The organism is Acinetobacter sp. YH12144 (genome assembly GCF_013418345.1).
Lineage (GTDB): Bacteria > Pseudomonadota > Gammaproteobacteria > Pseudomonadales > Moraxellaceae > Acinetobacter > Acinetobacter amyesii.
The window spans coordinates 1-57,671 of the sequence record NZ_VPCD01000013.1 but is presented as its reverse complement, the minus strand read 5'-3'; the positions used below and the strand labels follow the sequence as shown (position 1 = coordinate 57,671).

The window sequence follows — 57,671 nt, the reverse complement described above, 5'->3', positions numbered from 1 at the left end:
GGATCATTGCTGGTGCAGGCGGTGTAGTAGTGTTCTTGCCGCAGATTTTAATTTTATTCTTCTTTATTTTGGTTTTAGAAGAATCAGGTTATTTACCACGTGCAGCGTTCTTACTTGATAAGCTGATGTTTAAAGCCGGACTGAGTGGTCGTGCTTTTATTCCTCTGCTATCGAGCTTTGCCTGTGCTGTACCAGGCATCATGGCAACCCGGAGTATTCAAGACCCTCGAGATCGTCTGGTAACGATTTTAGTTGCGCCATTGATGACTTGTTCGGCACGTTTACCAGTTTATGCTTTGCTGATCTCGGCATTTATTCCACAGCAAATGGTCTGGGGCGTCTTTAATTTACAAGGCTTGGTGTTATTTGCATTATATGCAGCAGGGATTGTGAGTGCCTTAATTGTGGCGACAGTGCTGAAATTCTTCCAAAAAGATAAATCACAGCATGCCTTATTGATGGAACTTCCAAGCTACCGTTTCCCAGATATTAAAAGTGTTTGGATTGGTTTACTGGACCGTGCCAAGATTTTCTTGAAACGTGTCGGTGGCATCATTTTCGCTTTATCGATTTTGTTATGGTTCTTGTGTACTTTCCCGCAACCGCCAGAAGGCGCAACTTTGCCGGATATTGATTATTCATTGGCAGGTATGCTTGGGCATGTGCTACAACCGATTTTTGCACCATTAGGTTTTAACTGGCAGATCTGTATTGCCTTAATTCCAGCGATGGCGGCACGTGAAGTTGTTGTAGCGGCATTGGGTACGGTGTATGCCTTGTCTGCAACAGATGAGGATGCTATGTCTCAAGGTCTGGCAAATTTAATTAGTAGCGATGGGTCATTGGGTTGGTCATTGGCAACCGGTCTATCATTATTGGTATGGTTTATTTATGCGCCACATTGCTTGGCGACACTGGCGACAGTTAAACGTGAAACTGGCTCCTTGAAAACGGTGAGTTTCATGACTATCTATTTATTTGGTTTGGCTTATCTAATGGCATTCATCACGTATCAAATTGCAACACGCTATTTTGGATCGTGAATTGTGAATGGCAAAAGCTGAACAAAGGAGAGAGACATGCTTGAATCAATAATTATTGCGGTATTGGTGATTTGGAGTGCTGTCGTGGTGTTTAAGAAGGTATTTCCAAAAACATCGAACTCAGTCTTCACAACTTTTTCTGAGCACTGTGCAAACCGTGGTTGGAACAGTTTAGCCAAATGGTTAAAGCCCAAAATGGCCGCAGGCTGTGCAGGCGGTTGTGGATGTTCAGCTTCGGATAATCCATCTGCAAAAAAAGCTGAAGTACAAGCGGTGAAATGGAAATAAGCTCACCGTCAATTGCTTGAAGAAACCGCCCAAGATGGGCGGTTTTTTTACGAGCGGACACAAAAAAACTGCGAGAAAGTGAAAACATAAAAAGCATTCAAAACAGCAAAGTGCTAACATTTTGTCAGATTTAAAAACCGACCAAAAAATGGGGCGAAAATGTTAATACAGCGTGGTGGATTGAAGGTTGTTGCCGGATTAGGGATTTCTGGTGTCTCCGCAGTGAATTTCTTACATAGCCATGGCTACCGCGTTGCAGTCACCGATTCACGAGCAGTTCCACCGGGTCATGATCAAATTCCAAGTGATGTACAAACCAGTTTCGGTCAGTTGGATCAAGATTTATTACTCCAAGCAGAAGAAATTATTATCAGCCCGGGGCTAGATCCAAAATTACCGCAAATTCAGGCGGCCATTGCAGCCAACATTCCTGTGGTTTCAGAAATTCAAATTTTACGTCGTGCGACAGATAAGCCGATTGTCGCAATTACAGGTTCGAATGCGAAAAGTACCGTAACAACTTTATTTGGTCTTATGGCAGCAGATGCAGGCAAAAAAGTGGCAGTGGGTGGTAACTTGGGTCGTCCAGCTTTGGATCTCACCAAAGATGATCCTGAACTTTATGTTTTAGAGCTTTCAAGTTTTCAATTAGAAACCACGTCGAACTTGGCAGCAGAAGTGGCTGTGGTGTTGAACATGAGTGAAGACCATTTGGACCGTCATGGCGATATGATGGGCTATCACACTGCGAAGCATCGTATTTTCCAAGCGGTGAAAAAAGTGGTGTATAACCGTGATGATTCATTAACACGTCCATTGGTTCCAGATGTCACCCCAATGCAAAGCTTTGGCCTAAATGCACCAGATATGAATCAGTTCGGTATTTTACGCGATACTGATGGCACAATTTGGTTGGCACGTGGTCGTGAGCGTTTACTGAAAAGTGCAGACATGTATATTCAAGGGACACATAATGTGGCAAACGCCTTGGCATGTTTAGCTTTGGGTGAAGCGATTGGTTTGCCACTAGCAGGCATGTTGGAAACTTTGAAAACCTTTAAAGGTTTAGAGCACCGCTGTGAATTTGTCAAAGAAGTGCATGGTGTTCGTTATTATAACGACTCTAAAGGTACCAATATTGGTGCGACTTTAGCTGCGATTGATGGCCTAGGTGCTGCGATTGAAGCCAAAGGCGGTAAAGTGGCGATTATTTTAGGTGGTCAAGGCAAAGGGCAGGACTTTACTGCGCTGCGTGATTCACTTTCAAAATATGCCAAAGTTGCGGTATTGATTGGTGAAGATCGTCCAATTATTGAAAAAGCGATTGAAGGGACAACCACGCTGATTCATGCTGAAAGTTTGAAACAAGCGGTTGAGCTGTGCCAACAAAATGCGGTAGCCAATGATGTGGTGTTATTGTCTCCAGCGTGCGCAAGTTTTGATATGTTTAAAGGCTACAGTGAGCGTGGACACCAATTTGTTGATTGTGTGAATGCACTCGTTTAAAAGAACGATAAGGAAAGTTGTATGGCTAGGTTGGCTCAGACGACCATAAATAGAATAAATGAAGTTGTAGAGCGTTGGCTTCCTCGGTTACCTGCCGAGGTCAACGTGCGCAATGTTTTGGTGTTCTGTGTTTTGGCATTGTTGTGTATTGGTTCGATCATGGTAGCATCTGCATCTATGCCCTATGCAGAACGCATGCATGAAAATGCTTTCCATTACATTTCACGACATGGGATTTCGATTGCCGCCGCCGCCGCCGCTGCCTATATCGCCTATAAAGTGCCGTTGAATGTTTGGTTTAATAACACCTTCTTTTTATGGATTATCACGATTATCTTACTGGCTGCTGTATTGGCTGTCGGGACAGAGGTCAATGGTTCTAAACGTTGGATTCGTATTGCTGGTTTCACCTTACAGGCTTCGGAAGTCGCCAAAGTCATGATGGCGATATTTACCGCAGACTATGTGGTACGGCGTGCCGAAGAAGTCCGCAATAACATCAAGGGCTTGGTACGTTTGGCAGTGATTATGGCTGCAACTGTCGGTTTGGTCATGGCAGAGCCCGATTTAGGGGCGACGGTGGTGATTGCCTTAACCATGCTAGGGGTATTCTTCCTCGCAGGAGCACCGTTGATTCAGTTCGCAATTGCCTTTGGTGCGATCATCATGGCCTTTGTGTTCTTGATTTTATTTGAACCTTACCGTTTAGAACGTTTGATGTCGTTCTCAAATCCATGGAATGATCCATTAGGCGCAGGCTACCAGTTGTCGAATGCATTAATGGCTTTTGGTCGCGGTGAATGGTTTGGTGTCGGCTTGGGTCATAGTATTCAAAAAATGTCGTATTTACCTGAGGCTCATACTGACTTCATGTTGGCGGTTTTGGGCGAAGAATTTGGCTTCTTTGGGATTTTGACCGTATTGACGCTGTCATTTGTGATGTTGATCTGCTGTATTCGCATTGGTCATCGTGCTTTACGTCATCAATACTTACGTGCAGGCTACTTGGCTTATGGCATTAGTATTATCTTCTTGCTGCAAATTTTGGTGAATGCCGGCATGAACATGGGCATGCTTCCTACCAAGGGTTTGACCTTACCGTTTATTAGTTATGGGGGGTCTTCTCTGATTATCTGTGCGGTTATGGTGAGTCTGATCTTAAAGATCGATGCGACGACCAAAGAAGTAAACCCAAGTAAAGAAGAATCAAGCTTCTAAATTGGTATCTCGTTGCGGATCGGGAGATGCATGGTGGAGGACACTGGCTGGCATCTCCGTTCCACAATGGAGACATTTGACCAAGCTCGCCTTGGCTTTAGAAAGGGAAATCAATGGGATAAAAAATAAAGAAAAATAATTACGTTGCTGTTTTAACTCATACTGAGTTCTGCTTCGGCAGACAGGGCAAGTAAATTGGCTCTTTTCAATGACTTTGGTTTTCGGACCAAATCCAAAAATAAAAAACATTAGGCTCTACAATGGTCGATTGATCACTTTATTAAAGCATAATTCAATTGAAAATCGAGTGATTGGCTTAGATCAATATTTGGGTTTATTGATAGATTTGAGGCAATGCTGTGCCATGGGGAATATATTGAATATTCCACTGCGCAATCGCCTGTTGCAGCATAATACGTGGCGTATCTAAGTCGACTGCCGGTTGGTGTAGGGCTTGCAATGCTTGTTGTAATAAAGGTGCCGCTTGGCTTAAATCAAGAGCTTGAGCCATATTCTGTTTTGAAAGTTTTTGTCCCTGATTATTCATTGCCAATGGCAAGTGCATGTATTCAAGGTGTGGATAACCCAAAATCTGTCCGAGCCAAATTTGACGTTCGGTATTGTCCAAAAGATCAGCCCCACGTACGACATGGGTCATCCCTTGTAGGTAGTCATCCACCACGACAGCAAGTTGATAATTGATAATGCCATCACGGCGTTTTAAGACAAAGTCACCTAAATCTTGCTGCAGATTGGAGCAATGCGTCCCTTGTAAGCGGTCGGTAAAACAAATGTTCTGTGCATCGACTTTGATTCGAATAGCCTGATCCTGAAGGGGAAGACCAAGATTACGACATGTACCTTGATAGATATGATTCGAACCGAGCATTTTTCGGGTGCATTGACAAGCATAGACCAAGCCTTGGGCATGCAAATGTGTAATGACCTGCTCATAGATTTCGAGGCGGTCTTTTTGGAAAATGATCTCGGTATCTGGTTCGAATTGAAATGCATCAATACAACGTAAGATATGTTCTTCGCTGCCGGGAAATATACGTGGAATGTCGGTATCTTCGATACGAACGATCCATTGCCCCTGATGGGCACGGGCATCGCAATAGCTTGCGACTGCTGTAATTAAAGAGCCAAAATGCAAAGGGCCGGTTGGCGATGGCGCAAACCGACCCACGTAATGCTCTGTAACTTTTCCCCCCTTTTTTAAAGGGAGGGCTAGAGAGGAATTACTCAACACAGAATTAACCGTTATTTTGCTTCTCTTTGATCTCTGCAAGTGTTTTGCAGTCGATACATAAAGTTGCTGTTGGACGTGCTTCTAGGCGACGTAAGCCAATTTCGATACCACACGTTTCACAGAAGCCGTAGTCATCATTTTTAATCGCTTCAATTGATTGTTCAATTTTACGGATCAGTTTACGTTCACGGTCACGTGTGCGAAGTTCAATCGCAAATTCTTCTTCTTGCGTTGCACGGTCGTTCACATCTGGAAGCGCAGTATTTTCGTCTTGCATGGTATTCAAAGTACGGTCTACTTCAGACATTAACTCAGCTTTCCACGCCAATAAGATGTGACGGAAATGCTCAAGTTGCCCTTCAGACATGTATTCTTCATTCTTTTTAGGCTGATAAGGTTCAATACCAAATAAGCTTGCAGTAGAACCACCTTCAGTCGCCTTTGGCTTTGATTTGCGCACGCGTTTGGTAGACTTTTCGTCTACTACATCAGTTTGTTCGTCTAAGACTTGATTTTGGTTGTCATTCGCCATGTAGGGCATTCCTCATCATATGCATATATCTATACGCAAAAAATATGGTGATATGCAAGTTTTTTATCCACCCAACACAGAGTTTCCTTCTGTGGGGGTCGTCATCATATAGACTTTTTCTGCTTATTGATAGTCTTTGATGTTTGGATTCTAACTATCACTTTTCCTTTAGAAGGCATAAAGTAAAGCAAAAAAATCAAATTGAAAAGTTAATAACCTGAAATTTCAACATTAATTTGAGGTTGTTTCAATTTGACCCGAACAACTTCAGTTTTAAATTCACCATTATCATTCAGATAGAGTGCACGATACCCTGGTAAAGCCTCATCTAAGGCAAAATTTTCACTATGCGGTTTGAACTGAACACTGGTCGAAGGCGTCGATAAAAACTGAATATTGCGCCATTGATTAGACGAGTCTTGATGTACGTGTCCGCATAGTACAATTTTGACATTGTCATGGCGTGAAAGCACATCTATGAGATGTTCAGCGTTCTTTAGTTTATGCTGATCTATCCAATGCGATTGCATGGCAAAAGGGTGGTGGTGGCATGCCACAATGATGTGTTGCTGTGGGTGTGCTGTGAGTAACTGATCTAATTGTTCCAACTGCTGTTGTGATACCCAACCATCCACTTTTCCTTTAACCGCACTGTTCAGTAAAATCAGACACCAATTGCCTAATGCGATGCAGTGAGCACGATCTTCCTGTTGATGAAATGGGAAGCAAGACGCTTCGTCATGGTTCCCTGGAATCTGATAAAACGGAAACGGCTGCTGTTGCATATATTCGAGATAACGCGCATAGGTACGCTCTACCGGCACTTGTGCAAGATCGCCAGTATGGACAAGCGTATCGATGTGATGATGGTTCAACTGAATTTGTTGAATCACATCGTGAAAACTCTGCTCTGGATTCATGCGGACAAATTCAAGATCTTCCTGATCCATTAAATGTGTGTCCGAGATCTGGATCAGTGTCCAGTCGTATTGTGGTGTATCCCTTAAAGTCATGTCCTTCCCCTTAGACATTCCTTGTAGTATGTATTTGTTGTTGTAACCATTGCAAGGCCATAATGACAGGTGCGTTTTTTAGCCGACCATTGGTTAATAATTCAGGAATATCAGCATAATCTAAGATATGCAATTGAATATTTTCTCCTTCATCAGGCATACCAAAGACTCCACCATGTTCAGGCAGTTCAGCTTCAGCACTATAAAGGTGGAATAATTCCGCGCAGGCACCCGCAGAGGGATAAAAACTAAATAAATGCTGTAGCGCATCTAATTCACAGCCTGATTCTTCCAAACTTTCACGGCGGATACAGCTTTCAGTAGATTCATCACCATCGAGCACGCCGGCAATAATCTCTAGTTGCCATGGCGAAGTTTCATCATCAATCGCCCCAATACGGAATTGTTCAATTAAGGCAAATTTTTGTTGTTGATGACTATAGATCAGCACACCTGCAGCTTCAGGACGATGAATCAATTCACGTTGAATGGTTGGAATCATGCTGTCTTGATGGAATAAGCGATGTCGAAGCTGAACTTTTTCAACTTGAATAAAGCCTTTATAAAGATGTTCACGCCCTTCAATGCTGTAATCTTTTTTGTTATATGTGGCCTGTTTAATAATATTCATAAGCGCTAATTAGGATGAAATCTTCCATTTCATCCTAACCGAGATTTTGTTGAATACAAAAGATTTTTTTTAAGCTTTACACTTTATGGTACAACTTTTGACCATGTTCATGATAGGCCGCTTTCATGCTTTGTAAACCTGTCTCAATTTCAGGATTAGATTCTGAAGAAAGCTGCATATCTTGCTGATTTTTTGCATAATCTCTCACATTTTGTGTGATTTTCATCGAGCAAAATTTAGGTCCACACATGGAACAAAAATGGGCCGATTTATGTGCTTCTCTCGGCATAGTTTCATCATGCATGCTGCGTGCTGTATCAGGGTCTAAGCTCAGATTAAATTGGTCTTCCCAGCGGAATTCAAAGCGTGCTTTCGACAATGCATTATCACGGGCCTGCGCACCGGGATGACCTTTGGCAAGGTCTGCGGCATGGGCTGCAATTTTGTAGGTGATAATGCCATCTTTGACGTCTTTTTTATCTGGTAGACCAAGGTGCTCTTTCGGGGTCACATAACACAGCATCGCGGTGCCGTACCAACCAATCATTGCCGCACCAATCGCAGAGGTAATGTGGTCATAGCCCGGGGCAATATCGGTGGTGAGCGGCCCAAGGGTATAAAAAGGTGCTTCTTTGCAAACCTCGAGTTGTAGATCCATATTTTCTTTGATCATGTGCATTGGGACATGGCCTGGGCCTTCAATCATGACTTGTACATCATGTTCCCATGCCCGGTGAGTCAATTCACCTAAGGTGCGTAATTCACTAAATTGAGCTTCATCGTTAGCATCTTGAATACACCCCGGACGTAAACCATCACCTAAACTGAATGACACATCATAGGCTTTCATGATTTCGCAGATTTCATCAAAATGCGTATACAGGAAGTTTTCTTCATGATGCGCTAAGCACCACTGCGCCATGATGGATCCGCCACGTGACACAATACCTGTTAAACGGTTGGCGGTGAGTGGAACATAACGAAGCAGTACGCCTGCGTGAATCGTAAAATAATCGACACCTTGCTCGGCTTGTTCAATCAGTGTGTCTTTGAAAATTTCCCAGGTTAAGTCCTCTGCGACACCATCAACTTTTTCTAAAGCTTGGTAAATCGGCACGGTGCCAATCGGTACAGGGGAGTTGCGAATAATCCATTCGCGGGTCTCATGGATATTTTTACCTGTCGATAAATCCATGATGGTGTCAGCACCCCAACGAGTTGCCCAAGTCATTTTTGCCACTTCTTCATCGATGCTTGAACCAAGTGCTGAGTTACCAATGTTGGCATTGATTTTCACCAAGAAGTTACGACCAATAATCATCGGTTCACATTCAGGGTGGTTAATGTTGGCAGGGATAATGGCACGACCTTCAGCCACTTCTTGACGTACAAATTCTGGGGTGATTTCAGTTAAATTGCGTGCGCCAAAATTTTGACCGGCATGTTGGCGCATATCAACACCTTCACGCTGGCGCTGATTTTCACGAATTGCAATGTATTCCATTTCAGGGGTGATGATGCCTTGTTTGGCATAGTGCATTTGAGAGACATTGTGTCCACGACGAGCGCGACGGGGTTTTGAAATATGCGCAAAACGAATCTCTGCAGTACGAATATCTCGAAGACGCTCTTGTCCAAATTTTGAAGTTAAGGTATCGAGTATTTCCGTATCATTTCGAGACTCGATCCAAGATTCACGGACATTAGGTAGACCTTGATTCAGGTCAATTTGAATATTGGGGTCGGTATAAGCACCAGAGGTGTCATAAACCATGATCGGCAGATTTTTTTCTCCACCCAGACCTGTAGGCGTATCTGTAAGGCTAATTTCACGCATTGGGACGCGAATATCTGGACGTGAGCCTTGGATATAGACTTTCTTTGACGCAGGGAGAATACGAGTGAGATCTTTAGCATCTTGTTCATGTTGAGCAGCGCGATCTGAAGCGGTGAGATTCGTTAATTGGTTCATTGCAATGATCCTTATGAATGACATCAACGAATCAAGCACGACCAAAAACGTGGCAGTTTATCTGATGGATTCACCTGAAAATAAAGGCGTAAAACCAAGAGATAAGAAGGGCTTAAGTTTTTAGATGGCTTGATTCCTACGCAGGTATTAACCTGATCAGGTTCAACGGTACTCATCCTTAAATTTAGCGAACTAAATTTAGATGATCTCAGCAGGAAATTACCTGCGCTCCGTCAAGCTTTGTGCGGATATTAGCATGAAGGCTGTTTTAAAACAGTGTTATTTTTCATCGATTTTGCAGTGCAGAATTTTGGCTAGGCCCGTGTGCAATTGAACTTGCATTGGCTAAGTAGAGGACTGATTTACACAGATGGCGTCACTAAAACAGTCTTTCTTATAATGCGGATCAGGATTGCGGACACCAATTAAATTCAACAGCTGCGCTTCTGATCGCTGATTAGATGCAGCAGTATTTTGATCTAATAATTTTAAAAATAAACGCGCCTGATCTGCCAATGTGGAGTTTTTTAGTTGAGCCAAGCGTTCAATTTCTTCTAAAGAACTGGCTTGAATACTGAGGCGGTCTGAAAAATCATTAGAAACGGGACTATGTGCCGAACCAATAAATAACAACTGGCTGTATTGGTACAGCAATTGTTGAGCATCTTTTTTGTATGGGCTATCTGGATATTGTTTGAGATAGTCTTCCCAAAAAATGGCGCGTGTCGCAATCTCTTGCGGCTCAATGGCAAAACTTTGTTGCAGCAAGGCAGGTTGTGCGTTTTGTTCAGCCAGTTTTTCAATAAAGACTTGCTCAGATTCTTGCATATAAGGCGCAAAAATTTTGGCTAAATATTCAGGACTGCGGCGATAGCGTAATTGTCCTTCACCGGCATCGAACAATTCCACATAGGCTTGGCCTTTATGTTTCAGTAAATACTGATCTCGGGCGGTGAGCTGTTCATAATGATTTTGTTGAATGGTGGGATGCTGAGCCATATCAAAGGCAAATTGTTCGAACGCCATTTGCTGTTGAGCCGTACGTTCAACATGTAAGAAGTTACGATACATTTGATTGGACAAGCGCAGTAATTTTTTTTGTTCGTCCGCTTTTAATAGCGGTAAGCAGACTTTGAGATCTTGGTTGATTTGTTCTAAAGCGAAAGTTGTGCGTTGATCATCAATTTCCAGCATGTTTTTTTCCAGTTTTTTGCATAGCAAAGACAAATCGACTGCTTCTTTTTGAACAGTCTTATTGTTGGGAAACTCTGGTGCAGGTTGTGGTTCAGGCTGTTGTTGGCATCCATTCAACATACTGAAACATAAAAACATTGCACTAAACTTTGCAGGCAGCTGAAAAATTTTTGACACTGGAACTCGATGCGCTATAGAAGTGGTATTGTCCGATGGAATGTCGACTATTCTATAGATGAAACACGTGCAATATGTGTACTATTGTACAGTTCTTTGTTATAGCGTTGTGAGTAGTGTCCGAAAACGACTGAAATTATCCGGTTTTGTCGCATTTGATATAAAAAATTAATAAAAATCATACGGAAATTTGCAAGGATATGATTAGTATCTGCTTAGTTTTAGGCTTGAATATTCAATCTCGGGTATTTGAATATTAGGAATTTACAAAAAAAATGAACAAAAAAGTTGTGGTGGGTCTTTGTTTGCTTTTCACGAGTCAATGGGCGTGTGCGCTAGACCTTGTGCAAGCTTATGAACGCGCAAAACAAGAAGACCCCAATTGGCAAGCCAATAAACTACAATATGAAGCGGATAAATTGAATTTGGGGATTGCCAATGGGAACTTACTCCCGACGGTAACAATCTCTGGAAATGTGACCCGAAAAAATCAAAATTCCAACCAAAGCGGCGCTCAAGCCGGGCTGATCATGCCAGACAGCACCACAACAAGACAAATTGCGCTTACTGCCCGTCAGCCCATTTTTCGTTGGGATGCATGGGAAGGGCTGAAGCAAGTCAAGACCTCGATTAATTTAAGTGAAATCAATCTGCGGATTCAAAAACAAGATCATATTTTAAATGTCTCTGAAGCTTATTTTAATGTCCTACGTCAGCAAGCATTGACGGTTGCCAACTTACAAGAAGAACAGGCGCTATCGGAACAGCTGCGCATGATGAATGCTAAATTAAAAGAAGGTTTGGTGGCAAAAAGTGATGTCAGTGAAGCCAATGCACAATATCAAAATGCACGGGCTAACCGCATGGCGACCAATGTTCAATTGGTTTTGGCGCAGGAACAATTACAACAGTTGATTGGACCATATCGAGAAAATTTGGCGGTGTTACGTGAAGATTTTCAGTTTGAAAAACCGATTCCAAACAATGTACAAGCGTGGGAAGAACTTGCTCAGGGGCAGAACCTAGGCATTTTACAAGCGCGTATGCAACAACGTTATGCGGAAGATGGTAAACGCGTTGAAAAGGCCGCCTTATATCCTCAGATTGAAGCGGTAGGGACCTATGGGTATAACAAGCAAAGTCCACAATCCATCATGTCGCAAGATGGTCAATTTGATCAGGTGGGGATTGAAATGAACTGGAATGTGTTTAATGGTGGACGGACACAGAAATCCATTAAGCAAGCAGCGATCAATGTTGAAAAAAGCCAAGCACAGGTGGATGCAGCGATTCGAAAAGCACAAACCGATGTAAAAAAATCTTATATGCAAGTCGAAACGGATCAAAGTAAATTACAGGCACGTAAAGCCGCAATGGATTCTTCCGCGCAAGTGTCTTTAGCATCACAAGCCCAGTATCAGGAAGGTCTGAAAACTATGGTTGATGTGCTACTGGCACAGCGTAATGCTTTTTCAGCCCGTCAAGATTATTTAAATTCCAAGTACGATTATTTAATTCATGTTCTACAACTTAAAGCCTCCGTTGGGAAATTAACGGAAGCTGATTTAGTGGAAATGAATGCATGGTTGGTCGATCAGAAAAATCAGCCATCGATCCTACTAAAGAAATAATCCATGGTCATAAAAGTTTCACAATCAATATGCTTTAATATGGCACTAAAATCTGCCGATTCACGTTGTAGTGGAGACTCGCTTTGCCTAATAATCCTGTTTTAAACCATCATATTTCTTCGCAATTCAATGAAGAGTTGCAGGATGTGCATACCAAATTTATGACCATGGGTGGTTTGGTGGAGCAGCAGGTTGCAAATGCCATTCATGCCTTATTGGATACGGATGCAACGATGGCGATCGATGTTCAATTTCAAGACAATACGGTGAACCGTATGGAAACTGAAATTGATGAAGCGCTTACTCTGATTTTGGCGCGTCGTCATCCTGCTGCGATTGATCTACGCATGGTGATTGCGATGTCGAAAGCCAACACCGATTTAGAACGGATTGGTGATGAAGCGGCAAAAATTGCCCGTATTGCACAAAGCTTGTGTGAAGAGGGTGGTTCACCGCGTGGTTATATGGAAACACGTCATATTGGCAACCAAGTCCGCGTGATGATTCATGATGCGCTCGATGCCTTTGCACGTTTGGATGTAGATCAGGCTTTACGTGTCCTTTTGGCCGATGCTGATATTGACCGCGAGTATCAATCGGCAACCCGTACCCTCATGACGTATATGATAGAAGATCCACGCCACATTACTCGGGTCATGAATGTACTTTGGGTGCTGCGTTCACTTGAACGTATTGGTGACCATGCTCGAAATATCTCTGAACAGGTGATTTATATGGTGAAAGGTCTAGATGTCCGTCACACCAGTGTTGAAGAAATTGAGCAAAAAGTTCAGCGTTAATTGATTAAAACCAATATGAACGAAGCCCATCAAACGATGGGCTTTTTTCGGTCTAAAATTAACTATGTGTTTCTTCGTCTTCCTCAAAAGTCCGGGCAATTTTGTCAATATTTAAACTTTTCGCCATCGCATCGAAGATTTGCTTATAGGCACCTTCTTGATGGTATAAATCATGATGCTCCCCGTGTTCTACGATTTGTCCGTCTTTCATCACATAGGTGTAATCAGCATCGATAATTTGCGACAAACTATGCGAAATCATGATGACGGTACGCCCTTGCTTAATTTGATCCAGACTATTTTTAATTTGTTCAGCAGCGATCGCATCTAAACTTGCAGTCGGTTCATCCAAGAAAATAATTGGCGGATTTTTCAAGAACATGCGTGCCAAGGCAATGCGCTGTTGCTGTCCACCTGAGAGCAGTAAAGCATCGGCTTCATAGGCATGTGGCAGTTTTAAGATCTGATCATGGATCGAGGCTTTCCGTGCTGCATCGAAGACTTCTTGCTCTGTAGCTGTACTTTTGCCATAGCGAATATTTTCAAAAATTGAACCTGGGAAAATATGATTTTTTTGTAATACCAAACCAATATTTTCACGTAAATACTGTGTATCAATCTGTTCTAAATCGATGCCATCGAGTTTGATATTGCCCGCTTGAGGATGATAAAACTTATCCAGTAAGCTAATTAATGTCGATTTACCAGCGCCAGATAAACCAACCAAGGCGGTAATTTTATTTGGTTGGATGGTCATATTGATACGGTGTAATGCCTGAAAACCATTGGGATAACTAAAGTCGACATTGCTCAATTCAAATTGACCTTGAATCGGAGGTTGGGCAGTACCACTGGTTTCAATTTCATGATCCGCTTCTAAGATATTAAAGAAGCTTTCCGAATAAATCATCGCAGAGTTAATTTCATCATAGATACGATGCAGCGAGCGAATCGGGGCAGAGACGTTATTAAATAACAACACGTGATACATAATCATCCCGATACTCATTTGCCCATCCAAAACAAAATAGGCTGTCAGAATGATGATCAGTACCACACCGACCTGTTCAATAAAGGTTTTGAGTCCGTCAAAGATATAACTGGTTTGCCGTGTCTGCATTTGGTTTTCAGTCAGCGACTTTTGCAGATTTAATTGTTTTTTCGATTCGACGGCTTCTTTGTTAAAAGATTTAATGACCGTTATCGAATTGATAATACTCAGAATACCCTGATTTTTCTTTTCAAAATTATCGCGTAGGGCACGGCGTTTGCCTGCCAGTTTTTGTGATTGTTTGAAGGTCAGCCAAAAATAAATCGGCACAATAATTGTGGCCACCACACCAACCCAAACATTGGCATAATACATTAAGCCCAGTGCAATAATGGCACTGGTAAATAATGGTAAAATATCAATAAAAAAGATTTGAACCAATCGTGTGAGCGAGCTGACACCCCGATCAATTCGAGTTTGGAGCTTACCTGCTTGGTTGTCTTGTTGATCGAAGAATGCCAATCGATAGGTGATAAATTTTTCAATAATGCCTTGGGACAAATCCTGAGAAATTAAAATACGTAACTTTTCACCAAACGATTTTTGTCCAAATTGCACGATGGCATTGATGACTTCTTTTCCCAGTAAGACCACGCTGATGGTGATTAATATATGCCAACCATTGGCTAGACCGAGACCTTGTTGCAAAAGCTGATTGATGCTGTCTACGGCATATTTGAGTGTCAGGGCATTCACCTGTGCCGTGAGTGAGCCAATTAAGGTCAAGATCAGCGTCACGACCACCAGCCAGCGGTATGGCTTTACGAATGGGCGTAATTTTTGGAAAAGTTGCCACAGATTCATAAGCAATTATTTTTATTGTGAATATGAGCTTTAGTCTAAGACTGAAAATTCAATGCGACAAGCGATGACAATGTTTTGATTTGTGACGAGCGTTTTTCAGCTAAGATATTTTTTAAATGTGCTCACGACCTCAGCATCACGGTGCTGCGCCTAACAGTGTTGAGTTGAACCGATGAATTTTGAATTATTTGCGCCTGAACCGCATGCAAACCTGCTGCCCTATGATGGTGAAGTTGAAGATTATGGACTGATCTTCAATGCTGAAGACAGTGAAAAATATTTACGCTATTTCCTCACGCAGTTGGCTTGGCAGCATGATGAAGTCATTTTGCATGGACAGTATTATCAAACGGAGCGAAAAGTGGTTTGGTATGGAGATGCCCATTATGAGTATCACTATTCAGGCATGCAAAAGCAGGCATTGATTTGGAATCCAGCTTTACTGCGCTTAAAGCAACATATTGAGCAACGGTTGGGTCAGACGTTTAATTCCTGTTTGGCCAATTTATACGAAAATGGTACGCAAGCGGTGGGGTGGCATAGTGATGATGAGCCATCTTTACTTTCACCCACACAGCAGGTGGTGATCGCATCTTTGAGTTTTGGCGCAAGCCGAAAGTTTTGCTTTAAACATAAAAGCACCCAAGAGAAAGTACAGCTTTTACTGCAAAGTGGACAGTTGATCGTGATGCGTGGGCAAACCCAACGGTATTGGAAGCATGCCCTAATGAAGTCGATGAACGTGACCGAGCCGAGGGTGAATTTAACCTTTCGTTATTTCTATGATCAACAGCCATAAAAAAAGCCCATATCTAGATGAGCTTTTTTCTTTCTCTGAGGAAGAGTATAGCGACAATCAACTGAAATCATGGAACACATGGTTGAGATGACTGCTAAAGAACAATAATCATATTATGATAATTTATCTAATATTTATAATTAATAAATTCAATTAATAATATGAATTTATCAGATTAATTAAATATCATCTTTACAACATCGCATCAGTTGTGCGCAAACTGATCAGATTTAAATGGCGTCCGATTCTTCCATCATACTGCTGTATTTTTTCTCAATACGCGCTGTACAGTCTTGCAGCATTTCTACAACTTTCTGAAAATTCATAAAATCAAAACGATTTTTAGACGCCAATAGGGTCAAAGCAAGTGGGGGTTCTTTACTGGAGAATTTAATCGGAATCGATAGGCTCGACATATTCGGGTCAACTTCACCATTGGAAAAATAATAACCCTGCTTTTTAATCTTTTTCATTTGCAGCATAAATTCTTCTTCATTATGCGCAAAACCAACTTGAGATAATTCATCTGCAAAACGGTGGTAATAATCTAAAATCCGTTGCTTGGGTAACTGGGACAAAATCACTTTAGATGATGAGCCTTTATACATCGGACGCGGGCTACCTCGACCATAAGCCAAGGCAGTATAGTCCTTATACAGTTCATGATGTACATCAATACATGAGTCGATATTCAGATGCGTCAATAAGCAACAAGACTCTGTGCGTTCCACAATTTCTTTCATGAAGGGAATGCTAATTTGCACCAATGGATCGGTGGTGCGAGAAATAAAATCAAGCACAGCAATTTTTGAACCCAGTGTGTAATCGCCAGAAGTCCCACTGAGGCGCTGCAATAATTCAGCAGAAACCAGTTCTTTTAAATAGCGATAGCTCGTTGGTTTAGATAAGCCTAATTCTTCACTAATAATGTCGACATTGATGATGGGACGAGCAACTGAAAATAAGTCGAGTACGGTGAGAATTTTACCAAAACTGGAAAGCGCCATAAGAACCTGCTTGGTCACAATAAAAAATGAATCGTTAAGTTACTTTATAACAAATTGCTCGGCCTGATGTTGCGCTTTTCTACATTGGAAATGAAACAAATTTGAAATATCACAGGGTTACTTGGGGCATCCTGATAAAAGCATAAGGAAAACCTCAAATATGCATTTAAAATATAGTTAAATTATCAAAATAAGATATTTATATTGACTATTATTTACTTTTTTAGCAAAATTGCTATGAAAATATCTTATATTGAGTAAATATTGCCCATCTATGCGATGCACAGGCAATGTTGCACATTACTTTTTGTATTCAAATGGTTTGAAATACGATTTGAATCGCTTCTTTACTTATTGAAATTTCTAGTCATTCCTGTGCCGTGATACAGGTTGTGCTGTCGAATGTTTAAGCATTCGATACGAGGTCGTTTTCACTAAAAAGAAGCAAGCCACCGAGATCCATCATGCTGCTGACGAAACAAATACTCGCTTTTCGGCCCAATAAAATGGACTGGATTTTTGCGACCAAAACGTTCATCGCGGGCATGCTTGCATTGTATGTGGCCTTTGTACTGAATTTGGCATATCCGATTTGGGCGATTGGCACCGTTTTCGTGATCGCGAATCCATATTCAGGGATGACGTCTTCAAAAAGTTTGTATCGTGTATTAGGGACGTTCTTAGGGGCGGCCGTGTCGGTGGTGGCACTGCCACATCTCATCCACATGCCTGTACTGTTTACAGTGTTTTTGGCGGTTTGGGTTGGGTTTTGCCTGTATTTGTCATTGCTAGACCGCACGCCTCGTAGTTATGTTTCCATGTTGGCGGGTTATACCACGGTCATTATCTGTTTTAACGTGGTGTATTTTATTGATACTGCTTCGATTTTCGATATGGCCTTGGGGCGTTTTCTCGAAATTACGGTGGGTGTGGTCTGTAGTGCCATCGTGACCACGACATTATTTCCAATGCATATTAGTCCTGCAGTCGAAACACGGGTGAGCAAAACCTTTGCCGATACCAAAGAAATTTTTGATCAGATTTTATTAGAGCCTGCCGAGCTAAAAAATTATTCTAAAAATCTCGGCAATATTGCACGAGATATCGCCGATATACATGTCATGGCGGTGCATTTGTCTTATGAAAAATCTACCTTAAAAGGCATGACACGTCCGTTGCAGGAAATCTTGCATCAGTTGAGTTTGTTGGTCAGTAACTTGGTGGCCATGTCTGAACGGATGAAACAATTAGATGGTCTGGACACACATTATCGGACGGCACTCAAGCAAGCCCATGAACATATTGCCGCGTTTTTATTAGATCAACATCAGATTGAGGAAAGTGAACTTAATCAATTGCCTGAACAGTTTGAGCAAGATTTTCAACACATTCATGCACAGGCATTGCCATCACAACAGGTGATTTTGGGCAGTCTAAAAATGGATATTCGCCATTTTATTCAGAATATTCGTGCGATTCGCTTGCTTTGGCAGCGGGTACAGCAAGGCGACTCCACTTTACCTGCCACACTGACCGCCTTGGGCAATAGTCATTATCCGACTTTGCACCGAGATGCGGGGGTTGCCATTCGTGGCGGGGTGTCTGCATGTTTGATTATTTTAATTTCTACGGGTTTTTGGATCGTTAGTGGTTGGAAAGCTGGATTTATGATGGCCGAAATGGCTGCGATCAGTGCCTGTATTTTAACTGCAATGGATAACCCTGTTCCTGCATTGAAAATGTTTATTCGCGCCAATATGTATGCGGCTTTCATGGTGTTTATCTACGCCTATGGCATTTTCCCGCATGTGACCGCTTTTTGGCAGTTGATCGTGGTGTTAGCACCGTTTGTGATGTTCTGTCTGATGCTGTTTTTACATCCGCCTTTGATTGGGATCAGCTTGCCGCTTTTGATGGGCACCATCATGGGACTGAATTTTCAAAACCGCTTTAGCCTCGATCAGGTGTTTTTCTTTGATGCATCGATTGGGACGGTTTTGGGACCCATTATCTCGGTATTTATTATTCATTTAGTACGTGCAATGTCACCAGATATGACGGCCCAACGCATACTTTCACAGCACTACAAAGCACTGCGTCAGGCTTTATATCTGCCGTACGGCTTACCGTTTCGGGTGCATTTACGCAGTATGTTGGACCGAATCGGCATCCTAAACAGCAAAATGGTGCAATCAGGGAATTTGAAATAACAGATCGAGTGGGCTTTGGTGGAAGCCAGTGCCGTGATTGATTTGACCCGCTTGCAAGAACTCATGAATAAACTCGATCCGAATGATGCACTGGTCAGTGAACTTGAAGAGTTACAACAAGATTTAGATGACTATTTCCGTGCCATGGAACAAGGGCAAAAGAATGTGTATATGAGTTTGAAACAGCAAATTGTAGAGCGAATTCAACGATTGAATCAGGCCGTTCAGGGTCTTGAAAACGACGATGTTATGCATCGAATTCAGTATTCACTGAACAATATTCAAAGCAGTTTGTGTCATGTCCTAACACAGCAGACTCCAAATAATTTACAGGTCGAGGCACAACATGGGTGAGCTAAATGTGTATGGCGTCTATGTGCCCATTCTATTGATTCAACCGGTATTGGCCTATCTGTTATTGCGGGTCATCATGAGTTTGCTTGACCGATGGATGGCGCCAGATTGGGTGCCGATGCCCAATATTTTTTATTTGGGTGTATTTGTGATGTTGCTTTGGCTGGTGCATGAAATCTTTATTTTCTGCCAGTTCTAAGCCCCTAAAAAATGAAATGATTGAGGTAATCGTATGACCAATTTGAATGTCCGAAAATATGTTCGGCCTGTATTGTTGATAATCGTGCTATGTGGCGCATTACTTGCGCTGAAACATATTTGGGACTACTACAATTCGGAACCATGGACGCGTGATGGACGGGTACGTGGTGACGTGATTCAAGTGTCATCGGATGTTTCAGGTTTGGTCACAGACGTTTTAGTTCAAGACAACCAACAAGTGAAAAAAGGCCAAGTGCTGTTTCGTATAGATGTGGCACGTCAAGCTTTGGATGTTGAGCAAGCCAAATCTGACCTGGCGAAAGCCAACGCAGGACTGGCAGGGGCTGAAGCGCAGCTTGCTGAAGCCAAAGCCAATCTAGTGAAGTCACAAGCCAATATTAATCTTGCAGATAAAAATGCAAATCGTTATGCAAGTTTGATGGACGGTGCGATTTCAAAACAAGAACAAGATCAAATGTTTGCAGTACGTGATCAATCCCATGCAGAGCATGAGCAAACTCAGGCAGCGATTGAGCAAGCCAAAGCCAGTGTGGTGCAGCAAAAAGCCCTAATTGAAGCGGCCAATAGCAGTTTGCATTTGGCTGAGTTGAATTTAAAACGTTCGGAAGTGGTTGCACCAACAGATGGAACTTTGTCTAACTTTGAACTCAAAGCAGGGAATTATGTCAAAGTCGGCCAAGCCGTAGCAGCCTTAATTGACCGTCAACAATTGTATGTTGTGGGATATTTTGAAGAAACCAAACTGGATAAGATCTATGTTGGCGCACCAGCAACAATCCAACTGATGGGAAGTTCTGAAGTTTATAAAGGCCATGTACAAGGCGTTGCAACAGGGATTGAAGACCGTGAACGTACCTCGACTGATGGTTTACTGGCTAATGTCAATCCAACCTTTAGTTGGGTCCGTTTGGCACAGCGTGTACCAGTGAAAATTGTACTGGATGAAGTACCGCATGATCAGTTGGCTTTTGTCGCGGGTCGAACCACCACGATTCATATTGTGGATAAAAACTAAGTTATCCCCAATCATTTCATTTGCGCAGCATCGAGTGATCAATCTTGCGCATAAAAAAGCATCCTTTTTCGGATGCTTTTTTATTTGCCTGTTTGTTGAAAGCGCTTAAGGTTTTAGCCCGACTGGATTTCGATACCAACTTTCAATAAACAATGCTGCAGCAAGGCTGTCGGCAGAAAGATTCTTCGCACGGCCTTGGGATTGATAGTGATCTAATTCATCACGCGCTTCACGTGTCGTTAAGCGTTCATCGACCATCAAGGTTTCAATATTGGTTTGGTGGCGAAGGCGTCGTGCAAATTTACGCGCACGTGTGGAGAGTTCAGACTCGCTATCATCCATATTGAGCGGTAGACCCACGATGAACAAATCCGGCTGATACTGTTTCACAATCTTGAGTAGATTATCCCAATTGGGAATGCCATCTTTCATGGGAAAGAGTGGCAGGGGATTTGCACTTTCAATCAGGGCTTGTCCCACAGCCATTCCTGTTTTTTGTGTGCCAAAGTCAAAGGCCATAATCATTTGATATTGTGGTAAATCAGGCATGTCCAATCTCAGATGATAACCACGTGCGGTCTACGCCCATTTTTTTATAGGCAGCGTCCCAGCGGTCGTCATAAGGTAAGTTAAATATTAAATCCATGTCTGAGTCACAAATGAGCCAATCACCCCGAGCAATTTCTTCTTCTAATTGGTTTTTACCCCAACTGGCATAGCCTAGAGCCACCTGATAACGACCCACACCTTCATTGTGTGCAATCGCATCTAAAATATCTTTAGACGTGGTAATACAGACATTTTCACCCACAGCAATAGATGAATGCCATGTCGGTTGACCGGTATGAAGAACAAAACCTGCCTCTGGGCGCAAAGGTCCACCTTGCAACACTTCATGAGGATGCACATTATCTGCCTCAATTTCCAAATCATTCAAGAGTTCTTTGATCTGTAAACCTGAAGGACGATTAATAATGATGCCTTGAGCGCCATCTTCATCATGTCGCGCCAAATAAATCACCGTATTGGCAAAGAATTCATCGTTCATTTCGGGTGGAGCAATCAGGCAGCGGTGTGTGAGGTATTGTTTAGTCACCTAATGGCTTCTCCTTATTGGGGTAAGTTTGATTCTTGGGGTGAATTGCATTCGAATAACGTTGTATTTATCAACATACTAGACTCACAAGTTTTCAACAATGAGTTTTTCTGCAAATTCAATATTTGTCATGCTCGACCAGTGAGGGACATGCTAAAAATCTTCATCGTAAAGGCAGGTCTACAATGCGGTGAATCGTGAAGCGATGATTGGTAATTTGAACAACAGCAGTACAAAAGCGAGGAGAAGATATACGTGATGGATGACTGAGATTGCTTAAAATAGCAGGATAAACTGAGGGTAAAACAATGACACATTTTTCAAAAATAATAGGGATGGCACTCTGTGCAAGCCTACCTATTTCAGGCTTTGCAGGAAGTGCTGACTTACAAAAACATGAATCTCAGGTGATTAAAAAATATAAAAACTTAAATTTTTATGAGGTCAATGCAGCGATAGAACGTGAAATTGTGGATGTCATTGCGGCAGATCCGAGCAGTTTTCACTACGGATTTACGCAACTCGAAAAGCAAGGTTTTGTTCATGTGCAATATTCTCCGGATAAAAAACTAAAATTTTATAGTTTTGATGTGTCTGGCGGAGGCACCATGGGGGAGTGGAGCAGCTATGTGCAATATGCAACGGGAAAAACGCAACATTTAGATCAATTTGACTCAGGCTATATCAATCAAATTTTGCCGATCAACATCCAAAATAAAACCGTATATTTGGTGAAGAGTTATTATAAAGGTGATAATTGCAGTGGATTACATCATCTAAGAGCTGTTGAAGTTGGGCCAAAACAGTTACTTAAATCTTATGTATTTCAAACTAAGCAAAAGAAACTAGATCAAATCTCGGTAGATTATGACTGCCATTATGAAACCGATCGTCGTAGCGGTAATGAATATCTCAAAATCAGTCCGAAACACGTGGATGTTATGTTACTCAATCAACAACATCAGCCGCAGTATAAATATTTACGCTATAGCTTGGGCTCAAAAGGCTTTGTCTATCAAGGCATTATTAAATAGAAGTCGTAATTAAATAGAAGTTGTATCACAAGTGATAAAAAAAGCCTTAGTCAAAGTGAACTAAGGCTTTTTTATTTAAGACATTTACGGTGATTTAGCTGTGCTGAAACTTTAATTGTCGCAACTGTTTTGCGTGTTGTAAGGTCGTTTGACTAATCTCCACACCACCAGTCATTCGAGCCAGCTCTTGGATCCGATCATCTTCTTCTAATTCGATAATGGTACTGCTTGCAGGATCCGTTTGACGTTTTTTCACCAAAAGATGTTGGTCAGATTGAGCAGCGACTTGGGCTTGGTGAGTAATACATAAAATTTGAACATGCTGCGCCAAATCAGCCAACAAACGTCCGACAATTTCTGCTGTTCCGCCACTGATCCCGACATCAATTTCATCAAAGACTAACACTTCTGATTCAGTTTTTTCAGCATTCATCACTTGCATGACTAAGGCAATACGTGACAATTCACCCCCCGATGCCACGCGTGCTAAAGGCTGAGCAGGAATCCCTTTGTTTGCGGTGAACAGCAGTTGAATAAAGCTCAAACCTTCACTTGAAGCTTGTTCTAGAGGCTCAAATTTAAATTCAAAATGTGCTTCTGGGAGCGCGAGCTGCTTCACTTGTTCAGTCAATTGCTTCGCCAATGGGGTAGATGCTTCACGACGAATATCATCCAAATGCTGTGCTTTGGCTAAAAAGTCTTGATGAGACACTTCCACTTGTTCAGCTAGGGTTTCAGGATCTTCAAGTTGATGTAATTGTTCTAGCTCAAGTTGCCACGCATCATAATCATTTTTTAAATCTTCAGGCTGAGTACGATATTTACGCGCTAAGCGATGAAAAACTTCGAGTTTAGTGTTTAATTCGTCCATACGTTCAGGATCGAAACTTTGACGATCAATAAACTGACGTAAATTTGCGGTGGCATCTTCAATTTCACTTTGAGCGTTCAGTAGCGACGTATAAATTTCAGAAAGTTGTTCACTACGTCCTGCATGCGATTCAATCCGACGAATGATCGCGCCCATTTCTTGATTGATATTTTGCTCGGCGTCATCGAGGGCATTTAGACCATAGCTACAATCCTGCATGATATGTTCATGATGACTGAGACGGTCAAATTCTTGCTCGATTTCTTTGTAGTCCGTTTGCACAACGTCTTCAAGTTCTTCCAATTGAAGTTCAAGCGTTTCTATCCGTTGCTTACGTGTGGCTTGGGCGTCGAGTGCTGCTTGGTGCTGACGAATGTCCTTTTGCCATTTGCTATAAGCATCACGCACGGCTTGAGCAGGCTGATAAAAATTGTAATAACGATCCAGCCAATGTTTTGGGTAGGGTGGTTCTAAAAGTTGTTGTTGGCTGTGTTGGCTATAGAGTTGTACCAATAAACGGCCAATTTCTTTTAACTCGGACAAGCTGCTCGGACGTCCATTAATCCATGCTTTGCTGCGACCTGTTGCAAAAATCACGCGACGTAAATGGATTTCGCCAGACTCATCATCTAGTTCGTGTTCTTTGAGCCAAAGCGCTTCAGGGCTGTGCTCTTGATAGCTAAAGGTCGCTGTCACATCGGCTTTGTCTGATCCATAGCGCACGTAGTTGGTGTCTGTACGTTCACCTAAGCAAGCTGATAATGCGTCTAGAAGTAAAGATTTACCTGCACCCGTTTCACCCGTCAGGACATTAAAGCCTTGTTCAATGTCGATGGCTAAATGGTCGGCTAATGCAAAATTGATCAGAGTTAAATGTGTCAGCATAAACGCATCCGAGCTGCGAAAAGTTCTAGTTAAAGATAATTAAGTTTTGTTTTGGTCACAAGACAAGTTTTATTTTAAGATGACGAAAAACCTCATAATTCTATCTTAAATTTCAGTTTAACAAGAAATTAGTTTCTTATCCGCTGTATCCATGCAGTGTTGTGATGTAAAGAGTAGGTGATCTTGCATAACGTGAGCTGAAACCATCAAATGTCCTGCCAAGTCCTCACAAAACACATTTGTGTATGTATTCTTGTATTTAATCTAGCGTGTTATTGCCATAAAACGTCATGATTTGGTCACTCAAATCCACCAATATGATTCATCACGCTGCTATTTTTTTGAAATGAGTTTGCAGCGTTTCAATTAACCCTAACTAGGACTTTAGTGGATGAAACAAAAAAGTATTTTGTACAACAGCACAGCTTGTTTTAGACTCTAAATGTTGAGGTGGTGGGATGAAATAGGGGCACATCCAGTACTCAGATTTTTGTAATTATCTATCGCACAGTTTTCAACACAGATTGATTAGTTTTTGCAGCACAATTAAACTACATCGATCAAAATATTATAAATATGCTTTATCTGGAGAAAACGCATGTCAGCACAGTTTGATCATGTATCGGTAATCAAAAAATCAAATGTTTATTTTGGCGGTCTATGCATCAGCCATACTGTGCAATTTGAAGATGGAACAAAGAAAACACTGGGTGTGTTGCTTCCAACTGAACAAGCGCTGACTTTTGAAACTCATGTACCTGAACGTATGGAAATTATTTCAGGCGAATGTCGTGTTCAAATTGCAGATAGCGAAGAAAGCGAATTATTCCGTGCGGGCCAATCGTTCTACGTGCCAGGTAATAGCCGTTTTAAAATTGAAACAGATGAAGTCTTGGACTATGTGTGCCACTTAGAAGGCTAATGATTCAATCAATTTAGGCACAGTTTTTTAACCTTAAATCGGTTAAACTATGTGTCATAGCATAAATCCTGTAAAGCTTGCTTTGCAGGATTTTTCTTTTTGGCAGCCTATGCTGTGCTCTAGGGATATCATACCCTGTTCAAAAGTTTATCGAAGTTTGCAATTTAGAGGTCGTTCATGGCGAAACCGGAATATTATTATGGCGTTCATTCAGTGGAGTCATTACTGGAACTTGAGCCAGAACGCGTTTTAACTTTATTTGCGTTAAAAGGACGTGATGATCAGCGTTTAAAACGTATTTTTGAGCTTGCAGAACCGTTTGGTGTCAGCATTCAAAAAGCTAGTCGTGATAGTTTGGAAAAACTTGCGGGACAACCGTTCCATCAAGGTGTGGTTGCGGCTGTACGCCCACATCCAGTCTTGAACGAAAAAGATTTAGAGGCTTTATTACAAGCCAATCCAAATGCGTTGCTATTGGCATTAGATCATATTACAGATCCACATAACCTTGGTGCATGCATTCGTACAGCGGCAGCCATGGGTGTTGAAGCTGTGATTGCACCGCGTGATCGTTCAGCGACGCTTACCCCAACAGCCCGTAAAGTGGCTGCAGGTGGTGCTGAAAAAGTGAAGTTTATTCAGGTGACGAACTTGGCACGTACCTTGGCTCAAATCAAAGAAGACTTTAATGTACGTGTGGTCGGCACTATGCTAGATGAAAAAGCATTGCCGATTCAAAATTTTGACTTCACAGGTACGGGTGTATGTGTGGTGATGGGCGCTGAAGATACAGGTTTACGTCCTATTACGCAGGCGCAATGTGATCAAACTGTTTACATTCCAATGGCTGGTAATTTGCAAAGCTTAAATGTCAGTGTCGCGACAGGTATGGCATTGTATGAAGCATGCCGTCAACGTAATAATAAATTGAAATAGCAGTGATGATGTCTCCTCAAAAGCAAGGTTATTTATATGTGTTCATTACCATGTGTATTTGGGGTGGATTTACCTTAACGGCGCGTTTAAGCGCCAATTGGGGAATCAGTGCTTGGGATATCACGGCGCTCAGGTTTGCTTTGGCATTTTGCATCTTAATGCCAATTTTGATTTATAAAAAAGATACGGCTTTTTTATGGAAGAAAGAGCCTTTTATCCTCGCTATGCTCGGTGGGGTGACCTATTGTTTAACGGCCTATAGTGCATTTCATTATGCTCCTGCGGCCCATGCGGCAATTTTCCTCAATGGTTGTATTCCCTTATGTACGGCTATAGCTGCATTTCTGATCTTCAAGCAGCCGCTCGATAAGCATACCTGGATCAGTGTAGTGATTATGGTCTCTGCCATTAGCTTAATGAGCTATTTGATGTATGTGGAAACCGGTGTAGCGTTTGGTCTCGGTGATTTGCTGTTTTTTATCAGTGCCATTTGGTGGGGGATATTTACGGTATTGCTTAAACAATGGAAGCTCTCTGCTTGGCATGCCATGGCGGGGGTTGCAATTTGGTCCGCCGTGGTATTTGTGCCAATTTACCTACTATTTTTCCCAAAACATTGGTCCGAACCAGAGCCGCTGCAGCTCGTTGGGCAAGTCATCTTTCACGGTGTTTTTGTGGTGATTATTGCGACTTTAACGTATGTAGAGGCGATCAAGCGCTTAGGTGCATTTAAAGCCGGAAGCATCGTAACTTTGGCACCTTTTATTGCTGCGATTTTAGCGGTGCCGTTGCTAAATGAACCTTTAAGTTTTGCAATCGTGTGCGGATTAGTCGGGATGGGGATTGGAGCGATTCAACCGTGGAAATGGTTGGGGCGAAAGGACAGTCTAGAGCAGCAACTCGAACAACAAAAAAAGCAGTCTGAGTAAGACTGCTTTTTTATTTAGCTTTTTTCAGCGTGCGCTAAGTACTTGAGATGCAAGGGTCGAAGCTGCGCATATAGATGATCTAAATGACCATCATTCAGCACGATATCATCGGCGATTTTTTGCTTTTCCTGACGTGACATTTGAACTTGAATAATTTTTTGGATTTGCTCGATATTTTGACCATCGCGCTGTGATGCACGCTGAATTTGCAATTGTTCTGTGGCATCAATCAGCAAGGTGTGATTGGTCAATTCATGTTGATTGGTTTCAAATAATAGTGGTGAAACCAAGATGACATAGGGGCTAGTGGCTTCATTTAACTGTTGGGTAATGGACTGGCGTATTGCAGGATGGGTAATGGCTTCAAGTGCTTGACGTGCTGTAGGATCTTTAAAGATATGCTCACGTAATGCACGCCGATTTAACTCACCATTTTCCAGTAAAACCCAATCACCAAATTGTTGTTGAATTTGATTCAGTGTGGATTGCCCCGGTTCAACAACTTCCCTTGCAACGATATCAGCATCGACGACTTGAATGCCTTGGAGTCCAAACCAATTGCTTGCAGCAGATTTACCGCTACCAATACCACCTGTTAAACCCAAGACAAATGTCATACAATGACCTTACTGACCCAAATAAATTTTCATAATTTGATCACCCCATAAAAAGGCGATCCATCCGGCGATGGCAATATAGGGACCAAATGCAAAAGGTTGGTTTTCTTTACGAACCTTGAGCAAAATAATGCCAATGATTGCACCTACCAGTGAAGAGAGTAATACAATCAGTGGAAGCAGGAAAGGGCCCATCCATGCACCCAAGGCAGCTAAAAGCTTAAAGTCACCATAGCCCATACCTTCTTTGCCAGTGATAATTTTAAATAAATAGTAAACGATCCATAGGCATAAGAAGCCGATGATATATCCCCAAATGGCTGAGGTTGCAGAGGTATAAATGGCATAGCTATTCACGCCAAGCCCGAGTGCAGCTAAAGGAAGGGTATAACGGTCAGGTAAAAGTTGGGTGTCAAAATCAATAAATGTTAATGCAATCAATACATAAGTCAGCACCAGACCAAACAGCATTTGGATGGTTGGGCCAAAAACTGCAACAACAATCAGCGCACAGATCATGGTGAGTAGCTCGATCAGTGGATAACGGCTACTGATCGGGTTTTGGCAACTTCCACATTTTCCGCGTAACACAATCCAACTGATGACCGGAATGTTTTGATACCAACGAATGGGCGTTTTGCATTTTGGGCACGTTGAAGCAGGGGTACTTAGTGTGATCTTTGTTTCATCAATAATCGGTTGGTCTGGATGTAAAAACAGTTGGCAATCTGTGCGCCATTCTTGTTCCATCATCTTTGGTGTGCGGTAAATCACCACATTCAAAAAACTACCAATACAAAGACTAAAAATCCCAACTGCGAAATACATCGCAATTGGGGTATTGATTAAATATGTTATTAATTCTTGCATTAAACCACAGAACCCATTTGGAAGATTGGAAGATACATTGCAATCACAAGACCACCAACGAGGACACCCAGTACCGCCATAATTAAGGGTTCCATCATCGAGGTTAAGCCATCTACGGCATTATCAACTTCGTTTTCATAATGCGTTGCCACTTTATCTAGCATGGCATCTAAAGCACCTGATTCTTCACCAATAGCCACCATTTGAACCGCCATAGAGGGAAATTTATCGGTGACACGCATGGCGAATTGCAATTGCTGGCCGGTCGCCACATCTTCACGAATTTTTAACACAGCTGTTTCATATACCACGTTGTTGGTTGCACCTGCAGTTGATTCAAGCGCATCAATTAAGGGTACACCGGCTGCAAATGTGGTTGCCAAGGTACGGCTGTAGCGGGCAATAATTGCTTTATAAACCAAATCACCAAAAATCGGTGCTTTCAGTGCAGCTTTGTCCAAGAAGTCACGGAAAGCCTTGCTACGTTTTTTCGCTTCCATGAAACCAGCAATCACAGCTCCAATTCCAATGATGAGGAAGAACCAATATTTTTGCATCCATTCCGACATGTTGACCACCATTTTGGTAAAGGCAGGTAAGTCTGCACCAAATGATGAAAACAAGTCTTGGAATACGGGAACCACTTTTACCATCAAAATAATCGTCACAATAACAGCGACAACGATAACCGCTGCTGGGTATTTCATGGCTTTTTTGATTTTTTGCTTAAGCAATTCACTTTTTTCTTTGTAAATGGCAACACGGTCTAGCATGGTTTCCAATGCACCCGACTGTTCACCTGATTCAACCAAGGAGCAAAATAGGTTATCGAAATACTGCGGATATTTGCGCAGCGCACCAGCAAAGGTATTACCGCCTTCAACTTCACCTTTGATCCCCAAGACCACTTCACGCATGGCTGGGTTTTCTAGGCCTTCCGCCACGATTTCAAAACCCTGAACGAGCGGTACACCGGCTTTCATCATGGTTGCAAGTTGGCGCGTGAATACCGTGATATCCAAAGTGGATACTTTCTTTTTCATCAAGCCTTCGAGAATATTTTTGCGTTTTTCTCGAATGGTTTTAATAGTGATGCCTTGCTTACGTAAAGTGACTTTGGCTAAAGCCATATTACGCGAAGGCATTTCCCCTTTGATTTTCGCCCCTTTGCGATCCACGCCTTCATAACTGAAGGTTGGCATCATCTGCGCTTTTTTTACAGCCATGAATTTATCCTTATTTTTAAATACTAATTCACTTACTCACTGGTCACACGATTGACTTCTTGAAGTGAAGTCACCCCCTGCATGACCTTAATTAAGCCTGAACGGCGTAAATTGTTAAAACCTGCTTGATTTGAAGCTTCGGCAATTTGTAAGGCATTGCCATCTTCCATAATAATTCTTGAAATTTCAGGTGTCACTTTCATGACTTCATATATACCGACACGACCTTTATAGCCTTCACGGCATTCGGCACAACCAACAGGTTGGTATATTTGAAATTCTGGTGTATTTAAATCGTCTTCAGTAAAACCAAGTTCCAGTAGACTTTGTTTTGGTACCTCTACTGTTTCTTTACATTGTGAACATAGGCGACGCGCAAGTCGCTGCGCAATGACAAGGTTCACGGATGTCGCAATGTTAAATGAGGGCACGCCCATATTGCGTAAGCGTGTCAATGTTTCAGGTGCACTATTGGTATGTAGTGTAGACATCACCATATGACCCGTTTGAGCTGCTTTAATGGCAATTTCAGCCGTTTCTAAATCTCGAATCTCACCGACCATCACAATATCAGGGTCTTGACGTAAGAATGACTTCAATGCTGCAGAGAAGGTGAGGCCGACTTTATTATTTACGTTGACCTGATTGATCCCTTCTAAGTTAATTTCCACAGGGTCTTCGGCCGTTGAAATGTTGGTATCTTCACGGTTAAGAATGTTTAGACCTGTATATAAAGATACGGTTTTACCGGAACCCGTTGGACCGGTAATGAGCAACATGCCTTGCGGTTTTTCTAAAGCCTGCATGAACAGTTCTTTTTGATCCGGTTCATAACCCAACGCATCAATCCCTAACATCGCACTAGAAGGGTCAAGGATACGTAGAACAAGTTTTTCACCAAACAAGGTCGGTAAGGAGTTCACACGGAAGTCGATGGCTTTGTTCTTTGACAGCTTTAACTTGATACGACCGTCTTGTGGAATACGTTTTTCCGAGATGTCCATTTGTGACATGACTTTTAAACGCGAAGCAAGTCGAGTCGCAAGTTGCAAGGGCGGATTGGTAATTGTTCTTAACACGCCATCGACACGGTAGCGGACGCGATAGGTCTTTTCGTAGGGTTCGAAATGTAAGTCAGATGCACCCATACGAATCGCATCGACTAGCAGCTTATTGATGTATTTAACAATCGGCGCTTCATCACCATTGTCTTTTTCATCTGCTTGTTCAGCTGGGTCTATCGTTTCCTGTTCTAAATCAAGATCAAAGTCATCATCAAAGTCGAAAGTACTTTCTTCAGCGAAGTTCTGCTCAATTAACTTTTCAAGTTTGTCATGTTCAACAATAATGGTTTCGGTATTGAGCTTACTACCAAATCGGATAGCATCTACAGCTTCAATATTGGTGGGATTACTGATCGCAACGAATAACAAATTGCCATGTTTAAAAATGGGCAAAATACGATGCTTGGTAATGAGTTTATCTTCAAATTCATCACGAATAATTAAGGAGGTGTCATAAGTTGAAATATCAAAAACCGGTTCACCGAACTCTATCGAGATGGTTTCTGCAATCAGGCGTGCTGAAAGTTGATATTCCTGAATCAAATGCGGCACGATATCTTGATGAGCCTTTTTTGAATTTTGCAGCGCTGTTTGCATTTTTTCGGCAGACAGATGCCCTTCGTCAACTAAGCGACGAATAAACCCCGTAAATCTTGAAGAACCTTGAACTGCTGTCATGCTTTTACTTGCCTATGCTTCAGTCTGTTTATAATTGGTATAGCAAAATTATACTTTTGTTGCACAAAAATACCATATCTTAAAGTGTTGTCACTAGCTAAGAATTGGTAAAAAGCATGAACCAGTCCTTAAATCTGCTTAATTTTTTTACAGAAAAGTGAAGATCTTGGAATGACTGGTGTGCTTCGAAGATGCAAATGTGTTGAAATTTATCTTCAAAATTATGAATTACGTGTAGAATGTGCCCGATTTCATCTTTGTCATGTGGGATAAATATGTCGGGTTCGACGATTACGCCTTGGGTAGTGGGTAACTGGAAAATGAACCCATTGCAAGCCGATGCTGGCGCACTTCTTAAGAATTTTAAGCAATTATTAGATGAACAAAATATTGCTGAAGCGGCATGTCATATTGGGGTTGCACCAACAGCTATTGCTCTGACCACGGTGCAAAATGAATTAACACAAGCTAGCCGTAACATCATGACCGTTGCACAAGACGTTTCTCGCGTCGCAGGTACAGGGGCATATACGGGTGAGCTCAGTGCTGAGCTATTAAAAGATTATGGTGTTGAATTTGTACTGATTGGTCATTCAGAACGCCGTGAAATTTTTGCTGATCAACCGCATATCATTAATGAAAAAGTAAAAAATGCATTAAACGCAGGTTTGACTGTGATTTATTGCGTGGGTGAAAGCTTAGAACAACGTGAAAGCGGTCAAGCAGAACAGGTTGTGTTACAACAAATATGTGATATCGCTGCTGTCGTACAAGCAGAGCAGTGGAAGCAAATTGTGGTGGCTTATGAGCCAATTTGGGCCATTGGCACAGGGAAAACAGCGTCACCTGAAGATGCGCAAGCGATGCATGCTAAAATTCGTGAAGGTTTAAGCCAAATCACCCCAATGGGACTTCATACTGCGATTCTTTATGGTGGTAGTGTAAAACCTGAAAATGCAGTAGAGTTGGCAGCCTGTCCAGATATCAATGGTGCGCTGGTCGGTGGTGCATCATTAAATGCAGAGTCGTTTTATAAAATTGCTCAAGCATTTGCAAATACAAAATAATTAGGAGTTCAGCATGCATACGTTTGTGCTGGTGGTACATATTATCTTAGCGATTTTAATGATCGTGCTGATTTTAGTTCAGCATGGTAAAGGCGCAGATGCGGGTGCATCTTTTGGTGGCGGCGGTGCTGCAACTGTATTTGGTGCATCGGGTTCGGGTAACTTTATGACCCGTTTGACTGCGATTTTAACGGCTTTGTTCTTCGTTACGAGCTTGACACTTGCTGTGTTTGCAAAGAAACAAACGACAGATGCTTATAGTCTGAATGCGATTTCTTCAGTACCGACTGCGCCTGCAAAATCGGCTGAAACTTCGCCAACTGCACCAAAAAGCGCTGAATAATTTATTTAGCACTTTCTTTTTTGACGTGTTGCGACTAGAATGCGTCACAGCTGCGGTGGTGGTGGAATTGGTAGACACGCTACCTTGAGGTGGTAGTGCTTTCGGGCGTGGGGGTTCAAGTCCCCCCTTCCGCACCAACTTATAATCCAGAACATAAGTTGGTGTATGCAGCAAAACTCTGTTGATGCGGGATGGAGCAGTCTGGTAGCTCGTCGGGCTCATAACCCGAAGGTCGTTGGTTCAAATCCAGCTCCCGCTACCAATCAATTCTATTTTTAAGATGCAAACTTTTAAATGGACAGCTTTTAAAGCTGAGAGAGCTATTTGCATATTGATGCGGGGTGGAGCAGTCTGGTAGCTCGTCGGGCTCATAACCCGAAGGTCGTTGGTTCAAATCCAGCCCCCGCTACCAATCTTATATAGCACACAATCTATATAAGCAGTTTATCTGAAAGTCATTGTGATGTTGATGCGGGATGGAGCAGTCTGGTAGCTCGTCGGGCTCATAACCCGAAGGTCGTTGGTTCAAATCCAGCTCCCGCTACCAATCCTCTGAGATGCAAGTCAGTAGGGCAATTCTTCAGGTTGTTTTAGATTGAAAATGACCAAGAAATTGTATATAATTTTTGCATGTTGATGCGGGATGGAGCAGTCTGGTAGCTCGTCGGGCTCATAACCCGAAGGTCGTTGGTTCAAATCCAGCTCCCGCTACCAAGTTTCTAAAAGAGGCTCACAACTAGGTGGGCCTTTTTGCACAGTGGACTATGGTTTTCTGTGTAATAATGGGGCGATTTACGCCCTTTTTTATTGGCTATCGTGTAGTGTCGACAGTATTTTGGTCAAACCGTCATGTTTCACTACTACTATAGTTTTGCATTGGTCTGTAGTGGTCATTTCGACCATCGAATCGCACAAATTTGACGAGAGTAAATGAAGCTATCAAATAAAACTCAAGCACTTCAGGACTTAATTGCCCCAGCGGTGCAAGCATGTGATGTAGAACTTTGGGGGATTGATTTCCAACCTCAAGGTAAGCGTTCACTGTTACGTATTTATATCGACCGTGAAGTTGATGAAAATGCAGAACCTGTCATCAATGAAGATGGCGAAGTTGAGCAAGGCCGTGGTATCGGCGTGCAGGACTGTGTTCGTGTCACTCAGCAAGTGGGTGCGATGTTGGATGTACATGATCCAATTTCAGGCGAATATGCATTGGAAGTGTCATCTCCAGGTTGGGATCGTCAGTTCTTTAAATTGGAACAAATGACGGCATACATTGGTCAGCAAGTCGCTTTGCGTTTGATCAGTGCTGTGGATAATCGTCGTAAATTCCAAGCCAAACTTGTAAGCGTAGACCTTGAAAGCGAAATGATTCAGGTTGAAGTTGAAAAGCAACAAGTGTTGGATATTGACAGCCACAATATTGATAAAGCAAATCTGGTTTTCCAAGATTAATTTAATAAATAAGAATCTGAACGAATAGGTGACTTATGGCTCGTGAAATTCTTACCGTAGTAGAAACGGTTAGTAACGAAAAAGGTGTAAGTCGTGATGCAATTTTTGAAGCGCTTGAACAAGCTTTAGTTGCAGCGACTAAGAAGAAATTCTACGAGGGAACTCACTCGGAAGAAGCTCGTCTACGTGTAGAAATCGACCGTCGTACTGGTGATTACCGTACTTTCCGTCAATGGGAAGTGGTTGCCGACGAAGATCACGAAATGCCAGCATGCCAAGATGCGATCTCTGATGTAGATCCTGCAAAATGGGCAATTGGTGATATTCGTGAACTTGAAGTTGAATCGATTGATTTCGGTCGTATTGCGGCACAAATTGCGAAACAAGTGATTGTTCAAAAAATTCGTGAAGCAGAGCGAGCGCTAATTGCAGATGCTTACGAATCTAAAGTTGGTGAACTCATCTACGGTGAAGTGAAAAAACAAACCAAAGATGGCTTTATCATTGATTTAGGTGACAATGCAGAAGCATATCTTGCGCGTGAAGAAATGATCGCTAAAGAAATTCTACGTCCTAAACAACGTGTAAACGCGATTTTGTTTAACGTAAACCGTGAAGGCCGTGGTGCTCAGTTATTACTTTCTCGTTCTAAACCAGAAATGCTTATTGCATTGATGAAGAAAGAAATTCCTGAAATTGCTGAAGAAATCATTGAGATTAAGGCTGCTGCACGCCAACCTGGCGTTCGTGCTAAAATCGCTGTGAAAACAAACGATCACCGTATTGATCCTGTAGGTGCATGTATTGGTATGCGTGGTACACGTATCCAAGCAGTTCAATCAGAGTTAAATGGTGAGCGTATTGATGTAGTCGTTTGGTCTGATGACGCGGCACAGTACATTGCAAGTGCTCTAGAGCCTGCTGATGTATCAGGTATCGTGATTGATGAAGAAGAACGTACTGCAGATATTATTTTTGCAACGAGTGATCAGTTAGCACGTGCAATTGGCTCTCAAGGTCAAAACGTACGCTTAGCATCTGAATTGACTGGTTACAAGCTCAATATGATGCTTGAAGAAGAATATCACGCACGCCAACAAAACGAAGCGCAACAATATTTAGATATGTTTGTTACACGTCTAGATATTGATGAAGACTTAGCGATGGCGTTGGTTGAAATGGGTTTCACATCATTAGAAGAAATCGCGTATGTTCCTGCGGAAACATTCGATGAGATCGAACTTGATGCTGAAACTGTTGAAATGCTACAAGGTCGTGCAAAAGAAATTGCATTGGCTGATGCATTGAAGCAACAAGAAAACATCCAAGAGCCAAGCGAAGAGCTTGCTGCAATGGAAGGCGTGACTAAAGAAATCGCATATGCGCTTGCCGCTCGCGGTGTGGTAACTGTAGATGATCTTGCAGATCAAGCCACTGACGATATCTCTGATATCGAAGGTTTAGGTGCTGAAAAAGCAGGTCAACTTATTATGAAAGCGCGCGAATCATGGTTTAACTAGGAGGTAATATATGACGGACAAGTCGATTAAGGAGTTAGCTCTCAGCGTGGGTCGTCCAGTTGAGAAGCTGCTGGAACAGGTTCGTGATGCGGGTTTACCACAAACTAAACCTGACGATATTATCTCCACTGAACAACAAAATGCCCTCGTTAACCATTTGAAAAAAGTTCATGGTCAGGATGCGGGCAATGCAGGACAAATCACGTTGAAACGTAAAACTACCAGTACTGCTAAAGTGGCGAGTACATCGGGCAAGGCAAAAACGATTAATGTAGAAGTTCGTAAGAAACATACATTTGTTAAACCGGATCCTGAGCAAATTAAAGCTGAAGCATTAGCGAAAGCACAAGCTGACCAACAAGCACGTAAACAGGAACCTAAGGTTGAAGCGAAAGCTGAAGAACCGAAGCAACAACCAGTATCTAAAGCGAAACAAGCTTTAGAAGCAATGCGTGCTGCTGCGAAGCAAGAACATGCGAAGCAAGAAACACCGAAAGCTGCGGTTGTTGTAAAACGTAAGTCAAACAACAAGCCAATTACAAAACCTGTTGAAACTCTAGAACAGAAAAAAGCACGTGAAGCTCAAGCAGCACAATTGAAAGCTGTAGAAGAAGCGGCGCGTCGTAAAGCCGCTGAAGAAGCGCAACAACGTACGCTTGAGCAAATGCGTCAAATGGCGTCTAAGTATTCTAACGAAGACACTACTGCGACCATTCGTGTTGTAGATGATTCTCCGCTTGCTGCCGGCCTTGTAGGTCAGGCATATGAAGATTCATTTGCGAAAGAAGACCGTGAAATTAAACGTGGTACCAATACCAACAATTCACGTTCACCTAAAAAAGGTGGTCGTCGTGGCGAAGAGCAATCTTTCCGTGATAACTCACATAAACGTGGTTTAAAAACAAGTCAAGCGAACAAGCATGGCTTTGAAAAACCAGTTAAAAAACAAGTTTATGATGTTGAAATTGGTGAAACAATTGTTGTTGCTGACTTGGCTGCGAAAATGGCGGTTAAAGTTCGCGAAGTTATCAAATCACTCATGAAAATGGGCGAATTGGTTACTCAAAACCAAGCGATTGATCAAGAAATTGCAGCACTTGTTGTTGAAGAAATGGGTCACAATCCAGTACTTGTTTCGGATACACAAGCAGAAGACAACTTACTTGAAGCAGCTGAAGAAGCGCGTGGTGTCCAAACCACTCGTCCGCCAGTTGTGACAATTATGGGTCACGTTGACCATGGTAAAACATCACTTCTTGACCGTATTCGTCGCTCTAAAGTGGCTGCAGGTGAAGCAGGTGGTATCACACAGCATATTGGTGCTTACCATGTGAAAACTGAAAAAGGTATTATTACTTTCTTAGATACACCGGGACACGCAGCATTTACTGCAATGCGTTCACGTGGTGCGAAATCTACAGATATCGTAGTGTTGGTTGTTGCAGCAGATGATGGTGTTATGCCACAAACTGCGGAAGCGATTGACCATGCACGTGCAGCAGGTACGCCAATTATTGTTGCTATCAACAAAATGGATAAAGAGTCTGCTGATCCAGATCGCGTGTTAAATGAATTGACGACTAAAGAAATCGTTCCTGAACAATGGGGCGGTGATGTACCAGTGGCAATGGTTTCAGCACACTCAGGTGCAGGTATCGACGAACTTCTTGACTTGATTTCAATTCAAGCCGAACTTCTAGAGCTGAAAGCGTCTGAAGAAGGTGCAGCACAAGGTGTGGTCATTGAAGCGCGTGTAGACAAAGGTCGCGGTGCAGTAACTTCGATTCTTGTTCAAAACGGTACATTGAAAGTGGGTGACCTTGTTCTTGCAGGTTCGTCATACGGTCGTGTACGTGCAATGACAGATGAAAATGGTCAACGTATTAAATCTGCTGGTCCTTCGATTCCTGTGGAAATCTTGGGTCTACCAGAAGCGCCAATGGCGGGTGATGAAGTTCTTGTTGTAAATGACGAGAAAAAAGCACGTGAAGTTGCTGATGCGCGTATGGATCGTGAACGTCAAAAACGTCTTGAGCGTCAATCTGCGATGCGTCTTGAAAATATCATGGCGTCTATGGGCAAGAAAGATGTGCCTATTGTCAACGTGGTATTGAAAACAGACGTACGTGGTACTTTGGAAGCATTACACGTTGCACTTGCTGAACTTGCAACTGATGAAGTGAAAGTACGTATTATTGGTTCAGGTGTTGGTGCGATCACTGAGTCTGACGTAACACTTGCTGAATCATCAGAAGCGGTTCTTCTCGGCTTTAACGTACGTGCTGATAATACTGCACGTCAAAAAGCTGATGCTGATGGTATCGACATTCGTTATTACTCGATCATCTATCAATTAATTGATGATGTGAAAGATGCGATGAGCGGTAAATTAGCGCCTGAACACCGTGAAACAATTCTTGGTGTTGCTGAAGTACGTGAAGTGTTCCACTCAAGTAAATTCGGTGCTGCTGCAGGTTGTATGGTACTTGAAGGTACATTACACCGTAATAAACCGATTCGCGTATTACGTGATGACGTGGTGGTATTCCAAGGTGAGCTTGAATCTCTTCGTCGCTACAAAGATGTGGTTGAAGAAGTTCGTGCCGGTATGGAATGTGGTCTTGCGGTGAAAGGCTATAAAGACATCAAAGCACAAGATAAGATTGAAGTGTACGATGTTCAATTAATTAAACGGAGTCTTTAATGGCGGGTAGTCAACGTCTGAAGCGTATGGCGGATACAGTACAACGTGAGTTGTCAGAACTGATCCGTCAGGAGCTGAAAGATCCACGCTTAGGTGGTCTCGTGACCATCTCTGCCGTGAAGGTGAGCCCAGACTTAGGATATGCCGAAGTTTATGTGACTGTAATGGGTCGTGAGCTAGGCGATGAGCAAAGTGAAGCTGCAAATAAAGAAACTTTAGATGTCTTGAATAAAGCATCTGGTTTCTTGCGTCATGAACTGAGTCGTCGTATCAAAACACGTATTACGCCACGTTTGCGTTTCCATTACGACAAAACAAATGCTTATGGCAACTATATGTTTGGTCTAATTGCGGAAGCGGTCAAGGACTTACCTCCTACTGACGAAGCAAAAAAAGATGATGAATAATTCAGTTCGCTGAATGAAAAAAGCCACCTTCGGGTGGCTTTTTTATGTTTGAATAGCAGTAACTTAAAAACTCAATCACTTTAAAATTATAATGTGCTAATGAAAGACAGGTCGAACATGATATTCAATCCGCCTATCTGTAAAAACAATGAAATGAAAAAAAATCATGCTATTGAGCAGCATATTACTCATCACTATGCCAAGTTGGGCATGTTTAAATACCTATGTAGAAGATTTTTATACATCTGATTCATAAAAAGAAAATCAACTTGAAGAAGATCATGATGAGAAATTGAATAACTTTGTATCAAGGCATCCTAGCCCAATAGACTATCAAGCAGAAATTGATTTTGCCGTACATCAGATCCACGCAGGTCGTCACGATTTAGCCATTAAGGTTTTAAGTGAAATTGAAAAAGAGCATCCAGGTTTACCGAAGATGGCAGTGAATTTAGGCACAGCTTATGAGTTGATCGGCAATATTAAACTAGCCAAAAATTGGATTGCAGAAGGTATGAAGCATGATCCATCGATACATCTTAGCAGTGAATGGATTCATCTGAATATTTTAACAGCCAAAGAAAAAGTGTGACAGCAAAATATTTTCATGAATATCTATTGTTGAATGTATATTATGGAACAGGTTATGTACCCGATGCACACTGGAAGAATCAGCGAAAACTCACAACAGCAGAATATGATGCTATACGAGAGCAGGCTAGTTTACAGATTAATGAGCAGAAAAATTTTGTTTCAAGACAGGATGCCGTGATGGTACAGCTGTTTTATGAATTGGCGAATCTTGAGATGAGTCAATATCAGCCTAAATGGTCTGATCATTTTCAAAGTCGTTATGAAACAAATATGCTGATTGATTTAGCTGAAAAATATGGTTTAAAAACGACGCCATATAACCAAAAGCGTTTGCAATATATGGCTCAAAGTAGCGTATTTGAAAAAATGTGGATGCGAATCAAAGATTTTTTAGCTCGAAGACATAATCAAAACTAGATCTGGATTTAATCCAGATCTTCCGGTTTTGAATGGACTTTAGAGTGAAAGGCACGGCGGCGAGTTCGTTGCCAAGGAAGAGGGCGATTGAGCGCTTCTGGTGCATCACCACTCATCGAGCGAAGTCGTAAATGTAATGCCGCTTGCGCCATAAGGTTTGCAGAAACCGGTGCTGTAATAAAGGCAAAGAGCGTGATCAAGATCTCTGCAAAACCAAAACGGCCTTGAAATGCCGCATAAATAATTGCAGCTATTAGAAAACTTCCTAAGCCTAAGGTGCTCGATTTGGTCGGTGCGTGCAGACGCATAAATAAGTCGGGTAGGCGAACCATGCCAATACCGCCGACCAACATGAAAAAAGCGCCAATAACCAAAAAAATCGAGACCAAAATTTCCATGACTAATTGCATATTAATGTACTCCTAGTCGATGACGTGGCCAGTGGTGAAATATCGTGCTAAAGCGGCCGTGGATACAAACCCCAGCATGGCCACCAATAAAGCCCCTTCAAACATCGATGTACTTGCCCAATAAATACCTAAAATGACAATTAAACAGGTGGCATTTAAGAATAAGGTATCTAAAGCAAGTAGTCGGTCTACGATTGAGGGTCCCATCACCAAGCGAATGAGACACAGTAACATCGAGATCGTCACAGCAACTAAACAGATGCCAAGCGCATACGGTAAAATTGTCATGCGGATTCTCCTGTATCAGCGCCAAAAATGAGGATGAGAGGGCGTTCATAGCGCTCTTTAATGGTTTGAATTTCCGCTTCAGGGTCATCCGTGCTCAGCGCATGGACCAAAATATCACCACGGTCTTGGTCAATCCCAGCAGACACCGTACCGGGTGTGGTGGTGATGATCATCGCAAGTAAAGAATTGACTTCCTCATGCTGTGTATCGAGAGGAACACGGAACCATTTCGGGTGCAGTTTATGTGTTGGCCCAAGGACTAATTTTGCAACATGGATATTACTGACAATAATATCCCACAGCACCACAAAGAATAATTTGCATGCCGCCAGCCAGTTGATATTCGGCGTTCGATCGATAAAAGGGCGAACCAATCTCGGAATAATAATGGCTAAAACCAAGGCCATGCAGAGTGCGGCTGCATCTAAACTGTGCGCTAACATCACCCAGCTCAGACCAACCATGACTGATACCAATGGATGCGGAAACCAGCGATTTAATACAGATGTTTTCGCCATGTTAAGGTGCCTCCATCGGTTTTAGTTGGGTCTCTTCAGGTAGTTTTTCTTCTTGTTGCTGTCCCTGAATTTGACGTTGCTTGTACTCAGAAATATGCTCGCCATGTAGCGTTTCAGGTGCGATCAATGCAGGAATGAGGTGTGCATTTGGATCTGCCGATTCACCACCATATTTGGTTTCAGGTAAATTTTCAGGATCATAAGGTTGAACACTGATGATTTGGCCTTCTTCATCCTTTTTCAGTAGCAACGATTCATATAATGGATTGTCTTGAATTTGCTGTGCAGTTTTGTAGGTATAGTCATAGATCGGCGCAGCAAAAACCATATATCCCACAAGCGCTGTTAACAGCAGATAAATGGTTTTGTCATTACGAAGCGGTGCCTTATTCGGCAAAGCCTGATAACGCTGATATTCTTCAGTATCAATATCATCTTCTGGGCGAGATGAACGCCAGAAAAGCACAAAACCAACTCGGGTGAATGCCATGATACTGAGTAAACTCACCAACAAAACAATTATAATAATCATGATTTGGTAAGGTGAATTGGCTGTTGCTTGTAAGATAAATACTTTACCCAAAAAGCCGCTAAATGGTGGTAGACCAGCCATCATCAACGCAATGATGAAATAGCAGACAGCAACTGTATTATGCTGTTTCATGCGGGGCGCAAGTTTAAAATGATCTTTAAATTCGCCGCGTTGTGAGGTAATCCAACCCGATAGAATATAAAAAGCTGCACCAATAATGGTACTGTGAATCAGGTAATAAAGTCCTGCAGCCCATGCATCCGTATTAAAGAGTGAAATCGCAACCAATATTGTGCCGATAGAAGACAAAATCATAAAACCGACAAAACGACGTAAACGATCCGTTCCGATTGCACCATAAGCACCATAGAGCGACGTCACTAAACCAATCGGTAACAGCCACTGTTGTAAGATTTCACGGCTAATCCCATCGTCAAACACAGTGCCATTAACACGGAGAATGGCATAGATGCCGACCTTGGTCATGATAGTGAATAAGGCTGCGACAGGCGTGGTTGCCACAGCATAAGTCTTCGGTAACCAGAACCCTACAGGCAGCATTGCAGCTTTGATGCCAAAGACGGTAAACAGTAACAATGCACCAGCCACTGCGATACGATGTTGATCCGCTTCAAGCAAAGGCATAAGTCGTGCAACATCAGCCATATTTAAGCTACCTACACTGCCGTAAATCATCCCGAGTCCAATCAGGAAAAGGGCAGAGGCAAATAGGTTAATGGTGACGTAATGAATACCAAGCTGAAAACGTGCTTTGCCTTGACCATGTAAGAGCAAAACATATGATGCCATCAACAGGATTTCAAAGAAAACAAACAGGTTAAATAAATCGCCTGTCAGGAACGCACCACACAAACCCATCAGTAAGAAATGGCACATGGCATGGAAATAACGACCACGTTCGTCCCATTCTTTGCTGGCAAACCACATCACTGGCACAGCAAGTCCATAGGTTAGCACCAACATGAAAGCAGAGAGTCGATCTAAGAGTAAAACGATGCCGAATGGTGCGGCCCATTCACTCAAGTTATAAACCAAAACTTGACCAGAGCTGGCAATCATCAAATAACTGATGGATGTGATCAGTCCGAGGATACCAGAGACATAACTGATTCCGCGACGCCAAGGTTGTCGCCAGTCATGTGCCAGCGAGCCAGAGCCGGGGTTGCCCAACAGGACTAAAATAAATGCAGTAATTGCAGGAATTAAAATACTGAAAATCGGGCTATGCGTAGTCCAAAATTGGATGAAATCATGCATTATGGCTCATCCTCCCGCGGGTCAATTTGCGGTATTTCTTCTTTGGAGTCCACATGATCTGTTCCAGTTTCATAGCGGCTACGCAGAGCCAATTGTACGATAAAGGCAGTGGTCGCAAAGCCAATCACAATGGCGGTCAGGACCAAGGCTTGTGGTAAAGGATCGGTCGCTTTGGTGGTTTCAGTTAACACGGCAGGTGCGTTGACATGAATACGCCCCATGACAAATAAAAATAAGTTCACGGCATAGCCAATCATGGCTAAACCCAGTACGACAGGAAAGGTACGTGCCCGCAAAATCAGGTAGACCCCTGTTGCAGTCAGTAAGCCAATGGCTGAAGCGAGTAAAAATTCTAAACTAATCATCTTATTCGCCTCTTGGAACTGGACCAGACATACTCGAGTGACGCGAGTCGCCTAAGACGGAAATCATTAACATCGTCGCGCCCACAACGGTGATGTAGACACCTGTGTCGAAGAGGGCAGCGGAGGCAAGGTGCATTTCACCTAAAATGGGTGGCGATACATAGATATGAGCACTGGTCAGGAATGGGCGGCCCCATAGCCAAGCAGCGATCCCTGTCAGCCCCGCAATGGTTAAACCAATACCAATCCACACTTCATATAAGCGACCTGATTTTGCACCAATCAATTGTTCGGCACGGTCTTGACCGAGCGCAATATATTGAATCACTAAGGCTAAAGAGGTAATTAAGCCTGCAATAAAGCCACCGCCTGGTAAATTATGACCCCGTAGGAAAATATATAAGCTGATGACGAGTGCTAAAGGCAAAATCCATGATGAGGTAATACGGAACATCAGTGGTGACGGATTAAAACGATAGGTCAGACCTTGCGTAATGGTGGTACCATGAGCACGCATACCATCCATCATGCACAGCGTACCAATTGCGGCAATTCCCAGTACGGTAATTTCACCAAAGGTATCGAAGCCACGGAAGTCGACCAAGATCACGTTGACCACATTGGTACCACCACCAAGTGGGATGGATTGCTGCATAAAGAACCATGAGATGGAATTATGATCGCGGGTCATGATCAGCCATGAAATCCATGCGATCCCTAAACCTGCAATAATCGCAATTATTGCATCTCGCCAACGACGAGACACACTCGACTCATAAGGTGTGAGCTGTGGTAATAATGATAAGCTCATGAGTAAGAGCACGGTGGTCACCACGTCAACAGTAATCTGCGTGAGCGCCAAATCTGGAGCGGAGAAACAGATAAACACCATAGTCACAACCAGACCGACTGCACCACTGATGAGGACGGCTTTAATCCGTTCATGGTGGAACCAAAGCATCATCCAACATGCAGAGAATAATAATAGCCACAGAACGATTGCGATGATTGGTGCATGTATCAGTTCACGGCTGCCTGTGCCGATACCTTGCAGCCAAAATGGAACAATGACGATGGCTACACTAAAGATTAAAATCCACAATAAATAGCTTTGTAATTTGCCATTTTCAGTAAAGCGACGGAACTTTCTTGAGCTGAGTAAAAGATGCTTTAAAAATAAGTCGAACAGGATTTTGCCTTGCAAACGGCCCAAAAGAGGATCCAAATCGATCCGGCGTAATTTGCCGCCCTTTGCCAATGCGAAGTAGAAAATTAAACCACCCAATAGTGCTATTACACTCATCAAAAGCGGTGCATTTAAACCATGCCAAATCGCTAAATGTGTACCTTCAAACGCAGGGTTTTGAATACTCGCACGTGCTGTGCTGTTGACTATATGCTCAACCAATAATGCAGGGAAGAGTCCAACTAAAATACATAGAGCAGCCAGTAAGGTCGCAGGAGCACGCATGCCAAACGGTGGTTCTTGTGCTTCTTTATTCGGAACATCTTTCCCCAGTGGGCCATCAAAAAATACCCCATGAACCAAACGTACCGAATATGCAACAGCAAAGATACCGGCAAAGGTGGCAATGATGGCTGACACGATCATCACTGGTCCAGTCAGGTTGGCTAACAGTTCAGTAAAGAACATCTCTTTAGAAAGGAAACCATTGGTTAATGGGACACCTGCCATAGAGGCCGCAGTGATCATGGTTAGCGTTGCGGTAAATGGAAGTAATTGCCATAAACCAGAGAGTTTTCGTAAATCACGTGTGCCTGATTCGTGGTCAATAATCCCTGCGATCATAAACAGGGCTGCTTTGAAGGTCGCATGGTTAATGATATGGAAAATGGCACCCGCAACTGCGAGGGGAGAGCCGATCCCGAGTAAGCAAACAATCAGACCTAAATGGCTGATGGTGGAATAGGCCAAAAGCCCTTTTAAATCTTCTTTGAAAATGGCAAAGAAGGCCGCCATACATAAGGTAAATAAGCCAATAAAGGTGACCAAGTTGTGATACAACGCCGCGCCTGCAAAGATAGGCAATAAGCGTGCAAGCAGGAAAATTCCGGCTTTCACCATCGTAGCAGAGTGTAGATAAGCCGAGACGGGGGTCGGTGCCGCCATGGCATTTGGCAACCAAAAATGGAAAGGGAACTGCGCACTTTTGGTAAAGGCCCCCATTAAAATTAATAGCAGTGTAGGTACAAAAAGCGGGTGCTGCTGAATTTGGCTACTCATCGTCAGGATTTGGTCAATCTGATAGGTGCCCGTGATTTGCGCCAACAGAACAAAACCACCCAGCATACATAAACCACCCATACCTGTAATGGTCAAAGCCATTCGAGAGCCACGCTGAGCAGCGTCGTAATTACTCCAATAACCGACCAACAGAAAAGATGAAATGCTGGTGAGTTCCCAGAAAATAAGTAATAAAATTAAATTATTAGACAATGAAATGCCGAGCATGGCAGCCATGAACAGCATCAATAAAACATACAGTTTACTGAGCGAATTCTTTGGACTTAAATAATAGTAGGCATAGATATAAATTAAGGTGCCGATCCCCGTAATGAGCAGGGAAAACAACAAGCCCAGTGCATCGAGACGGAAACTGAAATCAATGCCAACTTGAGTGAGCCACGGCCAAGTTTGAATGATGGTTTTGCCATTAAAGACATCTGGGGCCTGACTCAATAATAAAACTAAACTGCTGAGGCTGACGCCAATCGCCCCTAAAGCTGTTACCCCGCGAGAGAATTGCTTCAACCACGAGACAAGTGTTGTGCCTAGTATTAACGGTAACAATATAATAATCGGTAGCACACTCGTATCCATTGTCATGATTAGGCGGTGAAACCTAGGTGTATTTCATCTTTCAAGGATTACAGGACAGCAAAGAGCAGTCCAAAAATTCAATCTTGAAAGCCATGTGTGTCAAAAAAAATTAAAAACAAGCTGTGTTGCGCAACTCGTGAAGCGATAGCAATTTCCGATGTTACTATGAAAATTGCAAATAAAACCGATCATATTACATGCGTAAAACAACATCAATCTTTTTTATGACCCACTTACACATTATACGCCTGACGAAACTGTCTAGACATCTATTGCGGCCTTGTTGCTGAATATTTAAACATAAAGGCTATGGATTACACTCAGTAAATCAACCTCAGTATTTTTAACTCAGCGGTTGGATAGTAACGTCCTGATCACCTCGCTGTGATAAAGCCCTTACCAATTCTTGTTGCTGTTGCTCGGTCAGTTGTGTCTGAATTAATTGCAACATGTGCTGGATGGTATCCGGATTGTTTAGCGGCTCATTTAATTCAGTCTCTTCAGTTTTGGCTGGAAGCGATGGCTTTGATCCGAGTTGCAACTGCTGATAAATCTGATCATAAGTTTCTTGTAGTTTTTCAGGCTGAATCTCATTGAGCTTTTTATTCTGTAGTTGTAAGCACTGAAAACGAGAAGCCTGTTCCAGCAGTTCAGGACGGTTTCCGCTGGCAATAATTTGGAGTCGTGGGAACGCTTGATTTAAACGGGTCAAAATCACTTGGGTCATGTTTTGATCGAGTTGGTGGTCTATGGCGTCGATCAATAAAATACCGTCACCTTCTTGGCACGGATATAAGCTATGAGGATTGAGTAGGCACAGGCGACGCACAATATCACCAATTAAAGCCACAAGGTTGCGCACACTATTCGACAGCTGTTGAAATAACATGTCTTTGCCTTGGTAGCAGACCATTAATTGTAATTTAGGATGATATTGCAGATAAATATTGGTCACATCGGGCAACACGGTCTCTAAAGCTTGTTTTAATGATCTGAGTGACGGCGCGTGTAGATCGGCCTGAGCTTGCACCAGTTTTTGTCCAAAAAGTGGCGTGTCAGATGTGTTGGATGAGTCAGTTGGGTTTTTTGGATGTAATAAATTTTGAATTAATTCGGCACTTTGTGCATTTTCTATATCGGATATTTCTCGAAACCACTCAAAAAAACGAATAAACGTGGTAAAGGGAATGGCCGAGATTTCATAGGCATGTGAAGGCTGAAAAATAGCAGGATTATTTTTATTGAGAATATTTACGTCGTTGACGAAGCGTTCAGCAGGGTAATAGGCAATGAGCGGCAGCCCTTGTAACGGATCAGCTTTGAGGGCTTTTTGATACAGCGCAACCATCGATTCCAATTGCTGTGTTTCGGCCTTACTGAGGCCGACGCTTTGACTGTTTAAGGTTTTATACAGTTGCCATGAACAACATTGTGGGTCTTGGTCTTGCTGATCACTTGAAAGCTGAAATGCGCCAATGTCTTCGGGAAAACTGACCTGAATATCAAGTTTCGATTGCAAGCGATTTAACATGATGTCTTGATCGAGCATCACCACACCTGCTGTACGCAAATCTTTATAGCGTGCAGCAAACCAAGTGAGGGCCTGGTAACTAAAGCGCAGTAGGGAGGTTTTTCCAGAACTTTGATCACCCAAAATTAAGGTAATCGGCAGATCGTGATAATTAAAATTGAGGGTGATATCAGTAAAATGAAGGGTGTGCTTGAGTTGAATCGATTGTATTTTCATGGTGCACCTTTTACTGATTTATTGTTTATTCACCTTTTTCATCATACTAGCTGACCGCTTGCGCCAAAGATTTGGGCATTTGACGTTTTAAGTGCTGCATCAAGTCATAAATATGATGGATATTTAAACTTACTTTAGCACGTGTGCAGGCCACGTAAAGTAACCGTAACTCTTCGTCACTAATTTTATAATCTTTATCGTTGAGCTTAAATTGGTAGTCATCTTCAATATGTACCCGATCCCATTCTAAACCTTTGGCTTTATGGGCGGTCGAGATGATGTAGTCGGCTTGATCAATCGGGGTGATTTTCGCCAGTGCCTTTTTCAGTGGGTCAGTACCGTGGTCATCGACCAACTTCACTAGCGGTTTAATATCGCTGCCGTCATTGGTCTCGCAATATTCATGTACATCATGCCATGAGTTAAACCATGCAAGCTCTGGGACATCGACCACGCGTTTACCTTGCTTGAGCATGGCTGCAGCATCGACAAAACGATTGAGTCGTGCATGATCTGCTTGCAGGCTGACTTTTTCACCTTTGACCAAACCTGCCAATAACAGTTCCATCGCACGTGCATTGGTACGACATAAAATGGCATCGCGCATCTTGGTATGCGGTTTATTGACCACTTTAGAGTTGAGCTGCGGATTACCCAATAAAGGCACGGTTTCATTCAATGCGCCCAGCAGAGCATTGGCGTTCAAGGCAATTTCTTCACCAAAACGGAACGACGTGGTTAAACGTGATTCGGGTAAAGGGAGTTGCTGCATGGCATTGACTGCGCCACGCCATGCATAAATTTGTTGATGCGCATCACCCACATAGATGACTTGGGTATTCCGCTGTTTCAGTAAAATCCCCAGCATTAGTGGGTCAGCATCTTGAGCTTCATCGAACAGCACATAATCCGCAGGAATATTTGGTTCAGACAAAGCCCAAAGTTTTAAATAAATATCGTGCCCAATCCCTGCTGCATGGTTCGGATCAATCGACTCTAACCAACGACGTTCAATCGCAGGATATAAATGCTTTTGTAAGCTTTCGATATCGTCAGGATGCAACCAACTCGGCGCTTGTAGATGTCGTGGGGCAGGGTACTGTGAACTGGTCGAACAGAAATAACTGACAGCGTTTGCTACCAGACTCGCCAAGCGCGAAGGCATGAGTACATATTTTTCATAACGACCGCCCATCATACGGCGTAAGGTAATCGGTTCTAGTCGATATTCTTTGGCAATAAAACTCGGACTTAAACGTGGTAGACGCAGTTTGTCAGTCACTCCACGTGGAACACTACGATAGGCCAATGAGTGAAAGGTTCGACAGTCGACATTTTGATGAAAACGATTCTGTGCTTCGGTGGCAATGGCTTTGTTAAATGCCAAGTACATGCCACGCCGCTGAGGCATGGCATCACTGATCATTTGGAGTGTGGTGGTTTTACCTGTGCCAGCATAGGCAATCACTTTAAATGATTTGCCAAGACGTGCGTTATCTATGGCAGTGGCCTGCTCATAGGTCGCGGTCGGTTTTTTAAGATCTGGCACGGTTGAGACTTTTAGTGCTGACGGTTGGCTTTTTCAACCAAACCCGAAAGGCCTTGACGACGAGCGAGTTCGTTGAGTACCAATTGAGGATCAATATCGAAATAACCTAGCATTACAATGGTATGGAACCAAAGATCTGCCACTTCGTAAATCAAATCGTTTTTGTTGTCTTCATTGGCTTCGATTTTAAAATCTTTAGCGGCAATGATGGTTTCAACGCTTTCTTCACCGATTTTTTCTAAAATTTTGTTGAGGCCTTTATGGTAAAGCTTCGCCACATAAGAGGACTCAGGATCAGCTTGTTTGCGTTCAGCCATCATTTTACCTAAGTAGTCGAGTACTTCGACTTGCTCAGATTGTGCATTGGATGCATTCATCGCAAGGGTATGTGGATTTGCTGATTTTGCACCATAAATTGCAGCAGGATCTTTTAGTTGCGCATCGACAACTTCCCAGCCATTGGCAGTAAGTTTGCGATAGAAACACGACTCACGGCCGGTATGGCAGGCAATGCCGCCATGTTGTTCAATTTGTAGCACAATCACGTCAGCATCACAGTCCAAACGGATTTCATGCACGGTTTGGAAATGGCCAGATTCTTCACCTTTATGCCATAACTTATTGCGTGAACGTGAAAAGTACACCGCTTGATTTTTTTCTGCAGTTTGCGCCAACGCTTCACGGTTCATCCATGCCACCATCAATACGCGTCCGCTTTGATGATGCTGTGCAATAGCAGGCACTAAGCCTTGTTCGTTAAATTTTACTTCATCGAGCCATTGCAGGTTGTTCATGAGGATTTCACCAATTCAAAAATCAAAAAATAAATGCCGCAGCATTTGAGCAGCATCATAGTGTAAGCCATCAAGAGAATGATGGGGAGTTAATTCTTAATCAAATTTTAAATTGCGCAGTTCAGCCGCAGAATCATCTGCAGGCTTTCGGGCAATGTCAGCATAATTCATTTGCCCAAATGCACCCGTTTTTAAGCCGGAAATCGTAATCGCCATTTCTTTGCGGAAAAACGGCAGCTGATACATAGCACGAAATGAAAAATCGCGGAGCGGTGCTGTCCAGCGATGATGTGATTGATAAAACGGTGTCAGCAGGCGGCTGAAAAATTGGTAAAACCGCACGGACGGCAACCGCAGTTGATGATACTGCTGCCAGAGGTTTTCCAGTGAGGAATCCTGTTGATGTTGAAGTAGGGCCTGACTGATGGCCCATGCATCGAGCAGCGCCATATTGGCGCCTTGACCAAGCTGTGGACTCATGGCATGAGCCGCATCTCCTAAGATGCCGATACGGCCTTCACCGAGTTTGCTCAGCACCACATCACGATAGTTGGCAGACAGCCATTGCTGCGGATCATCAGGATGTGGAATCACATGCGCTAACCATTCTGCAACACTAGGCCAGCGTTTTGAAACCTCAAGCAGCCATTGCTGCTGCGCGCTCTTGGTTTTTAAGAATCCCGCTAAATCTGCTGTAGGTAAGCTCCAGAAAATGCTCGAAAGTCGCTGTTCAGGCTGTGTTGGAATTGCTCCTGTTGGCATCACACCCATCATGATATTGGAACGGTCATAGAACTGATGCAAGATTTGTGGATTGAGCACTTCGCATTCAGGCACGATAATCCACTTTGCACCCCAAGGATAGGCTTGGTTGAGCTTTTCCCATGCTTTAGGGCGTAAATGGCTGCGTGCACCATTGGCGATCAGCACGAGATCAAATTGACGTTGAAAGGTTTGATCTGTGGATTGCCCAATCACGTTTATACCGTCACTGGATTCTTGAAGTTCATGTACTTCATGCGCCATGCACCACTCAACGTGTTGAGGATATTCACCGACTTTGGATGCGAGGACATGACAGAGCGTGGCACGGTGAATGCCGAGTCCATATGAACGTTCATCGGCTTGTCGATAATGACTGTTAATCAGCAAGTCGCCGCCAGCCAGTTGACCTTCCAGACCTGTTACCACAGCACTTAGGCTTAAGGCATGTTCCAAAATGCCTAAATGTTCGAAAACTGCCAGCCCTGCGGGTTGTAATAATAATCCTGCGCCCACAGGTTCAAGTTGTGAGACTTTTTCATATAAGCAGATTTGATGGCCTTGATTAGCAAGCATTGCTGCAGCAGCCAATCCCGCAGTACCTGCACCGATGATGGCAATATTTTGAGTTTTCATTGTTATAAAAGTTGATTTTATCTCAGCCCAATGTAGCAAAGTTGTCGTATAAAACCCAATAAAAAAGCCCTCATAAGGGCTTTTTTAGGGATGCATCAGGTCTTACCAATGTTCACCAGGGAATAGGCGAGCATATGCTTTTTGTACCCAATTGAGTTTTTCTTGCTTACCAATAGACGCTGAAGAGCTTGGGAACAAGTTATAACCAATCGACATGAGTTTGTTATTAATGTCAGGAGCGATGGAATAGGTGATTGAAGCCAGACGGCCCAAATTGGTCGCCACTTTCTTCGGACGTTTCACGATGGCAAATGCAATCAGGTCAGTCGCTTGTTCTGGAGAAAGCGTTGGAACGTATTTATAAATTTTGGTTGGAGCGATCATTGGCGTGCGCACCAATGGCATGTAGACCGACGTGATGGCAATATTATGCGAGTGAACTTCAGCGCTCAGGCAACGGCTAAAAGCATCTAATGCGGCTTTAGACGCAACATAGGCAGAGAAGCGTGTTGCATTGGCCAATACACCAATCGAACTGATGTTGATGATATGACCTTCACGACGAATCATCATTTTCGGCAGTAAATTCATCACCAAACGTACCGCGCCAAAATAGTTCAACTGCATAGTACGTTCAAAATCATGGAAACGATCGGTTGATTCATGTACGGCACGACGAATAGAACGGCCAGCGTTATTAATTAATATATCGATATGATCGACGGAAGCGAGGATTTGTTGTGCCACAGCATCAATGGAGTCCATATCATTGAGGTCACATGGGAAAACATCGGCTTTACCGCCAGTGGCTTCAATTTCAGCTTTTACGGCATCAAGAGTTTCTTTGGTACGTGCAACCAGTAGAACATGTGCGCCTGCGTTGGCAAGGCGATGCGCTGTGGTTAAACCGATACCACTTGATGCACCGGTGATTAAAATGGTCTTACCGTTGACACGGTCAACGAAACGTTTCTCAAGTCTTGAATTCACGATGAGGTTCCCTGTTAAATCAGTTTTATTGTATTCATTTATCGGCCCGACAACGTTATGTGCAGGGCTGTTTTAAGTCAGCGGTATGATAGCGTTTTATTCAAAAAAAGCCATATGATAAGTAATTGATAATAAAATAATATTTAGAGTTTTTACTCTAAATTAAAATCCCTATTTACTCAATTTTTAACACATAAATATGTGAAAGAGAAGTGCTTTTATCAACATCGTTGCAACCTAAAAAAGTCGATTTTCAAGATAAATAAAATTGTAAATAAATATAGAAGCAGGGCCATAGATGCCCAAAGTTGGAAGGCGGATTATGTGGGAGTGGTTATTTAAATGAAATGGAAATAAAAACAGGCCTTAAAAATAAGACCTGTGGATTGTGCAATTATGGTTTAAACAGCAGCTAAGGCTTGCTCTAAGTCTGCAATCAAGTCATCCGCATGTTCGATCCCAATCGATAAACGAACCATATCAATGCTGACCCCCGCTGCTTTGAGTTCATCTTCATTGAGCTGACGATGTGTCGTGGTCGCAGGATGGCAGGCTAAACTTTTGGCATCACCAATATTCACAAGGCGAGTAAACAACTGCAAGGCATCGATGAAACGTGTGCCACCTGCAAGGCCATCTTGAACGCCGAATGAAAGAATCGCAGATGGTTTGCCTTTGACATATTTTTGCGCCAAAGCATGTTGTGGGTGGTCTTTTAGGCCAGCGTAGTTAACCCATTTTACTTTTGGATGCGCTTGTAAATATTCAGCCACTTTTTGCGCATTTTCTGTATGACGTTCCATGCGCAGGCTTAAGGTTTCCAAACCTTGTAAGATCAAAAACACATTGTGCGGGCTGATCGCAGCGCCCGTATTACGCAGTGGTACCACGCGCGCACGAGCAATGTAGGCTGCTTCACCTAAGGCTTCGACATAATTCACCCCGTGGTAGCTTGGATCAGGGGTGTTGAGTGATTTAAAACGTTCAGGGTATTTGCCCCAAGGGAACTTGCCGCTATCGACGATGATGCCGCCGATCGAATTACCATGACCACCAATATATTTGGTCAATGAATGCACCACAATGTCGGCACCAAATTCAAATGATTTTTGCAGGACAGGAGTAGCAACGGTATTGTCGACCACCACAGGTATGCCATATTCGTGCGCAATTTTCGAAATTGCTTCGAGGTCAATAATATTGCCCAATGGGTTACCAATAGATTCGACAAAGACCAACTTGGTTTTGTCATCGATGAGGCTACGCAGTGCTTCAGGGTTTTGATAATCAAAGAAGCGAACTTCAATGCCTTGTTTCGGCAGGGTGTGGGCAAACAGATTATATGTGCCGCCATATAGGGTCGAAACTGAAGCGATATTGTCGCCTGCTTCAGCAATGGTTTGAATCGCATATGTAATGGCAGCCATACCAGAGGCTAAAGCCAATGCACCGATACCGCCTTCGAGCGCTGCAACACGCTGTTCAAGGACTGCCGTGGTTGGATTCATAATGCGGGTATAAATATTCCCCTGAACTTTTAAGTCAAATAAATCAGCACCATGCTGCGTGTTATCAAAGGAATATGAGGTGGTTTGATAAATTGGAACGGCAACCGCTTTGGTGGTTGGCTCCGGTGTATACCCCGCGTGAATTGCTAAAGTTTCGTCTTTATAGGTCATGATTACTTCATCTAAGTGAGCTAGTTTTTTAAACAGTCTATCATTTATACATATGAATAAAAGTGCTTTATTTCTAAAATTAATATCATAATTATTCATATTGTTGAAAAAATTTCAGCTAAAGATGAGCGAAATCATGCCTAAAACCGCATGTTTAAATTTTGTTCGCCATTAAACTTGTAACAATGCATTGAAGCCGTGTGCGAAACCTTATTTTTTCACGACTTTATGCGTATAATAGCCGATTATTTTTTCGCTCAATTGAGCAGGGGCAACTTTGTGTTGTTCCGTATATGTTTTGACTATTGAGGAGTCCTAAGTGGCCCAATATATTTACACGATGAACCGTGTGTCGAAGATGGTTCCGCCTAAGCGCGAAATCCTGAAAGACATCTCTTTATCATTTTTCCCAGGCGCAAAAATTGGTGTGCTTGGTCTAAACGGTGCAGGTAAATCTACCTTGCTTCGTATTATGGCGGGCGTAGATAAAGATTTCTCAGGTGAAGCACGTGCTCAACCGGGTATCAAAATTGGTTACCTTGAACAAGAGCCGCCATTGGATGAAAGCAAAGACGTTCGTGGTAACGTTGAAGACGGTTTACGTGAACCGTTGGATGCTTTGGCGCGTCTTGATGAAGTATTTGCAGAATATGCAGCAGAAGATGCTGACTTTGATGCACTTGCAAAAGAACAAGAGAAGTTAGAAGCAATTATCCATTCATGGGATGCACATAACATTGTCAACCAAATGGATCAGGCTGCTGCTGCGTTGAACCTTCCAGCTTGGGATGCAGATGTATCTAAGTTGTCTGGTGGTGAGCGCCGTCGTGTTGCACTTTGCCGTTTGTTATTGTCTAAACCAGACATGCTGCTTCTAGACGAACCGACGAACCATTTGGATGCTTCATCAGTCTCTTGGTTAGAACGTTTCTTGAAAGACTTCCCAGGCACCATCGTTGCGATTACCCATGACCGTTACTTCTTGGATAACGTGGCAGAGTGGATTCTTGAGCTTGACCGCGGCATGGGTATTCCATACCAAGGCAACTATTCTTCTTGGTTAGAGCAGAAAAATGCTCGTTTAGAGCAAGAACAGAAGCAAGAAGAATCTTTTGCTAAAGCATTGAAAAAAGAGCTTGAATGGGTTCGTTCAAATGCTAAAGGTCAGCAAAAGAAAAACAAAGCGCGTATGGAGCGTTTTGAAGAGCTTAACTCACGCGAATTCCAACAGCGTAACGAAACGTCTGAAATCTATATTCCACCTGGTCCACGTCTAGGTAACAAAGTTGTAGAAGTTGAAGGTATTAGTAAATCCTTTGGTGACCGTACACTTTATAAAGATTTATCATTCGTTGTACCACCTGCTGCAATTGTAGGTATCGTGGGCGAAAACGGTGCGGGTAAAACGACTCTGTTCCGTATGATGACAGGCGAACAAAAACCAGATACAGGTACAGTTACACTGGGTGAGTCTGTTAAAGTGGCTTATGTTGGTCAGATTCGTGACACCTTAGATGACAACAAAACTGTTTGGGAAGAAGTTTCTGGCGGTTTAGATATCTTGAAAATTGGTGAATACGAAATCGCATCTCGTGCGTATATCGGTCGCTTTAACTTCAAAGGTCAAGATCAGCAAAAACGTGTAGGTCAATTGTCAGGTGGTGAACGAAACCGTTTACAACTTGCGAAAATCCTGCAAATGGGTGCAAACGTCATCTTACTCGATGAACCGTCAAACGACTTGGATATTGAAACTTTACGTGCGCTTGAAGATGCTATTCTGGTATTCCCAGGTACTGTCATGGTGATCTCGCATGACCGTTGGTTCCTCGACCGTATTGCTACGCACATCTTGTCATTTGAAGGTGAAACCCCTGAATTCTTCACGGGTAACTACCATGAATTTGAAGAATACCGCCGTAAACGTGATGGTGATGACCTTGTTGCAAAGCGTCAGAAATACCGCAAAATTGGTAACTAAGTTCCAGTTTTAAAATAAAAAACCAGCCTGCGGGCTGGTTTTTTATTACTTAGGATGCAATGACTATACAACTATGTCTTCATAGGCATGATGTAAGACGTAGTCTGCATGTTCATGGCCTTGTGCAGCAGCTTTACTGAGCCAAAGCTCTGCAAGTTCATAATTACGGTCTAAGCCGAGTTCTCCACGTAAATAACCGAGACCTAAGCGATATTGGGCATCTTTATGACCTTTTAATGCGGCACTTAAAAAATTCCACATTGCATTACGATAGTCGGTAGGGGATTGGTCTGCTGAATCCATAGTATGGTGACTGAGAAAGTCTTGATGGTGTTGAGCCGCAAGAATTTCAAAATAAGTCCCTTGGGCGTAATCACCCTCGGCTTCTGGAACCGAAAGATGCATTCCTTGCAACTTTGGATTCATCTGTTGTGACAACAGTGCATAAATTTTTTTCAGAGCTTGTATCATCATTGTTAAACTCCTTGTTGCTAAGTATAACCACTTGATTAATAAAAAATATTAACAGTAGTCATTCGTGCGCTGCGATGAATGATTTAATTGTTTTAAACAGATCACACTTAAGATGAAAATTAGCATGCTTGTCATGATATGTGAATAGGTATTAAAAAAATATTTATCAAATGGAGCGTAAAACTCTGTCCTTCAGGTCAGAGATATAAGCGACACGACATGAAGTGTCGTTTGATTTAACTAAGGACTATTTTCCTTGAGTTTTGATTGTTAATATAAGTACATGAAAACCCTTAAATTACGTATAAAAGACAAACATTGCAAGGTGTTAGACCAACTAGCATCAGAAGTGAACTTCGTCTGGAATTATGTCAATGATTTAGGGTTTAGGCATTTGAAGCGGAAAGGTGAATTTCTCTCTGCTTTTGATATTGCCAAATATACGAAAGGCACATCCAAAGAATGTAATTTA

51 protein-coding genes, 5 tRNA genes, 2 pseudogenes and 1 riboswitch (1 of these 59 running past the window's edge) are annotated in these 57,671 nt (G+C 42.7%); of the genes and pseudogenes, 29 read left to right on the top strand and 29 right to left on the bottom strand.

Annotated elements, in window-relative coordinates; all coding sequences use genetic code 11:
* From feoB to ftsW, 4 genes are all read left to right on the top strand, one after another.
* On the top strand, window positions 1–1,043 hold the 3' portion of the coding sequence (feoB, locus tag FTU79_RS10175; RefSeq protein WP_180049853.1) for a ferrous iron transport protein B. The gene continues 823 nt to the left of window position 1, outside the view; 1,043 of the gene's 1,866 nt are visible here — the last part of the coding sequence; its start codon lies beyond the left edge, outside the window; its stop codon occupies window positions 1,041–1,043.
* 36 nt (window positions 1,044–1,079) lie between these two features.
* Entirely contained in the window at window positions 1,080–1,331 is a 252-nt protein-coding gene (locus tag FTU79_RS10170) for a DUF6587 family protein (protein WP_180035955.1), read from the top strand.
* A 159-nt stretch (window positions 1,332–1,490) separates the two neighbouring features.
* Window positions 1,491–2,837, top strand: a complete 1,347-nt coding sequence (gene murD, locus FTU79_RS10165) for a UDP-N-acetylmuramoyl-L-alanine--D-glutamate ligase (RefSeq protein WP_180049850.1) — start codon at window positions 1,491–1,493, stop codon at window positions 2,835–2,837.
* Between the two features lie 21 nt (window positions 2,838–2,858).
* Entirely contained in the window at window positions 2,859–4,055 is a 1,197-nt protein-coding gene (ftsW, locus tag FTU79_RS10160; protein WP_180049848.1) for a putative lipid II flippase FtsW, read from the top strand.
* Here the strand turns inward: ftsW and FTU79_RS10155 are convergent.
* The 7 genes from FTU79_RS10155 to FTU79_RS10125 all read right to left on the bottom strand — a co-directional run bounded on the left by FTU79_RS10155 (window position 4,044) and on the right by FTU79_RS10125 (window position 10,787).
* Entirely contained in the window at window positions 4,044–4,304 is a 261-nt protein-coding gene (locus FTU79_RS10155; protein ID WP_180049846.1) for a zinc-ribbon domain-containing protein, read from the bottom strand. The two genes, ftsW and FTU79_RS10155, sit on opposite strands and share 12 nt — an antisense overlap.
* Before the next feature lie 85 nt (window positions 4,305–4,389).
* A complete protein-coding gene (gluQRS, locus tag FTU79_RS10150; RefSeq protein ID WP_373685658.1) occupies window positions 4,390–5,307 on the bottom strand; it encodes a tRNA glutamyl-Q(34) synthetase GluQRS in 918 nt (305 codons plus the stop codon).
* 4 nt (window positions 5,308–5,311) lie between these two features.
* Window positions 5,312–5,839: an RNA polymerase-binding protein DksA gene (gene dksA, locus FTU79_RS10145; RefSeq protein ID WP_078189438.1), complete on the bottom strand. Its 528-nt coding sequence runs from the start codon at window positions 5,837–5,839 to the stop codon at window positions 5,312–5,314.
* Between the two features lie 209 nt (window positions 5,840–6,048).
* The gene (gene cpdA, locus FTU79_RS10140; protein ID WP_078192576.1) at window positions 6,049–6,852 is read right to left on the bottom strand and encodes a 3',5'-cyclic-AMP phosphodiesterase; all 804 of its coding nucleotides are present in this window, start codon (window positions 6,850–6,852) and stop codon (window positions 6,049–6,051) included.
* A 10-nt stretch (window positions 6,853–6,862) separates the two neighbouring features.
* Window positions 6,863–7,483, bottom strand: coding sequence for an NUDIX domain-containing protein (locus FTU79_RS10135; RefSeq protein ID WP_180049842.1), 621 nt, complete (start codon window positions 7,481–7,483; stop codon window positions 6,863–6,865).
* Between the two features lie 76 nt (window positions 7,484–7,559).
* Window positions 7,560–9,455, bottom strand: a complete 1,896-nt coding sequence (gene thiC, locus FTU79_RS10130) for a phosphomethylpyrimidine synthase ThiC (RefSeq protein WP_180039954.1) — start codon at window positions 9,453–9,455, stop codon at window positions 7,560–7,562.
* Between the two features lie 116 nt (window positions 9,456–9,571).
* Window positions 9,572–9,698, bottom strand: a riboswitch (TPP riboswitch).
* A 102-nt stretch (window positions 9,699–9,800) separates the two neighbouring features.
* Window positions 9,801–10,787, bottom strand: a complete 987-nt coding sequence (locus tag FTU79_RS10125) for a hypothetical protein (RefSeq protein WP_180049909.1) — start codon at window positions 10,785–10,787, stop codon at window positions 9,801–9,803.
* 314 nt (window positions 10,788–11,101) lie between these two features.
* Between FTU79_RS10125 and FTU79_RS10120 the strand changes: the two genes are divergently transcribed.
* Together FTU79_RS10120 and phoU are read left to right on the top strand one after the other, a co-directional pair.
* Window positions 11,102–12,457: a TolC family outer membrane protein gene (locus tag FTU79_RS10120; RefSeq protein WP_168378215.1), complete on the top strand. Its 1,356-nt coding sequence runs from the start codon at window positions 11,102–11,104 to the stop codon at window positions 12,455–12,457.
* 83 nt (window positions 12,458–12,540) lie between these two features.
* Window positions 12,541–13,257: a phosphate signaling complex protein PhoU gene (gene phoU, locus FTU79_RS10115; protein ID WP_078189433.1), complete on the top strand. Its 717-nt coding sequence runs from the start codon at window positions 12,541–12,543 to the stop codon at window positions 13,255–13,257.
* Between the two features lie 58 nt (window positions 13,258–13,315).
* Here phoU and FTU79_RS10110 read toward each other — a convergent pair whose 3' ends face one another.
* Window positions 13,316–15,112 (bottom strand): ABC transporter ATP-binding protein, encoded by a 1,797-nt coding sequence (locus FTU79_RS10110; protein WP_180036220.1) that lies wholly within the window; start codon window positions 15,110–15,112, stop codon window positions 13,316–13,318.
* Window positions 15,113–15,284: 172 nt separating this feature from the next.
* On the opposite strand from FTU79_RS10110, the gene FTU79_RS10105 reads away from it, so the two are divergent.
* The gene (locus FTU79_RS10105; protein WP_180049840.1) at window positions 15,285–15,911 is read left to right on the top strand and encodes an alpha-ketoglutarate-dependent dioxygenase AlkB; all 627 of its coding nucleotides are present in this window, start codon (window positions 15,285–15,287) and stop codon (window positions 15,909–15,911) included.
* A gap of 230 nt (window positions 15,912–16,141) precedes the next feature.
* On the opposite strand, the gene FTU79_RS10100 is transcribed toward FTU79_RS10105, so the two are convergent.
* On the bottom strand, window positions 16,142–16,918 hold the full coding sequence (locus FTU79_RS10100; RefSeq protein ID WP_168378212.1) for an IclR family transcriptional regulator: 777 nt from the start codon (window positions 16,916–16,918) through the stop codon (window positions 16,142–16,144).
* Window positions 16,919–17,382: 464 nt separating this feature from the next.
* Here FTU79_RS10100 and FTU79_RS10095 point away from each other — a divergent pair.
* The 3 genes and pseudogenes from FTU79_RS10095 to FTU79_RS10085 all read left to right on the top strand — a co-directional run bounded on the left by FTU79_RS10095 (window position 17,383) and on the right by FTU79_RS10085 (window position 20,719).
* Window positions 17,383–19,482, top strand: a pseudogene (locus tag FTU79_RS10095) (FUSC family protein).
* On the top strand, window positions 19,475–19,681 hold the full coding sequence (locus FTU79_RS10090; protein WP_180049838.1) for a DUF1656 domain-containing protein: 207 nt from the start codon (window positions 19,475–19,477) through the stop codon (window positions 19,679–19,681). Before FTU79_RS10095 ends, FTU79_RS10090 begins: the two are co-directional and overlap by 8 nt.
* A 33-nt stretch (window positions 19,682–19,714) precedes the next feature.
* Window positions 19,715–20,719: an HlyD family secretion protein gene (locus FTU79_RS10085; protein WP_180049836.1), complete on the top strand. Its 1,005-nt coding sequence runs from the start codon at window positions 19,715–19,717 to the stop codon at window positions 20,717–20,719.
* 105 nt (window positions 20,720–20,824) lie between these two features.
* Here the strand turns inward: FTU79_RS10085 and ruvX are convergent, their stop codons facing one another.
* Both ruvX and FTU79_RS10075 read right to left on the bottom strand, forming a co-directional pair.
* A complete protein-coding gene (gene ruvX, locus FTU79_RS10080; protein WP_180049834.1) occupies window positions 20,825–21,268 on the bottom strand; it encodes a Holliday junction resolvase RuvX in 444 nt (147 codons plus the stop codon).
* Window positions 21,261–21,815 (bottom strand): YqgE/AlgH family protein, encoded by a 555-nt coding sequence (locus tag FTU79_RS10075; protein WP_180004680.1) that lies wholly within the window; start codon window positions 21,813–21,815, stop codon window positions 21,261–21,263. Before FTU79_RS10075 ends, ruvX begins: the two co-directional genes overlap by 8 nt.
* A gap of 308 nt (window positions 21,816–22,123) precedes the next feature.
* Here FTU79_RS10075 and FTU79_RS10070 point away from each other — a divergent pair, with 308 nt between their 5' ends.
* Entirely contained in the window at window positions 22,124–22,849 is a 726-nt protein-coding gene (locus FTU79_RS10070) for a hypothetical protein (protein ID WP_180049832.1), read from the top strand.
* A 94-nt stretch (window positions 22,850–22,943) separates the two neighbouring features.
* Here the strand turns inward: FTU79_RS10070 and recN are convergent, their stop codons facing one another.
* Window positions 22,944–24,605 carry a DNA repair protein RecN gene (recN, locus tag FTU79_RS10065; RefSeq protein ID WP_078189423.1) on the bottom strand — a complete coding sequence of 554 codons (1,662 nt, stop codon included), beginning with the start codon at window positions 24,603–24,605 and terminating at the stop codon, window positions 22,944–22,946.
* 598 nt (window positions 24,606–25,203) lie between these two features.
* On the opposite strand from recN, the gene FTU79_RS10060 reads away from it, so the two are divergent.
* The 3 genes from FTU79_RS10060 to FTU79_RS10050 all read left to right on the top strand — a co-directional run bounded on the left by FTU79_RS10060 (window position 25,204) and on the right by FTU79_RS10050 (window position 27,392).
* Entirely contained in the window at window positions 25,204–25,527 is a 324-nt protein-coding gene (locus FTU79_RS10060) for a pyrimidine/purine nucleoside phosphorylase (RefSeq protein WP_067763086.1), read from the top strand.
* Window positions 25,528–25,704: 177 nt separating this feature from the next.
* Complete coding sequence (gene rlmB / locus FTU79_RS10055) at window positions 25,705–26,463, top strand: 23S rRNA (guanosine(2251)-2'-O)-methyltransferase RlmB (protein WP_180026537.1); 759 nt, start codon at window positions 25,705–25,707, stop codon at window positions 26,461–26,463.
* An 8-nt stretch (window positions 26,464–26,471) separates the two neighbouring features.
* Window positions 26,472–27,392, top strand: coding sequence for a DMT family transporter (locus FTU79_RS10050; RefSeq protein WP_373685266.1), 921 nt, complete (start codon window positions 26,472–26,474; stop codon window positions 27,390–27,392).
* Window positions 27,393–27,406: 14 nt separating this feature from the next.
* Here FTU79_RS10050 and coaE read toward each other — a convergent pair whose 3' ends face one another.
* The 4 genes from coaE to pilB are packed head-to-tail and all read right to left on the bottom strand — an operon-like array spanning window position 27,407 to window position 31,847.
* Entirely contained in the window at window positions 27,407–28,009 is a 603-nt protein-coding gene (gene coaE, locus FTU79_RS10045) for a dephospho-CoA kinase (RefSeq protein ID WP_180049829.1), read from the bottom strand.
* 9 nt (window positions 28,010–28,018) lie between these two features.
* A complete protein-coding gene (locus FTU79_RS10040) occupies window positions 28,019–28,879 on the bottom strand; it encodes an A24 family peptidase (RefSeq protein ID WP_180004675.1) in 861 nt (286 codons plus the stop codon).
* The gene (locus tag FTU79_RS10035; protein WP_168378204.1) at window positions 28,879–30,105 is read right to left on the bottom strand and encodes a type II secretion system F family protein; all 1,227 of its coding nucleotides are present in this window, start codon (window positions 30,103–30,105) and stop codon (window positions 28,879–28,881) included. Before FTU79_RS10035 ends, FTU79_RS10040 begins: the two co-directional genes overlap by 1 nt.
* 32 nt (window positions 30,106–30,137) lie before the next feature.
* The gene (gene pilB / locus FTU79_RS10030) at window positions 30,138–31,847 is read right to left on the bottom strand and encodes a type IV-A pilus assembly ATPase PilB (RefSeq protein ID WP_180049827.1); all 1,710 of its coding nucleotides are present in this window, start codon (window positions 31,845–31,847) and stop codon (window positions 30,138–30,140) included.
* Between the two features lie 275 nt (window positions 31,848–32,122).
* Between pilB and tpiA the strand changes: the two genes are divergently transcribed.
* From tpiA to FTU79_RS09965, 13 genes are all read left to right on the top strand, one after another.
* Window positions 32,123–32,914: a triose-phosphate isomerase gene (tpiA, locus tag FTU79_RS10025; RefSeq protein ID WP_180049825.1), complete on the top strand. Its 792-nt coding sequence runs from the start codon at window positions 32,123–32,125 to the stop codon at window positions 32,912–32,914.
* Between the two features lie 13 nt (window positions 32,915–32,927).
* Window positions 32,928–33,257 (top strand): preprotein translocase subunit SecG, encoded by a 330-nt coding sequence (gene secG, locus FTU79_RS10020; RefSeq protein ID WP_078192560.1) that lies wholly within the window; start codon window positions 32,928–32,930, stop codon window positions 33,255–33,257.
* 52 nt (window positions 33,258–33,309) lie between these two features.
* Window positions 33,310–33,394, top strand: a tRNA-Leu gene (locus FTU79_RS10015).
* A gap of 48 nt (window positions 33,395–33,442) precedes the next feature.
* Window positions 33,443–33,519 (top strand) — tRNA-Met (locus FTU79_RS10010).
* A gap of 73 nt (window positions 33,520–33,592) precedes the next feature.
* A tRNA-Met gene (locus tag FTU79_RS10005) sits at window positions 33,593–33,669 on the top strand.
* Between the two features lie 58 nt (window positions 33,670–33,727).
* Window positions 33,728–33,804 (top strand) — tRNA-Met (locus tag FTU79_RS10000).
* Between the two features lie 90 nt (window positions 33,805–33,894).
* Window positions 33,895–33,971 (top strand) — tRNA-Met (locus tag FTU79_RS09995).
* 216 nt (window positions 33,972–34,187) lie between these two features.
* Complete coding sequence (gene rimP / locus FTU79_RS09990; RefSeq protein WP_078189416.1) at window positions 34,188–34,712, top strand: ribosome maturation factor RimP; 525 nt, start codon at window positions 34,188–34,190, stop codon at window positions 34,710–34,712.
* A gap of 35 nt (window positions 34,713–34,747) precedes the next feature.
* Window positions 34,748–36,232 (top strand): transcription termination factor NusA, encoded by a 1,485-nt coding sequence (nusA, locus tag FTU79_RS09985; RefSeq protein WP_078192558.1) that lies wholly within the window; start codon window positions 34,748–34,750, stop codon window positions 36,230–36,232.
* Window positions 36,233–36,242: 10 nt separating this feature from the next.
* Window positions 36,243–38,936, top strand: coding sequence for a translation initiation factor IF-2 (gene infB / locus FTU79_RS09980; protein ID WP_111884116.1), 2,694 nt, complete (start codon window positions 36,243–36,245; stop codon window positions 38,934–38,936).
* Window positions 38,936–39,343, top strand: a complete 408-nt coding sequence (locus FTU79_RS09975; RefSeq protein ID WP_078189413.1) for a ribosome-binding factor A — start codon at window positions 38,936–38,938, stop codon at window positions 39,341–39,343. Before infB ends, FTU79_RS09975 begins: the two co-directional genes overlap by 1 nt.
* Window positions 39,344–39,635: 292 nt before the next feature.
* Window positions 39,636–39,935, top strand: a complete 300-nt coding sequence (locus FTU79_RS09970; RefSeq protein WP_180026542.1) for a tetratricopeptide repeat protein — start codon at window positions 39,636–39,638, stop codon at window positions 39,933–39,935.
* Complete coding sequence (locus FTU79_RS09965) at window positions 39,932–40,354, top strand: hypothetical protein (protein ID WP_180049823.1); 423 nt, start codon at window positions 39,932–39,934, stop codon at window positions 40,352–40,354. The genes FTU79_RS09970 and FTU79_RS09965 overlap by 4 nt, the downstream gene beginning before the upstream one ends.
* Window positions 40,355–40,362: 8 nt before the next feature.
* Here the strand turns inward: FTU79_RS09965 and FTU79_RS09960 are convergent, their stop codons facing one another.
* The 12 genes from FTU79_RS09960 to FTU79_RS09905 all read right to left on the bottom strand — a co-directional run bounded on the left by FTU79_RS09960 (window position 40,363) and on the right by FTU79_RS09905 (window position 54,744).
* On the bottom strand, window positions 40,363–40,764 hold the full coding sequence (locus tag FTU79_RS09960; RefSeq protein ID WP_168378199.1) for a Na+/H+ antiporter subunit G: 402 nt from the start codon (window positions 40,762–40,764) through the stop codon (window positions 40,363–40,365).
* A 12-nt stretch (window positions 40,765–40,776) separates the two neighbouring features.
* Window positions 40,777–41,052, bottom strand: a complete 276-nt coding sequence (locus FTU79_RS09955) for a monovalent cation/H+ antiporter subunit F (RefSeq protein WP_078189410.1) — start codon at window positions 41,050–41,052, stop codon at window positions 40,777–40,779.
* The gene (locus FTU79_RS09950; RefSeq protein WP_180049820.1) at window positions 41,049–41,570 is read right to left on the bottom strand and encodes a Na+/H+ antiporter subunit E; all 522 of its coding nucleotides are present in this window, start codon (window positions 41,568–41,570) and stop codon (window positions 41,049–41,051) included. The genes FTU79_RS09955 and FTU79_RS09950 overlap by 4 nt, the downstream gene beginning before the upstream one ends.
* A gap of 1 nt (window position 41,571) precedes the next feature.
* Entirely contained in the window at window positions 41,572–43,380 is a 1,809-nt protein-coding gene (locus tag FTU79_RS09945; RefSeq protein ID WP_180049817.1) for a monovalent cation/H+ antiporter subunit D, read from the bottom strand.
* Entirely contained in the window at window positions 43,380–43,745 is a 366-nt protein-coding gene (locus tag FTU79_RS09940; protein WP_078189407.1) for a Na+/H+ antiporter subunit C, read from the bottom strand. Before FTU79_RS09940 ends, FTU79_RS09945 begins: the two co-directional genes overlap by 1 nt.
* A gap of 1 nt (window position 43,746) precedes the next feature.
* Window positions 43,747–46,587 carry a monovalent cation/H+ antiporter subunit A gene (locus FTU79_RS09935; protein ID WP_180049907.1) on the bottom strand — a complete coding sequence of 947 codons (2,841 nt, stop codon included), beginning with the start codon at window positions 46,585–46,587 and terminating at the stop codon, window positions 43,747–43,749.
* A 343-nt stretch (window positions 46,588–46,930) separates the two neighbouring features.
* A complete protein-coding gene (locus FTU79_RS09930) occupies window positions 46,931–48,334 on the bottom strand; it encodes an AAA family ATPase (RefSeq protein WP_180049815.1) in 1,404 nt (467 codons plus the stop codon).
* Between the two features lie 46 nt (window positions 48,335–48,380).
* Window positions 48,381–49,883, bottom strand: coding sequence for a UvrD-helicase domain-containing protein (locus FTU79_RS09925; RefSeq protein ID WP_111884125.1), 1,503 nt, complete (start codon window positions 49,881–49,883; stop codon window positions 48,381–48,383).
* A gap of 11 nt (window positions 49,884–49,894) precedes the next feature.
* Window positions 49,895–50,677, bottom strand: a complete 783-nt coding sequence (gene hisIE, locus FTU79_RS09920; protein WP_180049813.1) for a bifunctional phosphoribosyl-AMP cyclohydrolase/phosphoribosyl-ATP diphosphatase HisIE — start codon at window positions 50,675–50,677, stop codon at window positions 49,895–49,897.
* A 96-nt stretch (window positions 50,678–50,773) separates the two neighbouring features.
* Window positions 50,774–52,075, bottom strand: a complete 1,302-nt coding sequence (locus FTU79_RS09915) for an NAD(P)/FAD-dependent oxidoreductase (protein WP_180049811.1) — start codon at window positions 52,073–52,075, stop codon at window positions 50,774–50,776.
* Window positions 52,076–52,177: 102 nt separating this feature from the next.
* Window positions 52,178–53,065: an SDR family NAD(P)-dependent oxidoreductase gene (locus FTU79_RS09910; protein ID WP_180049809.1), complete on the bottom strand. Its 888-nt coding sequence runs from the start codon at window positions 53,063–53,065 to the stop codon at window positions 52,178–52,180.
* 401 nt (window positions 53,066–53,466) lie between these two features.
* On the bottom strand, window positions 53,467–54,744 hold the full coding sequence (locus tag FTU79_RS09905) for an O-acetylhomoserine aminocarboxypropyltransferase/cysteine synthase family protein (RefSeq protein ID WP_078189399.1): 1,278 nt from the start codon (window positions 54,742–54,744) through the stop codon (window positions 53,467–53,469).
* Window positions 54,745–55,063: 319 nt separating this feature from the next.
* Here FTU79_RS09905 and ettA point away from each other — a divergent pair, with 319 nt between their 5' ends.
* Window positions 55,064–56,725, top strand: a complete 1,662-nt coding sequence (gene ettA / locus FTU79_RS09900; RefSeq protein WP_180049806.1) for an energy-dependent translational throttle protein EttA — start codon at window positions 55,064–55,066, stop codon at window positions 56,723–56,725.
* Window positions 56,726–56,788: 63 nt separating this feature from the next.
* Here ettA and FTU79_RS09895 read toward each other — a convergent pair whose 3' ends face one another.
* Complete coding sequence (locus tag FTU79_RS09895) at window positions 56,789–57,199, bottom strand: SEL1-like repeat protein (RefSeq protein ID WP_078189397.1); 411 nt, start codon at window positions 57,197–57,199, stop codon at window positions 56,789–56,791.
* A 283-nt stretch (window positions 57,200–57,482) separates the two neighbouring features.
* Between FTU79_RS09895 and FTU79_RS16570 the strand changes: the two are divergent.
* A pseudogene (locus tag FTU79_RS16570) lies at window positions 57,483–57,671 on the top strand (RNA-guided endonuclease TnpB family protein); the annotation flags it as partial.

Coding starts and splice junctions, on each gene's coding strand:
- FTU79_RS10170 (WP_180035955.1), top strand. CDS start 1,080: ATGCTTGAATCAATAATTATTGCGGTATTGGTGATTTGGAGTGCTGTC.
- murD (WP_180049850.1), top strand. CDS start 1,491: ATGTTAATACAGCGTGGTGGATTGAAGGTTGTTGCCGGATTAGGGATT.
- ftsW (WP_180049848.1), top strand. CDS start 2,859: ATGGCTAGGTTGGCTCAGACGACCATAAATAGAATAAATGAAGTTGTA.
- FTU79_RS10155 (WP_180049846.1), bottom strand. CDS start 4,304: ATGTTTTTTATTTTTGGATTTGGTCCGAAAACCAAAGTCATTGAAAAG.
- dksA (WP_078189438.1), bottom strand. CDS start 5,839: ATGGCGAATGACAACCAAAATCAAGTCTTAGACGAACAAACTGATGTA.
- cpdA (WP_078192576.1), bottom strand. CDS start 6,852: ATGACTTTAAGGGATACACCACAATACGACTGGACACTGATCCAGATC.
- FTU79_RS10135 (WP_180049842.1), bottom strand. CDS start 7,483: ATGAATATTATTAAACAGGCCACATATAACAAAAAAGATTACAGCATT.
- thiC (WP_180039954.1), bottom strand. CDS start 9,455: ATGAACCAATTAACGAATCTCACCGCTTCAGATCGCGCTGCTCAACAT.
- FTU79_RS10125 (WP_180049909.1), bottom strand. CDS start 10,787: ATGTTTTTATGTTTCAGTATGTTGAATGGATGCCAACAACAGCCTGAA.
- FTU79_RS10120 (WP_168378215.1), top strand. CDS start 11,102: ATGAACAAAAAAGTTGTGGTGGGTCTTTGTTTGCTTTTCACGAGTCAA.
- FTU79_RS10110 (WP_180036220.1), bottom strand. CDS start 15,112: ATGAATCTGTGGCAACTTTTCCAAAAATTACGCCCATTCGTAAAGCCA.
- FTU79_RS10105 (WP_180049840.1), top strand. CDS start 15,285: ATGAATTTTGAATTATTTGCGCCTGAACCGCATGCAAACCTGCTGCCC.
- FTU79_RS10100 (WP_168378212.1), bottom strand. CDS start 16,918: ATGGCGCTTTCCAGTTTTGGTAAAATTCTCACCGTACTCGACTTATTT.
- FTU79_RS10090 (WP_180049838.1), top strand. CDS start 19,475: ATGGGTGAGCTAAATGTGTATGGCGTCTATGTGCCCATTCTATTGATT.
- FTU79_RS10085 (WP_180049836.1), top strand. CDS start 19,715: ATGACCAATTTGAATGTCCGAAAATATGTTCGGCCTGTATTGTTGATA.
- ruvX (WP_180049834.1), bottom strand. CDS start 21,268: ATGCCTGATTTACCACAATATCAAATGATTATGGCCTTTGACTTTGGC.
- FTU79_RS10070 (WP_180049832.1), top strand. CDS start 22,124: ATGACACATTTTTCAAAAATAATAGGGATGGCACTCTGTGCAAGCCTA.
- recN (WP_078189423.1), bottom strand. CDS start 24,605: ATGCTGACACATTTAACTCTGATCAATTTTGCATTAGCCGACCATTTA.
- FTU79_RS10060 (WP_067763086.1), top strand. CDS start 25,204: ATGTCAGCACAGTTTGATCATGTATCGGTAATCAAAAAATCAAATGTT.
- rlmB (WP_180026537.1), top strand. CDS start 25,705: ATGGCGAAACCGGAATATTATTATGGCGTTCATTCAGTGGAGTCATTA.
- FTU79_RS10050 (WP_373685266.1), top strand. CDS start 26,472: ATGTCTCCTCAAAAGCAAGGTTATTTATATGTGTTCATTACCATGTGT.
- coaE (WP_180049829.1), bottom strand. CDS start 28,009: ATGACATTTGTCTTGGGTTTAACAGGTGGTATTGGTAGCGGTAAATCT.
- FTU79_RS10040 (WP_180004675.1), bottom strand. CDS start 28,879: ATGCAAGAATTAATAACATATTTAATCAATACCCCAATTGCGATGTAT.
- FTU79_RS10035 (WP_168378204.1), bottom strand. CDS start 30,105: ATGGCTGTAAAAAAAGCGCAGATGATGCCAACCTTCAGTTATGAAGGC.
- pilB (WP_180049827.1), bottom strand. CDS start 31,847: ATGACAGCAGTTCAAGGTTCTTCAAGATTTACGGGGTTTATTCGTCGC.
- tpiA (WP_180049825.1), top strand. CDS start 32,123: ATGTCGGGTTCGACGATTACGCCTTGGGTAGTGGGTAACTGGAAAATG.
- secG (WP_078192560.1), top strand. CDS start 32,928: ATGCATACGTTTGTGCTGGTGGTACATATTATCTTAGCGATTTTAATG.
- rimP (WP_078189416.1), top strand. CDS start 34,188: ATGAAGCTATCAAATAAAACTCAAGCACTTCAGGACTTAATTGCCCCA.
- nusA (WP_078192558.1), top strand. CDS start 34,748: ATGGCTCGTGAAATTCTTACCGTAGTAGAAACGGTTAGTAACGAAAAA.
- infB (WP_111884116.1), top strand. CDS start 36,243: ATGACGGACAAGTCGATTAAGGAGTTAGCTCTCAGCGTGGGTCGTCCA.
- FTU79_RS09975 (WP_078189413.1), top strand. CDS start 38,936: ATGGCGGGTAGTCAACGTCTGAAGCGTATGGCGGATACAGTACAACGT.
- FTU79_RS09960 (WP_168378199.1), bottom strand. CDS start 40,764: ATGCAATTAGTCATGGAAATTTTGGTCTCGATTTTTTTGGTTATTGGC.
- FTU79_RS09955 (WP_078189410.1), bottom strand. CDS start 41,052: ATGACAATTTTACCGTATGCGCTTGGCATCTGTTTAGTTGCTGTGACG.
- FTU79_RS09950 (WP_180049820.1), bottom strand. CDS start 41,570: ATGGCGAAAACATCTGTATTAAATCGCTGGTTTCCGCATCCATTGGTA.
- FTU79_RS09945 (WP_180049817.1), bottom strand. CDS start 43,380: ATGCATGATTTCATCCAATTTTGGACTACGCATAGCCCGATTTTCAGT.
- FTU79_RS09940 (WP_078189407.1), bottom strand. CDS start 43,745: ATGATTAGTTTAGAATTTTTACTCGCTTCAGCCATTGGCTTACTGACT.
- FTU79_RS09935 (WP_180049907.1), bottom strand. CDS start 46,587: ATGGATACGAGTGTGCTACCGATTATTATATTGTTACCGTTAATACTA.
- FTU79_RS09930 (WP_180049815.1), bottom strand. CDS start 48,334: ATGAAAATACAATCGATTCAACTCAAGCACACCCTTCATTTTACTGAT.
- hisIE (WP_180049813.1), bottom strand. CDS start 50,677: ATGAACAACCTGCAATGGCTCGATGAAGTAAAATTTAACGAACAAGGC.
- FTU79_RS09915 (WP_180049811.1), bottom strand. CDS start 52,075: ATGAAAACTCAAAATATTGCCATCATCGGTGCAGGTACTGCGGGATTG.
- FTU79_RS09905 (WP_078189399.1), bottom strand. CDS start 54,744: ATGACCTATAAAGACGAAACTTTAGCAATTCACGCGGGGTATACACCG.
- FTU79_RS09895 (WP_078189397.1), bottom strand. CDS start 57,199: ATGATGATACAAGCTCTGAAAAAAATTTATGCACTGTTGTCACAACAG.